Raw genomic sequence first — 57,671 nt, 5'->3', positions numbered from 1 at the left:
AGCCAGAGAATCTAGCAATTCCAGCACAGCCGCTTGATTTTGAGAAGTCTCAGAGGCTTTGCGCGCTTCGGCGATCGCGTCATACCACAGCCCAGCCTTGGCATACAAGTCGATCCGCTGTTGGGGAGTTGGCGCGGCTGCAAGTTGAGTTTGCAACGATTCAGCAGGCTGCACCACTTGGATTTCTGCCGTCGCCACCACATTCCGCGAAGGAACATTCCGATCGCACAGCAACGCCCCACTGATAGGATTGCCCGATCGACAGTGGAGGCAGATTTGCCGGCAAAGCAACGGACATGATTCCTGGCTGACTCTCCATCTCGGTTCTGTAGAGTAGTTGGCCCGATCGAGTAAACAGCCTCAATTGCAACGGACGAGAAGTGCGATCGGGTACAAACCAGGTAAAAGTCGGATGCCCAGAAATCGTCTGTCCCATATGGCTAAACGGCACTAAGGCAGTTAATACCGCCGCTGAATCACCTTCACAACTGCCGCCGCGAGTGGTATTCGTGCCCGTTTCTTTCGGTTTAGAAGGGTTTGGAGGAGGAGTATATTTTGCCAGGGCTGCGATCGGAATCCAGAACGAAACACTCAGGATTAAACTCGCAATTCCCGCAGAGTAAATGGTTCGACGCTTCAATCCGTGAGTCATCATCTGAATCCTCTCTGTAACTATTTTCTACGGTAATCGACAATACACAAACATAATAGAGGACTGCCCGCAAACAAGACTTGCGGGAAGGTGCAAAGCATTGTTAAAGCGCGATCGCCCCTTCATATAAAGCTATAATCTCGTTAAAGCGCAGATTTTCAATGTCTGTCCACTCCCTTCTGGCAGAAACAAACATGATTACGACTCTCAGTAGGCCGTCCTCACTCATTCATGAAATTCAGATTGAAAAGGTGGGAGATTGGACGCTATTCAAATTCACTGAATCTCTTCAACTCCGAATGGAAAGCCTGCTAGAAAAAAAGAAGGCGGATCAACTCACTCCAGATGAAGTTACACAACTAGACGCGATCGGAGAGTTAGATCGGATTTTTACCTATATCAACGCTATGCTTGCTGCCCAAAATGCCAATCAGTGATGCAGCCAAACAAGCCATACGCAAAAGAGCCAGCTATTTGTGTGAATACTGTCATTCGCCAGAACGCCTGAGCGCAAATCGGTTCACATTTGATCATATTATCCCAAAATCTTTGGGTGGCCCCGACGAAATAGATAATCTTGCACTTGCCTGTCGTCGCTGTAATGAGAGACGGTATAACTTTGTGGCTGGAGTCGATCCAGAAACCCAGGAAATTGTCCCTATTTTCAATCCTCGTCAGCAGAAGTGGGAGGAACATTTTGTTTGGCTAGACAACGGAGTTGTGATTCAAGGGATTACACCCATCGGTCGAGCAACCTGCATCCGCCTTGATTTAAACGATACACGCTATCCAGATGATGATTCTATCCGAGCAACCAGACGATTTTGGATTCAAACGGGGTTGCATCCTCCAGCAAGCGATCTATCCTAGATTTTGAAGACCCGCACCCACGATCGCTTCTCGAAAATCACCAGAACCACCGCCGTTTGGCTGACCAACTTAACTCGCACACGGTTCCCTTCGGTACATTTTGATAGCGCCGAAACGTTCCACCTAATTGTTTAGCTAAATTGTTTGCCAATTGCGTTCCTAATCCTGAAGATTGAATGTTAGTGTTTGAATCTTGAATTGTCGCTTCTATTTCAGACAGTTTCCCATTGCCATTATCTACCACCCGAATTACTTGCCGATCGCCTTCTTGAGTGCAAATTACTGTCAACCGAGTGGTTTCAATCGCGTGTTTGCCGACATTGCAAAGCGCTTCTTCGAGAAAGCGGCAGAGTCCTCGTTTGTGTTCCAACCGCAGATGTTCGGTGTTCAAAGGATCGAACTGCACTATTTTGAATTTGATCGTTTGGAGGTAGGGCAGTTCTTGTTCGAGGGTGTTGGAATAGACTTTGTAGAGCAATTCATGCAACGGGGCTTGCAGGGCTAATTCGATCGCACTTCCCATGCGCAAATGAGGTCGATCGTCGATCGCATCTCGTTGCACTGAGCCGTAAACTGCCCGTAATTCTTGATTCAGGCGTTGCAACTCCGGTAGAAATAACGGCGGTGTGGCTTGTTCTTGAGCATTTCTCAAAATTCCCACCAAAGTTTGTAAAGGACCGCTGTGAATGGCATTAAACGTTTGCTCGATCGCAAATTGACGTTCCTCCAACCGCAGTCGTAGTTCCTGTTCGTGGCGATAAAATAACGCTGCCATCAAGCCAGCCCCATTCAACACCAGCACCAACAACACAGGCACGAGTGGCACCCACCACCCTAAAAGAATCAGCCAGTAACAGATCGCGATCGGACTGATACTAGCGACTAAGAACCCCAACAAAATTTTCCAGGGCGATTTCAAAAACCGTCCTAGACTTATTCCCAACAGTCCCCAGGCCACAATCCAAAGATATTCCCATGCGTCTGTCCAAGTATTAAGCAACGATCGGCGATCGAGCACCGCACTAACAATCTGGCTGGTGGCGTGGGCCTGGATTTCGACTCCGTAAATCCGTCCGGGATTGATACCTGCGATCGCACCTGAACTTGCCAAATCCTTCGCGCTAAAAGACATCATCCCAATCAGCACGATTTTGCCTCGAATCCAATCCGGGTTGACCTGTCCCGATTTGATTTGTGCCAGAGAAAGCACGCGAAACGGCTTTTGCCCAGTGCGAACATTCAGTAAAATCTGGTTGCCACCTGCATCGGCACCCACATATCCGCCAGAGTTTGACTGCACTCTGGTCAATTCAATGCTGCCAAAACGCATCGCGTCTCGATCGCGAATTCCATCGTCTAACTTAACTCCTTTAGTCTCTAAATAGTGTTTTGCCAATTGGATCGTGAACGAAAAACGGTAATCCTGCGGGGACTTGTGAGCGCCCAATAAACTACGGCGCTGATAGCCATCGGCATCCAGAACCGTATCTGCAAAGCCAACCTGTTCCGGTGGTAGCGCGGGCGGAGGTGTGACGATAAAGCCATTGCGATCGGGCAGCGCAATCTCCACTCCGATCGCATTCTTGCTGCTACGAAACACCGATGTTAGTTCAGCGTGGCCCGGTTCAACCGGAATATCGCGGACAATATCTAACCCGATCGCGATCGGTTGATAAGTCTGCAACCGTTTGAGTAAATCGGCAATATCGCGATCGGGAATCGGGTAAGTTCTGGCACGTTGAATATCTTCCTCAGTGATGCCGACAATTACAATCCTTTCATCCATTGGCTCAGGAGGACGTAGCAGCAGAAATCGATCGAACGCAACCAACTCCAAAAACTGAAGCGCACCGGTCAATCTAGCCATCATCACAGCGACAATCACCATCACCCCTGGAAGCGATCCGCGCCCCCAAGTCGCGAGCTTTGCTTTCACTGCTTGCCATCGATCGCGCTTCATATCATGTCGGGTTGCATCGGTATTGTTCAAATGTCCAAACAGTCAATCGATTTTAGATTTTAGATTTTAGATTTTAGATTTTAGATTTATTCCACGGATAAATCCGGGGGCTTTTATCATCAAGAAATGATTGGTTAGTAGTCAGTAGTTCGCCAACTGTCAACTGTCAACTGTCAACTCTCAACTGTCAATCAATCAATCCTTCTTCCCTAGCCCGCACTTCCGTTTGAATCCGCAGATTTTTGTCATCTTCGGGATACACTTCTAGCACATCTCGAATTTTAGTCCAGTAATACTGCACAGTGCGTTCGGAAACATTCATCCGTTTGGCGATCGCAATATCCTGCAAGCTCTCTTGAAAAGCAAATTGTAACACCTGCATCCAAGCGGGTTTGAGTTGCAGCCCATTGCGAATCTCTCTAGGTGTATAAATCCGCTCGTGCAGCGCCCAATCTACCATTGCCAGCAAGTCTTTCATCGGCTGACTTTTATCAACGACGGTGAATCCGCCCATATGATTATCGATCGACGGTTTCAGCCAGACTAAAGTCCGAACATGGGCACTCTGCACCACGATATTCAAATTTGGATACTTTTCCATCAACATTTTGAGGAGTTGAAGACCTGAATTTGCCTGAGCAGTTTCGCCGATCGACTCTGGCATCACCAAATCCACAATTACCAGATCCGGGGCGATCTGCGCTACTTGCTCAAGGGCTTCCTGAGCCGTTGGAGCTGTTAGAATATCTACTTCTGGATACTCCTGCTTCAGAATGTTAAGCGTGCCGCCTAACACCATCGCATGGTCATCCACGATCAAAAAGGTTCGTTTTTCAGGTTGAGGTAAAGTCTGGGACATAGTTCAATCTTTGCCGCACAACATCATCATTGGATTTTAGATTTTAGATTTTAGATTTTAGATTTGTGACAAGCGTTGAAACTAGGGGATTCAAACTGCTGAAATTCTCATTCAAAATTTGTACTGAGTGAGGTCGAAGTATCCCAAATCCAAAATCGTCTCGGTAATCTTCTTACCATAGAGTAATTACCGGGCATCCGTCCTGCATCTGTCCGCCAAATGTGGTTGTGGAAGTCAGCAACCAGAATTGCACTAAAGCGCAGTTCTGTTGATTATGTTCCAAAATCCGCACTTCATCCAAATTATTCATCTCTCTCCTCTGCGCTCTCTGTGGTTATATCATTCCCATACCACAATGATATTACGTACAGATAACTCGATCGGAGATTGGATTATATTTTCATCGTAATTCTCCCATAATTCTTGTGGAACAGGCCGGAGAGCCTGTTCTTAAAAGCACTTAAAAAAATTCCCTTATTTCAACATCAAAGCAACTTCCTTAGCAAAATAAGTCAAAATCAAATCGGCACCAGCCCGTTTGATACTCGTCAAAGTCTCCAAAATAATCCGTTTTTCATCAATCCAACCCAACTTTCCAGCAGCTTTGATCATTGCATATTCGCCACTGACATTATAAGCAGCAACAGGTAAATTAGTTGCTTCCCGCACTTGGCAGATAATATCGAGATAAGCCAAAGCAGGTTTTACCATCACAATATCTGCACCTTCTGCGATATCCAAAGCAACTTCTTTCAGCGCTTCTTTAGCATTAGCAGCATCCATTTGATAAGTCTTTTTGTCTCCAAATTTGGGGGCAGAATCGAGGGCATCCCGAAACGGGCCATAATAAGCAGAGGCATATTTTGCGGAATAAGCCAAAATTGCTGTATCGATGTATCCTGCGGCATCTAAGGCTTTGCGAATTGCACCAATTCTGCCGTCCATCATGTCGGAAGGTGCGACCATATCTGCACCAGTGGCGGCTTGAGAAACTGCCATTTTTACTAACACTTCAACAGTCGGATCGTTGAGAATTTTACCGCTTTCATCAACTAAACCATCGTGTCCGTGTGATGTGAAAGGGTCGAGGGCTACGTCGGTAATTACTACTATTTCGGGGATGTTTTGTTTAATGGCTTTGACTGTTTGTTGAACCAATCCTTCTGGATTATAGCTTTCAGTTCCGGTGTCGTCTTTTTTGGTTTCTGAGATTACTGGGAAAAGGGCGATCGCACATATCCCCAAATTCCAACATTCGGCGATTTCTGTTAGCAATAAATCCAGGGAAAAGCGATAACAACCAGGCATCGAAGCAATCTCAACTTTTTGCCCTTCTCCTTCCATCACAAACATCGGATAGATGAGATCGTCAACTGTCAGATGATTTTCCCGTACCATGCGACGCAAACCGGGGGTGCGACGCAGGCGGCGGGGACGAATGGCGATCGGGGAGGGATTTTGATTATTCTCGGTGGGAAGGGCGGACTCGACGTTATTTGCGGATGACATAGGAACTGGAGTTTATAGAGAATGATAATCATTATTATCGCAGTTCCGTCACCCAAATCTATATTTATTAGGAATTACCCAGCAATTTGAGCTAATGAAACCCTAGCCCTAGACTTAATTAAAGCTGGCACAATGCGCGAACTTGCCATCCTTGCACCGGAAAGATTTCGACCAACCGGCCCTACTTGCAAAGCGGCTAAACCACCCATAATAAATAACTCGCATCCTGGCCAACGCAAATACTCGTCCAAAACAGGCAATCCTTTAACTATTTTAGTTGGATAAGCTTCTAAAATTTCTGTCAGCAATGGTTCGGCTGTTACATCTAATTTTGTTCCTGTTGCTAACCAAATTCTATCAACGAATAGCTGATTTCCATCCTGACAGTAAACAGTCCATTGATTGTCATCCCATTTAACCTCAATAATTTGACATTCTGGGTGAAATTCAAGACACGAATCCCGCGAAATTCGACGCAATTGTGTCATAATTTCAGGAGTCATAGAGCCGCCGTTGCGAGCTTGTTGAATCATCTCCCACCGCTTCTCCCAGTCTGGTTCATTTTCAAAACCTTTGAGATATTTGGGCCCTAACCAACCCGGTTCGGCATCAAATAATTTTTCTTGTAACTTTCGTCTTGACATTAATATTACTTGGGCACCGCGCCCGATCGCACCTACTGCCAAATGTCCGCTAGTTAAACCGCCCCCAACGATTAAAATCCTTTCTCCCTGCAACTTTAATCCCTGCAAATTAACTTGATGGGAATGGCAAAGTTTGTCTGGTGGATAGGGCGTTTGAATTTGATTTGTCCACTCCGGTAGTTGGGGTTTACCGCCGCCTGTGGCGATCGCCACACGACGCGCAATCGCACTTTCTCCATCCTCAAACCAAAGCCGAAAACTCCGTTGTAACGGTTCAATCCGAGTTATTTTTGCCTTGATGACGCGATCGCCCAATTCCCATCTCTTAACCACATCGCCACAAAATTCCTTAAACAGCCGACTTCCTGGCAAATCGTAGGGCGCAAACAACTCGTTAGGGCGAGATTCGGCAAACCGTCGCAACTCAAAAGCATTGGGATCGGGATGGTGCACCGCAGGCGATCGCAAGTGTGGGATTTCCAAAGCTGCAAACTGCCTCTGCCACTGAGTTAGCCAGCCACCACTGGAGTCAAAAACCCAAAATTTGCCCCGCTTCTTCTGGCATTTTTGCAGCAAATGAGTAACCAGGGTTAAAGCGTGAGGCCCCGCCCCGACTACCGCTAAATCGATTTGCGATCGCGTAACACTGGTGATTTCCATTTCAGTTTAGATAAGATTTTTTACCGCAGAGGGCGCAGAGGGCGCAGAGGGAGGAAAGGAAAAGAGAGAAATATGGTAATCTAATATGACTCTCTTTTCTTTGTTCAGCCTGCAAATACGGAAGTTTTCGCAGACAATTCTAGCTAGTGAAAACTTGATTTGTGTGCGATTAAACTCATAAATTCTTGACGAGTTCTGGAATCTTCAGCAAACACGCCACGCATTGCTGAAGTCGCAGTCCAAGAACCTGGTTTTTGCACGCCACGCATTACCATACACATATGAGTTGCTTCAATTACAACTGCTACACCTTGAGGTTTTAGCAATCCTTGAAGTGCATCAGCAATTTGTGCAGTCAAGCGTTCTTGTACTTGCAATCTGCGGCCGTACATTTCACAAATTCGAGCGATTTTTGACAGCCCAATTACTTTGCCGTTGGGAATGTAAGCAACGTGTGCTTTGCCAATAATTGGCAGGATGTGATGTTCGCAGGAACTGAAAATATCAATGTCCCGCACTAATACCATTTCGTTAGCATTCTCTGTGAACACCGCTCCGTTGAGCAGTTCGTCGAGAGATTGACGATAACCTCCAGTTAGAAACTGCAAGGCTTTGACAACTCGTTTCGGTGTATCTCGTAACCCTTCACGGTCTGGGTCTTCTCCCAATCCTAGCAGCAATGTACGCACTGCTTGTCTCATTTCTTCATCTGAGACAGGGGGTTGAGATTGAGTAGGAATTGATGACACTACACCATTTGGAGAAGTCAGTTCTGGGCGAGTAGATAAAGTCATGCTTGCAGTTTGTGAGAATGTTTAACAGTCGGTATTGACTTTTGGTTGCTACCTGATTATAACAAGATTTACAAAATGTAATATTAAAATATTGAGATTTTTTTGGATGAGTTTTATCGATATAAATGTAAAATTTGCCGTTAGTATTTACACGATTTGTGAACAGCAAAAATTGCAACCACTAACGGCGAAATTAAATAGATATCTCCCCAAAAAATTGTCTTGAACAGGCAGGATGCCTGTTCCACACTAAATATTGTCGATACCTAATGTAAAATGTGTCGGCTAGAATCCTGGACGTGATACTTAGATTGATGAAATCTTAAACTAAGCAACTGTTAAGTTGTTCTCGAATTTGAGCAGTATCTAAGTTGCGGCCGATGACTACGAGTTGATTTTTAGGTGGAGTCAACCATTCGTAAGCGTTTAATTCATAGCGCGCGCCGCTAAGTTGAAAAATGTGTCTCATCGGACTGTCTTCAAACCAGAGAATGCCTTTTGCTCGAAATACATCTAAGGGCATTTTTTCGGTGAGGAATTCTTGGAATTTGTGAAGATAAAAAGGTCGATCGCTCTCAAATGATAGCGAAACAAATCCGTCATTGTCTAAGTGATTGGAGTGATGTCTGTGATGGTGATGTTCGTGATGATGTTCGTGATGATGATCCTGTTCGTGATGGTGTTCGTGATGCTCGTGTTTTTCCTCTGCTTCAACACTATCAAAAAGATCGGCTTGTGTTAAACCTACACCCAAAATTAAGGGTAAAGGAACTTCACCGTGTTGAGAGTGGAGAATTCTCGCTCCTTCCTTAACTGTGCGAATGTAAGCTTCTAACTCTTCTACTTTTGCTTGAGGAGCTAAATCAGTTTTGTTCATCAGCACAATATCTGCAAATGCCACTTGTTTTAAAGCTGCTTCGCTGTCAAAATGTTCGGGAGTGAATGTTTCGCTATCGACTACGGTGAGTACAGAATCTAAACTGGTTAAATCCCGCAATTCAGTGCCTAAAAATGTCAATATGATCGGTAGAGGATCGGCAACTCCGGTGGTTTCAATCACCATGCAGTCGATGGGTTCTTCCCGTTCTAAAACTCGGTAGACGGCATCGACTAAGCCTTCGTTGATGGTACAACAAATACAGCCGTTGCTCAATTCTACCATGTCATCTTCGGTAGAAATTAAAAGCTGCGAATCGATGTTGATATCGCCAAATTCGTTAACTAAAACTGCTACTTTTAAATCTTGGCGGTTTTTGAGTATTTGATTGAGTAAAGTGGTTTTTCCACTGCCGAGAAATCCGGTAATTATAGTTACGGGCATTCCTCTTTTGGGAAAATCGGAAATTAAATCTGGGGTTTGTACAGTGAGATTAGTCATTGTCCCTCATCTATTAATTGTAGAAGCCCTGCTGTTAATTGGGAAAGGCACTGCGCTTCCCAAGGCAATTGTCGTTAGCGCAGTCCTCGAAGAGGATCGCACTTGATAGCTGAAATCCAGGCGATACGGGCGATCGCACTAGACTAAGTATGATAATCATTCTCATGATATCTAAAATGTGCTGTAAGCGCAAGCCCTAGAATTATTGCTCAGCTAGCTGATGACTCTTGAACACTTGACTGTCATCTCTTTTCCAGATTAATCCCATGTTACAAACGGGAATTTAAAACAATGTATTGAGGGCGAGTGCGATCGATAATTCCCTCCTGCTCCAGCCGACACATCAGGCGCGTGACGGTAATCCGCGTAATTCCCATCGCCTCAGAAATCTCCTGGTGAGTCAATCTCAGATCGATTAAGATTCCTTGTGCTACTTCCCGACCAAATTTTTTTGCCAACCAAGCTAATAGTTGCACCAATCTATCCCGCAGATATTCGCTACGCACAATGCAGAAAAATTCTTGAGTTTGCTGAAAGTGTCTGAAAATTTCATCTAAGGATTGATAGCACAAATTTTGAGGAATGTAACTCACTTCTACATGAGTTTTGCACTCAATTTGATAAGGTTCAATGCCTGACAGCGAGTGACCGAGTACGTCTCCAACTCCCCAATATCCGAGGGTTATTGGTGTTCCCTGTTCGCTCCAGGTCATGGTTCGGACGGCTCCCCGTTCAATTCGCAGTAAGCCGTTAAAGGGCATGGGTACTAACTGACGGCAGGTGAAAGTCTGCTGTCTGAGATTAGAGTACAAGGCTGGAGTGTAGGTTGAAAGAGTCATAGGATTTAGGTTTAGCGCGATCGCTACTTTGGATACTATTACAGTCTAAGTTAATTGATAATCTATATCAACTAGCTGGAAATTCCAATTCCGGAGTCAAGAAGGTTGAAACCCTTTGCGGGTGCTGTAAGAGACGTTTCGGAACTTGACTGTATCGGTATCTGGGTCGTACAGGGTATAAGTTGCTCGATCGGCGATCCGCCCGACATTCCCAACTCCGATCGCCCTTCGTGCAGTTGCAGACACGGTTCCAGGAGGCTCCTGGGAGTCCAAAGTCATTACCCAGTTATTGAGAATAGTTGGCTGTAATTGATACTCAAATGCTAAGCCCGATCGCCCGCAAAACAAATTATTAGCATCAGCACGGATTACGCGATCGAGCATCACAGGCGGCGGAGTCTCCGGGGTAAGCTCATCAGATGCGCTAACGGTACTCCCATGAATCAACAAACAATCCAATTCATGAAAACCAAAATTCAAAGAGCGCAACCACTCTACAGTTTTTCGGCTGACAGAATCCCAGAGCAACTTAATCGTCTCAGCACCGTATTTTTGTTGCAATTCTGTCGCATCAGGGCTAGAACCTATTCCATATAAGTTAAAACACTGTTCTTCCCACCACCCGATACAGATTTGAGGTGCGATTTCTCCTCGTTTGGGCGATCGAACTCGCTGCACTAATTTTTCGCAATCGGGATTCGGGCCGACTAAATCGCCTAAAATATACAATTCGTCAACGCGAATTCTCAGGCGTTTTATGTCAGCTAGTACAGCTTCGTAAGCTATCAAATTCCCTTCGATTCCTGTTAATATTGCCCAGTTTTTCATTGTTTATTGTTGTTGATACTAAAGGTTTTTTTCGGAGATTGTTTTGAACGAACCGCGAAGGCGCAAAGGACGCGAAGTAAGATAAAGGAAAAAGTTCTGAATCTCTCCTTTACTCTTAGTCCGCGTCGGCGGACTTCGTTTTTGTAGTAGCGGTTTCAACCGCCGATTCATATCGTTTCTGGTTGCATTGGAATGATTGAATTGTCAATTGTCAACTGTCAACTGTCAACTGTTTATCTATCTCTCACAAACATGAGTTGGATCGTCAGCTCTTTCGGCATATTCCAAACCTCTAGCCAAACGCCAAGCAAAAATCGGCGGCAAACCTTTTTCAATAATTGCAGCGCAAGTAGTTTGATAGTCATATTCCACTTCTCGCAATATCACCTGTTGCGCGTCAACATCATAAATCACATAGGTAGCATTCGGTCTACCGTGGCGCGGTTCTCCTACAGAACCAACATTCACAATCCGCTTTAAAGGAGCAGTAAAACTTAAATCTTTATCTACTTCAATGCTCGGCCCGCTGACTCTAACCTGCATATTTCCAGCATCTAAAGTACGGACATATGGTACATGAGTGTGACCGCAAAACAGCACATCAGCACCCGCAGAAAATACCCGCTCTAAGGCAGAAAAAGCATCCATTGTCGGCAGTAAATATTCATGATTGCTGTGAGGGCTACCGTGAACAAAACACATATTGTCTTCTCGCAGACTGTGTGGCAAAGTGGCTAAATATTCTCGCGTTTCTGGGAAGATTTGATTGTTAGTCCATTCGTGAGCTAATTTGCCTCTTTTTTCGGCTAAAACTGAGGGATAGCTACATTCGCAGGAGTTCAAACCTTCGACAATATCTTCATCCCAACAGCCGACGCAAGTGGGAATGTCGAGCGATCGAATCATTTCTACTACGGCGTGGGGATTGGGGCCGTAGCCGACTAAATCTCCGAGACAAAAGATTTTGTCGGCTTGTTGTTCGTCAATATCTGATAAAACTGCATTTAAGGCTTCATAGTTGCCATGAATGCAGGACATAACTGCTATTTTCATTCTGTTTCTTCTCCTAATGAAAGTGATTCTTTGACTTGTTGTTGGTAATTCAACATGATTGTTTCCGACAGACAGCAATCTTCTAGGGTTTGTCCTAATGCTGTTTCATCGAGATTTTCGCCGACTATTTCTATGCCGCTAAATCTTTGGGGACGGCCTTCGAGCCAGCGGGGAAGTGGCAATTCTTCGTGGGCAGTTTCTTGGAATTTCGCGGCGAAGTCGAAGTAGAAAGAACGCCCATCGGCTATGTCAAAAATGCCTTTGGCTCGGTGGATTTTGCCGTAGGCTCCTTGGGTCATTTCTTCGTACCAAAACAGATCGAGGCTGGCTGGATCGAGGACTTGTCCGCTGGCGGGGCTGCGCCAAATTGATAGTTTTTCCGGTTCGCCGCTAACGGCTATGCCCTCTACAATTACATCCGCCCATTGATGCCATTCGGTGTTTTTGATGTCTGGTGGTACGACAGCGAATCGGCGACTGGGGAAGCTTTGAAGCAGGTTTTCTATTGATGTTAATTGTAGGTAAAATCCCAGTTCAATGTAAGCTGAAACGCCGTTGTTTAGGTGTTTCGCGAACTCGGATTCTTGGCCGTCTGTCAGGATGGTGATTTGGGGGAATTCGGCGGCGATGCAGGTTTGGTCGATCGGCACATTGCCGGTTCCGGGACACCAATACAGTACGGGTGCTGTCTCGACGGCTAGCTGCTGTCGAATCCAGGTTGTTTTGCCACTTCCGGGCGGGCCCGCTACGGCGGTGATTGTAGGTTGACTCATAATACAATGATAATCGTTCTCAGTCAAATTAGCTCTTAGATATTTAGATTTAATTTGGCGATCGCACCCGATGCCCCTCCATAAGAGAGGTAGAGCCTCCGAACATCGGTTCCAATAATCCGATTTCCCGCGTGCCTGCCCTACACTAGATCTCTTGCAAAAATCGTTTTAATCAAATTTTGGAACGGGCAAGATGCCCATTCCACAGAAAAAAAAATTGTGGAACGGGCATCTTGCCCGTTCCTAGCTATTTTGCAAGAGGTCTACTATAATCGGGGCATCACTCCAGGAAGAAAGAAGACTTTATGCCAGCAGAAAGTTCGTATCAAGCCAGTACGTACAATCTGGAACTTGACGCAGAAATCCAGCGATTAAAAGCTCAAGTTGTGCTCAGTTGGGAAAAAGAAGCACGCACCTTAAAGTGGTTCGGTTTAGCCGACGGGATGAATGTTTTAGAAGCGGGTAGCGGGCCGGGATTTTTTACCGAACAACTTTTAAAATTACTGCCAAACAGTTTGTTAACAGCCGTAGAAATCGACCCGGTATTGCACGAGAAAGCTCTAGGATATTTGCAGGACAAAGGAGGCGATCGCGTGAATCGCATTCAAGCATCGATCGCAGATACTGGTTTAGAGGATAATACATTTGATTTTGCGATCGCCCGTTTGCTATTTGTTCACCTCCCAGATCCCGTCGCAGCAGCCAGAGAAATCTTCCGCATCTTAAAACCGAGTGGTAAACTGGTGATTATCGATAGCGATGCGGATCTATTTTGGCTGACAAATCCACCTTGGTCAGTCGAGATTGTCCGGGAGAAATTCAAACAGGTGATGGCCTCTCGGGGCGGTAATTTATGCGTAGGGCGAAACCTGTGCCGCATTCTGAAAGAAGCTAAGTTTGGTAACGTCGATTTAGAAGCCGTTGTCAGCCACAGCGATATCATCGGCATTCAAGCCTTTGAACCTTTGCTGGACTCCGGGCCGATTTTACAAATGGTCAAACAAGGGCTGATTTCCGAGTCGGAAATAGAGAGTTATCTAATTTCCCGGGATGAGTTTGCCGCTGCGGGCGATCGATCGATGATGAGTTTTTGGTTGATGGCTTGCGGGAAAAAACTCAATAGATATCTCCCATAATTTTTGTGGAACAGGCATCCTGCCTGTTCTTGAAGCTCTTTTTGCCAAATGTCTAATAGAAATATCGAATAACTCTCAAGTCGGGGGCGGGTTTATGAGATTGTCGATTATTGGCAATTATTGTTGGTGAACCCTTCTATTTTCTTCTTCTTTCTTTCTTCGTGTCCTTCGCGTCTTCGCGGTTCGTTTCTAACACAAATACCCAACCCAATTCGGCAAAACCTCCAGCGAACCATACCACCTCCCCGGAGAGCGAGGCGAATGCCAAACACCCTCCAGCACCAAATTTTCGGCCCCATCCAAAAGAGCAGCTTCAATCGGCGTAATTCCATCGCCCCAAGTTTCGCCCTTCCCCACAGTCAACTCGTAACTTTTATAGGCCAGCCAAGTTCCAAAACTAGGCTTACCAAAAACAGATTTCCCAGCAACGCAGACGTAACGCACCTGCGGGTGGAAAGCACCGGGATAATGAATTTTGACAAAATCTAGATTTTTGCGCGTCCAGCGCTCTTGAGAGACGTGTGGCGTGCCTAAACTAATTAAAGTGTTGACCCAAGGGTGAGCTTCCCACAAACCCGCATCCGACCGCACGTCGCCGTGAATTGTATAAGGCTTTTCGCCTAAATAAATCCGAGAAATCCAGCCGCCTGCGGAATGACCGATGAGATTTACTTGAGAGACGCCGTATTGCTGTAACATTTGTTTGACCGTGCGATCGAGCTTCCGCAAAATTGGCACCATCGATCGCCCGCCAAAAGTCGGCAACCAATCTGCCTTGCCCAGTGGTACTGTTACAGTTGGGAAACCGCGATCGACCAAAGATTTTTCTAATTCCCGATAGTCTGAAGCAGCAGCAAAATATCCTGGCAAAATCACGGTAGGTAATGGCATTATCAATTTTAGATTTTAGACTTTAGATTTTTCGGCCGGGGTGCTAGGATCTATTTTTCAACTTCAAAGACGCTTGCCGAAGCATCCTTTGGATGGCTAACATCTCTTGCTCGTTAAACTTTTTGCTTGGGGAATATCTACTTCTATGGCTCGCGAGCCGATTCCAACATTGTATTTTACCCTAGTTGTCGTTCACTTAGAAGACCGTTTTCTACTGGTACAAGAGCGCAAGTACGAGCAGCAGTGGTATCTGCCAGCAGGGCGAGTAGAAAAAGGCGAGACTTTGCTTGAAGCTGCTCAGCGCAATACTGTCCAGGAAGCGGGCATTCCTGTGATCGTGGAGGGAATTCTCAGGGTAGAGCATACGGTGATGCCTAGGGGCAACGTGCGCCTGAGGGTGATTTTTGTGGCTCGTCCTGAAGATAAGACGCCACCCAAGAGCAAGCCGGACGAGTTTACTTTGTGTGCTGGTTGGTATTCTCTCAAAGAGTTAGACCAGTTGTCGCTGCGCGGAGAGGAAGTTCGGGAAATGTTTCAATATATGGCAAGCGGCGCTCCAATTTATCCGATCGACTTGCTGAGCGTTGAGGGAGCTCCTTTTAAAACTTACCGCTATCGGTGGTAAAAAGAAGGAAGAAGGAAGAGGGAAGAGGGAAGAGGAAAAAAGACTTATGCAGTCAGCTTTTTAGTCATCCGTCCAAATTCCTTTCTGTAACCGAATTGGAAACAGGGGTCGATCGCAGCGGCCGATCGTGTTTAATCGATTAATGCAGTTTGCCAGCCGGGAAATGACGGTATTGCAGCGGTCTTTTTTGTGAGAAGGCACTAGCGATCGGGCAATTTCCAGGGCGATCGTGCTATGCTTGTACCTTTAAATTGCAAATTTTTTAGTTTTGACCCGCTCCCCATAAAAAAATATCGGTAACAAATAACCAATAACCAATAACCAATTCTCGATCGTCATGACTGACTCATCCTCCCTAGCCAACGCCCTTTCCGAACCGCTGCGCCAGCCTTTTTGGTGGGCAGCCCTAGCTTCTGTCGGCCTTCACGGAGTGCTCGGAGTAAGCGCCCCGACAATCTCAAACATCATCTATGGTGGTGGCAATTCCTCAAAAAACATCCCCGGTTCCGTCGGATTCGTACAACTAACTCCCGCAGAAGCCGGCCGCCTGCCACAAACCATACCACCGCGATCGTCCAATAAGCCGTTTTCGATCGCACCAGTTCCCGTTCCCACCTCCCCAAAGTTAGCTCCCCCTTTGCCCCCTCCACCGGTTAACTTGCCCGCCCTGCCACCGGGAATGCCACCTCCTGGATTCTTTGCGCCTCTCGATCCCCCTCTCCCGCCATTAACTGCCCCAGCCGCCCCGCAGTCACAAACTTCAGTTCCAACGGTCAAACCCCCCTCTCTCAAAACACCAACTTTCGTCCCCCAAGGGCCTCCCAGCGGTTTGATTTTCCCGCCATTACCCGGTAATTTCGATCGTAATATCCCCCCACCGCCACCAGGAGTAACAGGATTACCCCAGCTTCCTGGCGGCACCTCCGAAGATGAGGCAGAGACTCTCAAAAGGGTTATAGCCAGTAGAGGCGGACTCCCGCTATTCCCAGACGGAGCTCCAGTCTTTACCCCGGAATTCCCCATTGGTGGGAGGAATTCAGGGCCCGATGGAGTACCGAAATTGACTCAAAAAGATCCCAATAAACGGAATCTCATCGCAGAAACTCCCGAAGAAAGAATCAGGAGGCAACAATTTGACCAGGGACAGCAACAGCTAGAACAGCAGGGAGTTCCCGGTTCAAACTTACCCAAGGACAGAGAGACATTGCTGGCTGCTGCTAATACCTATGTTGCTTTGTTTAATGACTTCAAAAGAGCTTACCCCGACTTGGAAATGACGGGGCCGACTCCTGTGACTGTCGCTTATCCCAAAGAAGCTTGCTCGCAAAAACTCGAAGGAACGGCAGTTTTCGGAGCAGTTGTCAGCCCTCAAGGTTTGCTCAAGGCAGAGCCTAAGCCGATCGTCCCCACAGGTTACGGTATTCTCGATACTGTGGCTAAAACAGCGATTATTAACCCTAATCTGACATTTCAAGCAGCCAGCACCCACAAGCTTTACCAGTTGGCTGTCGCGTTTAAATACGACGAAAAAGTTTGCAGTGGCATTCCTGTCACCCCATCCACAACCCCAACCAGGCCCACAGGCCCGCAGCCGCTAGCGCCAGCCCCGACAGCACCCAAGCCGACAGGCGAACAGTCACCAGCCCCTGCGGAAGTGAAACCGCAGTTTGAGAAGCCTCCGGCGCCCTCTAACAAACCGCAACCAGGGGCCCAACAGTCGCCACAGCCCTCACCAAAACCCGCAACCAAACCGTCACCCTCACCTCAACCGAAACCCGCCGCCGAACAATCTCCTTCTCCCCAACCGAAACCAGCCCCCGAACAGTCCCCGCAGCCAGAAGCTGCACCTTCTCCCGCCAGCGAGCAGTCCCCGCAGCCAGAAGCTGCGCCTTCTCCCGCCGCTGAAGTGTCTCCCTCGCCAGAAGCTGCGCCTTCTCCGGAATCTACGCCTTCTCCCGCCGCCGAAGTTGCGCCTTCTCCTGCGCCTTCTCCTGCTACGGCCAATTAATTGTTAATTGGGTGGGAATTGGTATTTGGTAATTGGCGATCAGTCAGTAGGGTGCGTCAGTTGCAATATTTGTTGCCTAGCAAACCAATTTATATTTGCTGGCGCACTCTACATTTTTAACTGGATCTGACCTAAAAAAATCCCACCCAATTACCAATTCCCCATGCCCCATGCCCCATGCCCTGGGAAGGCCAATCCCTCCGCTTCACCCAATTCCCCATGCCCCATGCCCCATGCCCCATGCCCTCTCAATTGTATTGGACTTTATACATTTGGAATAAGTCGCCGTTTTGTTTTTTTACTACTTTAGCGCCTGCCACTTTAATCATTTTTTCCCAGTCTTCTATTGTCTCTAAGAATACTTCGCCTGCTCGATAAGTTTCCAGAATTGCCCAATCTTCTGCTAGAGGTGCATTGGGATTGAGGACATCAAACACAAAATGACCGCCTGGTTTTAATACTCGCTTCACTTCTGCCATGACAATAGCCCAATAATCTATGGGAAAATAGCAACTAAAGCCTGTGGCGATGCACAAGTCAAATTGATCCTCTTCGTAATTTAAGCGATGGGCGGGAGCCAATTCTACGCCTTTAAATAGCTTGGAATTAAGTTGAGGGCCGCGAGCGTTTAAGGCATCTCGGGCGGCGCTGCTGATTTCTTGACCGTAAAAAAGGGCTTCCCAATCCCGCCAAGGATAGATCAGAAAGCTGACTCCGCAGCCAATATCTAAACAGCGCTGATTTTTTTGGGGTTTGGCAATTTTCCAGAAGGGAGATACTGTTTTTTCTTGCAGGGTTCCGGCGACTGATTCCAGGAAAATCGGCATTGCTTCGACTTCTTCGGGTAAGGCGAATGCTTCTCCTCGATATTCGCGATCGAACCGAGATGCAACCTGCGATAGTAAAGCTTGCCAGCTATCTGATTTGTCTTTGGCAAACCAAGTCTGCTCTTGACCTGCTGCTGGGCGTTCCGACTTTTTAGACATTCTTTAATTACCAAGAAATTGGGTCTAAAGCCCCGTCCTTCTAGGACGGCTTTAATTTTTTAATTATTGCACTATTCCATTTCTATCTACCATCTTAGCCCTAGATAAGCTATTATAGAGATATGCTAAACATGACCTACGAGTACAAACTAGAACCCACTTCATCCCAATCTCAGACCTTTGACCACTGGTTAGAAGTCTGTCGCAAGGTGTGGAATTATGCTCTTAGAGAGCGGAAAGACTGGTACAACTCAAGGTCATGTGCAATCAACGCCTGTAGCCTAAAATCCGAATACATTATTCCCGTTGATAGCCCTAGACCAAACTTTGCCGTGCAGTGCAAATCTTTGACCACCGCTAGACAAAGTAATTCAGAGCTAAAAACTGTCCACTCCCAAGTATTGCAGCAAGTTCTCAAGCAATTAGAGAAAGCCTTTACTTCTATGTGGGAATCAGGTTTTGGCTTTCCGAGGTTTAAGAAGAAAGGCAGAATCAGAAGTTTCCTGTTCCCTACTCCTAATCAAACCGTAGTAATCGGGAATAGGATTAACCTACCCAGTATTGGCTTAGTTAAGTTCAGAGATTCTAGACCTATCCCTGATGGTTTTGTAGTCAAGCAAATCAGAATAGTTAAAAGAGCCTCTGGATACTTTGCCATGTTAGCTTTAGCTCTAGATGTAAGTATCCCTACTACCATGCCTCATGGCTATGCCCTAGGAATCGATCTAGGTTTAGAGAAATTTCTCGCTACCTCCGATAATGAACTAGTTGCCAGACCTAAATTCTTTGTGGATGCTCAACGCAAGCTGAAATCGCTGCAAAAAGTAGTCAGTCGCAAAAGAATCGGGTCAAAAAACTGGCAAAAAGCTCAAAAAAAAGTAGCAAGATACCATCAACATATCAGTGACAGTAGGAAGGATTTCCATTTCAAAACCGCCCATCATCTCTGTAATCAAGCAGGAATGATATTTGCTGAAGATTTGAATGTCAAAGCAATGGCAAAAGGGATGCTCTGCAAGCACACTCTAGATGCGGGATTTGGACAATTTCTATCTATTCTGGAATATGTTTGTTTCAAGAAAGATGTATTTTTATTAAAGGTAGATAAAAATGGTACATCTCAAACCTGCCCTCAGTGCCAGACTCATACAGGAAAGAAGCCTTTGAGCTTAAGAATTCATCAATGTCCTGAGTGTGGATATGAAGCAGATAGAGATGTAGCAGCAGCGCAGGTAGTAGTCCAGCGTGGGCTTGCAGCGGTAGGGCATACCGTCAAGATGCTTTCAGAGGGTAAAGCTACTAGGCTCCCTGTGATGAAAGAATCCCCGTCTCTTTAGAGCGGAGAGTGTCAACTTCTAGAGCCTTTGAGTGCTTTTGTAAAGTTTTGACGGTAAGGCTTATTAAAAATTAACGCGGGCCACAGCAGCGACAGTTTCAGCTTATTTGCAAAACTTCTGTCGAAATTAGTGCGATCGAAACCATTCCAAAATTTCCAAATACCGCCGCCGTAAGCGACTAGCAACACTAATCCAATTAACGGTTCCATTAAATAACCCCCTAAGCGAGTGATTGGATTTTTCGTCAGCGAGCCTGTATCGCTATTCTTAATCTATCATTTTTCAACTGCTCTGGTGCAGAGATACGCCCTTGTAATTCTACCTTCAGCTAGAGACTTGAAAATCCCCGATCGCCACAGACTGAAAAATATAGCAGAAGGAAGAAGGAAGAAGGAAGAAGGAAGAAGGAAGAAGGAAGAAGGAAGAGGGAGGAAGGAAGAGGGAGGAAGGAAAAAACAAGAAGCAATATTCAGCAAGGGTTTCAGCAATTAAGAACAGTCCAGTCGTCGGCTGCGGTTGCTATAAAAGCCAAGCAGATACCTTTCAGGGTGCAAGATGCAAGAAACGACTTCTGGCAAAAGTCGATGATTCTGAGGATTTACGCAACATTCCCTACAAATTGGAGTTCTATCGCGCCCTTTCTCAGATTCCACCCAAAAGTTGAAATCGGTGGCTGTTGGGCGACGGCTTCTCCTTCCTGGATTTCTGAGACGTGGGATAACTCAAAGATAATTAACACTGATAGTTAGTACCCCACAGGTTACAGCAGGCAAGCTTTTTCTAGCGGACAATAACGGTAGAGAGGTTTCTAAGTAAGGAGGATTGTTTATGCGTGCTGTGCTGATGGCTGGGGGGTCGGGAACGAGGCTCAGACCTCTGACGTGCGATTTACCTAAACCGATGGTGCCGATTCTGAATCGCCCGATCGCAGAACACATTATCAATTTGCTAAAAAGGCATAATATTACGGAAATTATTGCGACGCTGCACTACCTTCCCGATGTCATGCGCGAATATTTTACCGACGGGACAGACTTTGGCGTTCAAATGACCTACGCTGTGGAGGAAGACCAACCGCTGGGTACGGCTGGTTGTGTCAAAAATATTGCGGAATTGCTCGATCGAACTTTTCTGGTCATCAGCGGCGATAGCATCACAGACTTCGACTTGACAGAAGCTATCAAATTTCACCGCAGCAATAAATCCAAAGCTACGTTAATTTTAACTCGCGTTCCCAACCCAATGGAATTCGGGGTAGTAATTACGGAAGAAAATCACCGGATCAGTCGCTTTCTGGAAAAGCCTTCTAGCAGCGAAATTTTCTCCGATACCGTCAATACCGGCACTTACATTTTAGAACCAGAAGTATTGGACTACCTGCCGGCAAATCAAGAGTGCGACTTCTCGAAAGACTTGTTTCCGCTGCTGTTGGAAAAAAACGAGCCGATGTACGGTTACATCGCGGAGGGTTACTGGTGCGATGTGGGCCAGTTGGATGTTTACCGGGAAGCTCAGTATGACGCATTGCGGGGAAAGGTCAAACTGGATTTGAGCTACTACGATGAAGTTCGATCGGGACTTTGGGTAGGTCAAAATACTTTTATTGACGATAGCGCGATCGTCGAAACACCGGCGATGATCGGCAACAATTGCCGGATTGGAGCCCGAGTTAAAATCGATGCCGATACGGTCATCGGAGATAATGTCACAGTCGGGGCCGACGCCAATCTCAAACGTCCCATTGTCTGGAATGGAGCAATTATCGGCGAAGATGCTCATCTCAGGGCCTGCGTGATTTGCCGCAGTACCCGCGTAGACAGGCGCGCCCACGTCCTCGAAGGTGCTGTCGTCGGTTCAATGTCCATTGTCGGAGAAGAGGCGCAAGTCGGCCCTAGCGTGCGAGTCTGGCCGAGCAAAAATATTGAATCCGGCGCTCTGTTGAATCAAAATTTAATTTGGGGAGAACAAGCTAAACGGAATTTGTTCGGCCAGCGGGGCGTTCAAGGACTGGCCAATGTGGATATTACCCCGGAATTTGCCGTTAAATTGGGCGCGGCTTACGGCTCAACTTTGAAACCAGGGGCTTCGGTATCGGTTTCTCGGGATCAGCGCAGTATTTCGCGGATGGTTTCGAGATCTTTGATTGCGGGTTTGATGTCGGTGGGAATTAATGTAGTCAATTTGGAATCGACGGCAATTCCGATCGCGCGCACGGTTTCGTCTACGATCTCAATTGCTGGCGGCATTCACGTTCGGATTTCGCCCGATCGCTCCGACCACATTTTAATTGAATTCTTCGATATCAAAGGTATCAATATCACTAAAGCTGCGGAGAAAAAAATCGAGGGCGCTTATTTTAAGGAAGATTTACGCAGGGCTCTGATTCCCGAAATTGGAGATATGTCGTACTTTAACCAAGCACTCGACGTTTACAACCGGATGTTTGAGCGGCAGATGAATGTTGAGGCAATTCGCTACAGCAATTCTAAGGTGGTGATCGATTACGTTTACGCGGTTTCCGGAGCAATTCTGCCGCAAATGCTCGCCAAATTCGGCTGTGATGCGGTGGTACTCAATGCTAGTCTCAAGCAGACTTCTCTGAGCAACGGAGAACGGGAATATTTGCTCGACCAACTCGGCCGGGTGGTAAAAGCACTCAGCGCTAATTTTGGCGTGCAGGTGTCTGCGAACGGCGAACAGCTCATTTTGGTAGACGAGTCGGGAATAGCGATTCGTGGGGAAATGCTGACGGCGCTGATGGTAAATTTGATGCTGACTTCCCATCCCAGAGGTACAGTAGTAGTACCGGTGAATGCGTCTTCTGCGGTGGAGGCGATCGCCCGCCGCTATCAAAGCAAGGTAATCCGCACTAAGGCAAACCCAAGTGCATTGATGGAAGCCTCTAACAGGAACCCGAATGTGGTTTTGGGCGGTAGCGGCAATATGGGTTTTATTTTCCCGCAATTGCATCCGGGGTTTGACGGAATGTTCTGCATTGCTAAAGTGATAGAAATGATGACGATTCAGGAGCGATCGCTCGGACAGATCAAAGCGGAACTTCCCCGCGTCACCCACCGCAGTTACAGCGTCCGCTGTCCTTGGACGGTAAAAGGTTCGCTCATGCGGCATTTGGTAGAAACTCATTCGCCCGATCGTTTAGAATTAATAGATGGAGTGAAGATTTTTAACTACAGCGACGACAATTGGGTATTAGTTTTGCCCGATGCTAGCGAACCCACCGTTCATATCTTCGCCAACAGCGAGGACAGAGATTGGGTATCTGAAACTTTGAAAGAGTACCGCGCCCTCGTTCACGATTTTGTGACCCAAAGCGAAGAGGCGGTTCGACAAGATAAATTTGGTAATGGGTAATGGGTAATTGGGAATTGGGAATTGGGAATTGGGAATGGGTAATCGGTAATGGGTAATCGGGTATTATATTATGTCCGGTTATGCAACGATAATTCAGTTCTTAGTAAGGACTTTAGTCCTTATTAATTCATATATAAAGAGAGGACTAAAGTCCTCACTACAAACCCTCGCTTTCCCAATGACTAATTCCCTCTTTGCCCAATTCCCTCTTTGCCCAATGCCCAATGCCCAATTCCCAATTCCCAATTCCCATTTAAGTTATGAATAGCTGCATTTTAATGGCGGAAATAATTCAACAACCGCAACTCCGTTATACTCCAGACAATCAACTTCAAATCGCTGAGATGCTGGTGCAGTTTCCAGGGTCGAGACCTGAAGATCCGCCAGAACATTTGAAGGTGATAGGATGGGGCAATTTAGCTCAAGAAATTCACGACAAATATCGCGAGGGCGATCGCGTGATTATTGAAGGGCGGCTGGGTATGAATACGATCGACAGAGATGGTATCAAAGAAAAGCGCGCTGAACTGACAGCCCAAAGAATTTACACTCTCGGCGCCGATGCTATGAGCGCTGCACCCGCAGCTAGAACCGCCCCCGAACCCGCTCAAATTCGCGACACCGCCCCGGCTAATGTGCCGAGCAATGTGGTTCCCATGAGTTCCCGAGGCCGCAGTTCTAACAGCGCTCCAGCCCCTGCTAACCGCCCGTCTAGTTCGGATTGGAACTCGCATCAGTCTTCGGACTCCGATCGCAAGTCTGGTTCCTCTAACGAAGCTGACAATCCCGATTACGATCCGATTCCGTTTTAAGAGCCGATTCCGTTTTAAGAGCCGACGGCGAATAGATCCGACGGCGAATAGATCCGACGGCGGTTGAAACCGCGTCTACACAGGCAAAACCCGCCTCCGCGGGTTGAAAAACGGGTGGTTAAATTTACGTTATTTTCTTCAGTCTGCGGAGGCAGACTTCGTTTTTGTAGACGCGGTTTCAACCGTACGTCATCGTTTGTAGACGCGGTTTCAACCGTACGTCTTGGTTTGTAGACGCGGTTTCAACCGTACGTCATCGTTTGTAGACGCGGTTTCAACCGCCGTTTGATCCGATCGCACAATTTCCCGATCCGATCGCACAATTTCCACCCCAAAAACGCGAGCAAACTCAGCAACAACGATCGCCCTAACTCGATCGACCTCAATCCCCGGAATAAACTGCTCTAAACTACCAATCGGTCGATCGGGAATCCCGCAAGGTACAATTTGCCCAAAACCTGCCATATCCGGGCAAACATTCAAAGCAAAACCGTGCATCGTAATCCAGCGACTGACTTTAATGCCGATCGCACCCACCTTGCACCCATCCACCCAAACCCCAGTCATTCCCGGAACCCGCGAACCCTTCAGCCCGCAAACTTCCAGCACTCCCAAAAGCACTTCCTCCAACTGTCGCAAATACCAGTGCAAATCCTGCTGGTGGCGGCGCAAATTTAAAATAGGATAGCCCACCAACTGGCCAGGACAATGGTAAGTCACCTCCCCGCCCCGCTCAACTCGGTGCAACTCCGCATGAGTTTGGCTCGGGTCAAACTTCAGAAATTCCAACTTCGATCCCAGCCCCAAAGTGTAAACCGGCGGATGTTCCAGCAAAATCAGCACATCCGGCAAATCGGGATTGTCCCGGCGTTCTTGCACGAGTTTTTGCTGGATTTCCCAAGCTTGGGAGTAGGGTACTTGTCCCCAATCGAGGAGCAAGCACGGTTCGGGGATCGCAGGTTGATGAATGAGAGGGGAAATCATGAAAAAAATCAACAGTGTTTTTACGGAATATTTACGCAGTTAAAATCAAGAATTGTCAACATATGAAAAAAGATTTGGAAGATAAGTGTTTTCTAGAATACATAGTGCTATTGTATAAACTATACCCACGTTACAGAAGGGAGGGAGCTCTATGAAGCTTGTTATCCAGGGTAAAAATATAGAAATCACCGATGCCATTCGCGAGTACGTCAATCAAAAAGTTGAAAAGGCAGTTAGCCATTTTCAAACTTTGACGACGGAAGTGGATATTCATCTATCGGTGGCTCGTAACCCCAGGATCAATCCTAAGCAGACTGCTGAGGTGACTATCTATGCTAACGGCAGCGTGATTCGGGCTGAGGAAAGCACGGAAAGCCTGTATGCTAGCATCGATTTGGTCGCAGACAAGATAGCTCGTCAACTGCGGAAATTTAAGGAAAAACGCCACGACAACAAGACCCAGAGTAGTGCCAAAACGGTTACGGCAGTTGAAGAACATCCTATAGTAGCAGATTTGATTGGCGATCGAACTCCCGAACTTCCACCCGAAGTAGTACGGACAAAGTATTTTGCCATGCCTCCAATGACTGTGCAAGAAGCTTTAGAACAATTGCAGATTATCGACCACGATTTCTATATGTTTCAGAATGCAGAAACAGGCGAAATTAATGTGCTTTACGAACGCAAGAGTCAAAGCGGCTATGGAGTTATCCAGCCTCGCAATGCTAACGGCCACGGTAATAGTAAGAATGGCAAAACCGCCCACAACGTAGCACATGAAAAATCAGGTGCTGCGAAAGGTTAGATAATTGCTAATAGCAAAGAGAGGACTAAATTCCTCTCTTTGTCTTACTCTTCCTCTGTGTTCTCTGCGCTCTCTGCGGTTAAATCAATCCGATCCAATCATATCTAACCTTTAATACCTTCCAAAGTTTTGAGAGACTCAGCAACGTGCGCCTTAAAATCCAGCATTGAGTCAAAAATATGCTTGACAACACCTTGTTTGTCAATGACGTAAGTGACTCTACCGGGCATAATCCACATGGTAGCTGGAACCCCGTACAATTGCCGCACTTTATTGCCAGTATCGCTCAACAATGTGAAAGGTAACTGATATTTGGTAGCAAATTTTTGGTGAGACTGCTGCGAATCATCGCTAATCCCAATTACTTCTGCACCTGCGTCTTTGAAAACTTCATAACTATCACGAAAAGCGCAAGCTTCCGCAGTACATCCGGGCGTGTCATCTTTGGGGTAAAAGTAGACGATGACATTTTTTTTGCCTTTAAAATCCTTGAGACTGACTGATGAGCCAGTTTGAGATAATAAGCTAAAATCCGGTGCGATGTCTCCTACTTTGACAGTCATATTTATTTAAGTGAGTGTTTTGTTTATTGATTATTATACGGTAGTTACGGGAAGAGGATTTTGAACCGCAGATGAGGGCGGATGAACGGAGATGAACGCAGATGGGTTAATTGGCATCTTTTGATAAAATCAAGTTGAGCACGTTCAACTCGTTGGAGCTCAACAGGTACTTATCTGTGAACATCTTGGATCGACTTTGTTCTAAACTGTAGCTTCTAAACACGATAAATGGGAAGTCTTGGTACTTGTGTCCGATCGGCATTACACTATCTACAGGATACATTTCTCGCATATAAGCCGACAAAATATCCCGAAACTGCCTGTCTTCCGGTTCCTCCAGCCCGCTGTCAGCAAAATACTCCTGCATTTCCTCCCCGCTAACGAAAGCAAACAGCGGTATGGCATAATAGCGATCGAACTGTTGGCTGAGTTGTTCAAAATACTGAGTTTTCTCCACATCGCTGTTCAGAAATTGCAAAAGCTCGATCGCACCTCCTCTTATAGCCGATCGTACATTCTCCGGGTACGACTTGCTATCCCTAATTAGACGCATTTTTTGCAGCAACCCATTATCTCTACATTTCTGAATTTGTTCGCGTAGTCGCATCTGGTATTTTTCCAGCAAATTTTGATTAGCTAGAGGCACTACCAACAAACTACCACAAACATGACCAATCTCTAAATTATCATAACTCAGCAAACCATCCAGCGGATTACACTTTTCCAAAAACTTCTTGTTAAAATCATCCCGCATTTCCAGATAGGAATCGCCCTTGTGACGAGAGTTATCAGAATTTGTCAAAACAAACTCCCCACGCCCCAAAAGCTCTTCTAGACTTGTATAAACCTCCTTTAGCAACCTATTTCCTCGGATGCTTTCGCTCTTTAGCGTTTTAATCAGAGAAGCCATCTTGTTACTAAAAGTATCTCCCACTGCGGAAACCGACTTACCACCAATCGGAATCATCACAAACTTTTCCCTACCTAAATAACCATATCCGACAATTCGCGTCATCACCGCCGTCTTCAGAATTAGCAGTAAATTCAACAAACTCAACTTACTTTCTTGTAGGGAAAGTTCCGCATCATCAGCGTAATAAACTGCTGTATCAGACACGTAAAAAACTAACTCCTTATCTTCACCATCAAGAGTTTTCCCCTGTTTATCTTCGCCGCGCCCCCGATAAATTACCTGTATCACTTCCATCAGATTTTTCTCAATCTGGAAGTGAGCAATATCAACTAAAATGTGCTTCGTTTTCGGAAAAGATAAGCCGCGACTTCCAGATGCAGTCATAAAGATTACTTTAGCTGTATCTTTGCACTCTTGTATTTTTGCTTTCTCCTCTTCCGAGATATTCGCATGAATTTCTAGATAATCTTCAAACTGATTAAATTCTCGTTTTTTTTGAATTTTATCAATCAATTCTGCCAATCTTCGCTTATTTTGAATATAGACGATAATTTGTTGGACATCAGCTTTGGCTAATCGCTGATTGATATCCTGAATTATTTCAGACTGTACTCTTTTTACTAAATTATTATCCTCCTTTAAAGACGCATCTTCATTATATTTAACAGCTTCTACAAATACCTTATAAGTTATCTCTAAACTGCGGGCTGGATAAGAATTGGCATTAATTACCGTTGCGGCTAGCCGTTTGAATTCAAAAGGAGTAACTTGTAAAGGTTCAATTACATCCGAATTTTTAGCTAACTTTTTAAAATAGATTTTATCTGGTTCTGGGGATGTATTTTCAAGGTGTTGTTTAATCACATCAGGGTCAACAATCGAAGCATCAGCTACAATAATTTTAGTATTAAAACCATGTTGTGGCTTATGCAACTCATGCTTTTTAACCATCTTGGCAATTCCGGCTAGAAACTCAACGCCACCATCATCTCCTGTAATTTCATCTATCATAATGAAGATGTGTTTGATGCGCCTAGATATTTCTTGCATCTTAGTGGGAATGACTAATTTTTCTCGTTTGTTGTAAGTATCTTGAAATATCTGTTCTAAATAATCAAGGGTACTTTGTCGGTTTTCTTTCATCCTTAAAGATTGGATGGAAACCGTAGCTACAATATTATTAGAAGTTTGACAGTTGATTAGGCTATAAATTCCATTACAAATGCTATTTAGCACTCCCATAGTTTTGAGGCTAGCTGGTTCAATTACGGTTTCATTTTTTCTGGCAATTTGCCGCTGATAGTTTTCTTTTACTTGATTTTCTGGATTGTCTTTGATAAAATTAACCGTTTTTTGTGCAAAGTTTTCATCGCGGCTATTCGAGTTATACTTGACTGTACGCTTTCCCGAATAACTGGCGATAATATCGGAGTTTGTGTTAATACAAAATAGCCGATTGTCGCACAACAAACCAGTATTTTTATCCTTGAATTTCTCGATGATATCTAAGTTTACTTGCTTGCGGGGACTGACGTATAAGAATAGGAAGCCGTCGTCAATATGGCTTTTCAGAAAATTTGCGATCGCAGTTGTTTTACCTATTCCCGGATTCCCAGTCAAAAAGATATAAGTTGCATCAGATTGAAGCGCTTTCACAATCAATTGGGCGTGAGCATTCCTCAAATGCAAACCGCGCTCAATTTGCAATTCATCTGCCAGTTTATCTGATATAATATCAATGGAATTAACAAAATTATCGATCCGTTCAGGATGACATATAGGTTTAGTAACATTTTTGTCTATTGCTAACACAGAATCGACAAACTTTCGCCCTTCTTGGAAACTGCGAGACGCATTGAGTTCGATTACACCTAAAACTTCGGTGCGAGAATCACTAATTTCTTTGTTGGTAACTTCTTTTTTGTAAATTTCGGCGCAAGTTGTTAACAACTGAAGTTTGTCCTGGCGTAGGGAAATTGTGCTAATATTGCGATCGCCATAACCCACCACATTAAACAAAACCTCAGCATCTTGTCCCAGGATACCTGTTTGTTGCAGAAATCCATAGAAGCTGTGAGCATAGCTACCAGCTTGAATTAACTTAGTGCTTTCCTTATCCTTATACTTAAAAGCTGTGAAATAGCCTTTCAAATCCTCCGAGAAATCAACACCCAAAGTGCTAGTATCCATCCGCAGATTAGAAAACACACTTTTGGAGCGTAAATAGCTAATTTCTCTGAGCAAATACTTCCGAATCACCTCTATTTCATTGATATCCTCCGGTTTGGGAGCGAGAGTCGGAGAAAACACAGACAAATCAACGCAGAGAATTCTAAAATCATTCCCATATTGTAACAGCATCAGCGTATCAGCCTGCAAAAACTCGCCTTTTTTCGAGTAACGGCGGATGTACGAGTTAATCTGATCATCTAATAAACTAATTCTGGCAGTTGTCAACTGAGATAATAGCTGTTTAAATACTTTTTTTTCATCCTTATTGTAGGTTCTAATACTATTCTCATTACTAAAATTGCACTGACAATATACAATCTCCAACCGCCCCAAAGTCCAGCCTGTAGATTTGATGTACTCCCGGAAAAAGTTCAACCCACCAAGAAAGCCTTTTTGGACAAAAAACAAACTCCATTTCTCAGCGATTTCAGTATCTAAACTAGCCAGCAACTTAGCTTCTCTGATCATTTCCGCCATCATCTTTGGCAATTTTAGCTGCTGTAAATCCAGACGATAGGAATCTCCGAAATTATGAGCTAGCTTTTCCTTTTGGATATACGCCAGAATCCCGATATTGAATCCAACCTCAAACAGCCGTCCAAAATCTTCACTAATCATGATTGCGTACCTCCATCACCGACATTCAAGACTTCTCTTACCTTATTCAAAAAAGCCAGCGAGTTAAATTCTGCATTCCCACCCGCATGATTAAATATAGATAAAGCACCAACAGAATCATCGCCAATAATCCGCTCATAGGGATCTAGTTTCAAACTAATATTTTGGCGCGCTTCATACCTAGAAAAGTGGAAGATGGTAAGATAATGCAGCAAAGTATCTTTGATTTCACCAGCATAAATCAAATCTTCGTGAAGGTCTTGGTCATCCAGAATCCCATCATATATATGCAATAGTGTTGAGTAGGAAATCACGCCGTTGTAAAAGTTTTTTTCTCCCGGCTGCTTGACTTTAATCCCGTTAAACAAGTTGAAAAATATCACAGCTTGCTGATTGCCTTTTGCAGACAATCTTTCAAGCTCCATTGCATCTTGAATGTAAAAAGATTTGCCTTGATCGCCTAGGAAACTGCGGACAAAGTATTTATCAAAAAACATCGGATAAATTTTGATATCTCGGCGCTCTCCCTTCAAAGTTCGGAGCATTTTTTTTGACATGAAAGACAATTCCTCATCTTCCTCAGTCTTGGTAATGTGCAGCGTACTCATGTAAGGTGCTTGGGAAATATATGCGAAATGCCGATATCCTTGGTTATAAAGCTGACTCATCACATCTTCAAGAATTACAGGTTCAGTATAAAGGCGGCTGACGCTGTAATTCTCGGAAAAGGTTTTCAGCATTTCAACTTGAATTGTGCTGTCGTTTAGCTGATTGATTCCGACAACTTCTCCGATTAAGCTGGCTTGTCTTTGGAAGCGGTTTTGATTACCTCTTTTTGCATCGCTATCCCGACTGGAGACGACAATAATTGCTAACTTATCCAACTCTGGAGATAGCTGCACATTGTCGAAGCAAAACTTTTTAGGAAGGATGGAATACATCGAACTCAAACCGTTACGGACACGGAAACCATCAACTCTTTCTCTAATCCGAAATCCTTGAGAACTGGAGCGGTATTTTTCACTCAAAATGTGAGATAATGTCTTGGAAACTTTAGCCATAAATTCTTCTGACGGCGAAGGGTGTTTATGGACGCCTTCGTGAAGTCTCGCCATCGGAATAAATAAGTTTTCCGCCTTATTTTCTAGTAGTCTTCTCATGCAGACATAAGACAGCAGCAACATGGTAAACTTATAGACAAAAGCCGCCGCAGGTTGTAAGCCTTTCTCCCCACTATCTAGTCGTCTGTCGTCATAGGGAAACAAGACTAATTTAGTCTGAAAATGCTGTTTGCAAATTGCTCTAGAACGATCGGCTTTAGGTACAGAAAGTACAGGCAAAACATCGACACCTTCGATATTATACTCCATGCTGAAAGTTTGGCGTTCATCTGTGGGGAAATAACGCACATCTTCGATGGTAATATTAACTGGTAATTGACAGATTACTGTTTCGCTGACAGTCGGCGGTTCGATGGCAATATAATGGAGTGTTTGCTTATAATTTCGCTCCATAATCTCATTGAAAAATTTACCATTCGTCAAAATATTGTCAATGTTTTCTAACAGACCCATTTTGAGGGTTACGTGTCTTGTTTCTGTTCGACTTGGTAAAATTGTCTGCCGTTCCAGAAAGCCTTTCAGCATTTTCTTGAGATGGCTGATTTTGTGCTTAATATTAAACTGCTTAAACCCTTTGATCAAGTTACGAAACAGCTCTCTTTTCGCCTCGTCGTCAGAACCTTTTAGGATTGGTAATACTCTTTGTTCAAAAATTGCGATCGGGTGATGATTGAGCTCAGCTTCAGCGTCGTAGTTTTGTGCTAGTGGATCGTGGCGAGAAGCAAACACAAAATAGTAGAGCAGTGCTATTCTTAAGACCTTACGGGCGAATGTTTCGGTAATGGAATCTATAGAATCTTCCCCAATTGCTGCTTGGTGTTCTTCACTATCTGGATTTAGTAAATTTAGATAATATTCAAATGCTTCTTTTCCGCCGCGTGCTTGAACCGAGTTGTTAAATTTGATTTTGAGACCAAAAATAAATTTACGTTCGCTTTGAGGAGTATCGGTGCTTTCTCCCAAGCAACCTGCTACAATTGGGATAATTGGCAGTGCATCTAAAACTTCCGCTCTAGCAAAAATTTCTCTGTAATTAAATCGGAATCCTGCATAATTTACTTCGTATTCGCCATCGGCTTTACTGCTATCGTTGATATATTTTTCTAGCAATCTGAGCCGGCGAATCAAGTCTTCTAAATAGATGATGCCTACAGTATCTGTGCTGCTAGCGCGGATGTGTTCTAGCAGATACTCCAGATAAGTAATTTTTGCTTCTTTGTTAATTTTTCCGAGGGTTTCTTTGTCTACCAGTCGGATCAATTTGTAAAAATCTGAGTCTGGATTTTTAACCATCTCATCCAGACGATGGCTAAGTTCTTGCCTATCGTCGCTAGTATCGGCATTTTCCCTAATGTAGTTTTCCAAACCCTCTTTTAGCTGTTGTTCAAAAACATCAGTATTTCGCACCGCAATCGTCAATTTATGCAGCTTTAAAGTGGCGTGGCTACCAGAATCGAGAGGTTGCAAAGTTAGCTTTTCTTTTTCTAAAGAAGGGTGGCGTTTGCCAAAATCGTATTTAAAGCCTAACTCTTGACCATTTCCCCGAAAAGATGGGGAACTTAAAGGAGTAATTAAGCTAGTGATAAACTTTTCTATAGAAGCATTTTGTGGCAATTTAGATTCTAAGTGTTGTCGCAAACACTCTTTGATCTGCTTGATTCTGTCGCCAAAATGCTCCTCAACTTCCTGCGGAAAGTTCACAGTAGCACAATCTGCTTGACGTTCAAAGGAACCCAAGGGTTTCCGCACTTCTATTTTGGCAACGTCAGCAGCAATGGTATCAATATCGATAATTAGACGACGGGAATCGTCCGACACGCTAAAGGGATTGTTTCCCTGCAAAACTTCTAAAATTTTGTCCAGCAAATCACCATAGTCTACTGGAACTAAGTCACTGTCGTCCAATCTTAAGATGTTCACCCTATGCACCCCTTCAAAAAGCTTGAATCCACTCTTTTATTTCGTATTCAGTCCAAATCCCATTTACCCAATAAGGATCGGCTTCAACTAATTGTCGCACAGCCGCCTCATCTTCTGCTTCGTAAATTGCAAAAACTTTGCTTAAATCTTTGGTTGGCCCGATCGCAATTAACACTCCCGATTCTTTCTGTTTGGCAAGTCCGGCTAAATGAGCGTCTCGAAATGGAGCACGTTTTTCGAGGACATCTTCGCAGTAACTTCCCCACATTACATATTTGGTCACGGTTTTGAGCCTTGGATGAATTTATTTGAAATTTATTGTACAATAAGTGTAGCAGGATTTGATAATTTTTTTTAGGATAAGATTGATTGACTACAGAGGGTGCTGAGGGCGCTGAGGAAGAGAGGGGAGAAAGAGAGACGTTTGTTAAATAGGAGGAGATAACTATGACTTTACTAGACCTTCGGCTGCTAACGGTTCAAGAATATGACCGGATGACGGAAATTGGTATTTTTGATGAGGATGAACGGGTAGAATTACTAGCAGGACAGATAGTAAAGATGGCCGCAAAGGGAACAGCACACGGTGCGGCGGTAAAACGAACAGAGAAGCTACTGGAAAACCGTTTGGGAGAGAGGGTTTTGGTGCGACTGCAAGACCCTGTTCGGCTCGATAATTACTCGGAACCTGAACCGGATATTTCTGTAGTTATACCAGATCCACTTTACTATGAAGACCACCATCCAACGCCATCGGAAATTTATCTGATTGTGGAAGTTGCGGATACTACGCTGAGAACGGATTGCGGGATTAAAGCGAAAATTTATGCTGAGTCGGGGATTGCTGATTATTGGGTTTTGGATGTGAATAATCGGCAACTTCATGTTTTTCGAGAACCGAGTCAGGATGGTTATCAAAGTCGCGTGATTCTGGCGGATGATGCGAGTATTTCTCTTTTGCAGTTTCCTGATTTTTATTTTTGTGTACGGGAGATGTTGCGTCCTTTAGTTACAAATTGAATTTCCCGGCGGTTGGAAACCGCGTCTACACAAACAAAACCCACCTCCGTGGGTTGAAGGAAGTTAGCCGTAGGGTGTGTCGCCATCAAAAATCCCTCACTAAATATCGAAAATCTCATGGCGACGCACCCTACAATTAGCTTCTCAAACTAACGCCGAATTTCTCGACTAAAACATCGCGGACTTTTTGTTGGGCTGGTTCGACATCGCTTTCGCTGAGTGTTCGATCGCCCGATCGATAAACCAACCGAAATGCTAAACTACGTTGTCCCGCCGGTACGTTTTCGCCGCGATACTCGTCGAAGAGTTCCACGGAATCCAGCAAACTACCCGCCGCCTGCTTCATCGCGCCCTGCATCTCAACTACCGGAACTTCCACCGGCGCGAAAAATGCGATGTCTCTGTCAGAAGCCGGGAAACTCGAATAACCTGCGAATTTGCGAGTCGAGTTGTGCGTTAGCGAAGCCCTCGTAGAGGATCGACCTAACTCACCCAACAACACGCCTAAATCTAATTGAAACACATAAACCTGTTCCGGCAAACCCTTTTCCTGCTGTAATTGCGGGTGTAGCTGTCCGAAAACTCCCAACCGTTTCCCGTTTAACGATAGCGCGGCTGTGCGGCCAGGATGCAGGCGTGGATTAGAGGAATCGCTTGCATATTCCACAGCCAAACTCAACTGCTGAAACACACTTTCTAGGACACCTTTCGCTTCAAACCAAGTCAAAGGTCGATCGCGCCCACCTTGCTGCCATTTCCACACAGTCGGGTCGCCGCCAATAATCCCCGCTACGGCGTCTGCTTCTTTCTTCGCATCCCCTTCTTTCCAAAAAATGCGTCCGACCTCAAAACCGTTGAGCGCGCCGTTTCCTTGCTCCAAATTGTACTGGAAAGCATCGATCGAACCCGACAGCATTTCCGTCCGCAAAGCCGAATACTCAACAAACAGCGGATTCGCTAGCACAACTTGATTGTCTCCCTCGGTTTTCACTAAGGAATAGTGCATCAATTCTGTCAAACCGGCCGCCCGAAAAGCCGATCGCACGTTCCGTATTTGCGCGTATTCTGGAGATAGATAACCGGGTTCTGTTTCGCTGGGTAAAGTATCGCAGAAATTGTCGTAACCGTGGAGTCTCGCGACTTCTTCGATTAAATCAATTTCCCTTTCTAAATCCCGGTAGCGGTAAGGCGGAACAGTTATCGCAAATACTCGTGCTTTTTCCGTCGCAGCCACTTCGCAGCCCAGGGCTGTGAGGATATTTTTTACTTCCTCCGGTTCCAGATAGGGAGAACCGCCGGTTGCTCCTCTTTTTAACTGTCCTAACACCAAGTTTATGCGATCTAGACGCAATTCGATCGATCGCAAAAAACTCAAATCTTCCCCCGAACTCGCCGTTTTTTGCACCGTCGCAGTCCCGCCAGCCAACTCCAAAATTAGGGCAATAGCGCGATCGCACGCCGTCGTCAATGCCGCCTGATTCACCCCCCGTTCGTAGCGGATCGATGCCTCGCTCCGCAGGCCTTGAGCGCGCGCAGAACGGCGAATCGTTGCTTGGTCGAAAATCGCAGCTTCCAAGACTAAATTTACGGTTCCTTCGTGAACTTCCGTGTCTTCGCCGCCCATTACCCCAGCTAAGGCTACGGGTTTGTCGCTAGCAGTAATTAACAGATTTTGCGATTGCAGATTGCGGTTTTGTCCGTCCAAGGTTTTGAAGGATTCCCCTGGTTTGGCAAAGCGCACGCCGATACTGATGTCAGAAGTGCCGGTGAAAGATTGCAGGCGATCGCGATCGAAAGCGTGCAGCGGTTGTCCCCACTCCAGTAAAATGTAATTAGTGACATCAACCACATTACTAATCGGCCGCACACCCGCCGCCTGCAACCGCTGCTGCAACCAAGCTGGAGACGGCGCAATTTTTACTCCTGAAATTTCCGTGCCGATGTAAATTGGGCAGCCTTGCAGTTCCGATATTTCTACTGCCAAATTCGGACTTTCTTTGCCATCAATCGCCACACCATCAGCTTCAGGAATTCTCAAAGTTGCGCCAGTCAGTGCGGCCACTTCCCGCGCTACGCCCACCATGCTCAAAGCGTCAGCACGGTTAGCAGTTGCTGTCAAGTCTAGAATCACGTCATCTAAACCTAAAAGCGGGCGAATATCCCTGCCCAATTCGGGATTTTCTAGCTCAAATATATGAATTCCTGCTGATTCTTTAGACAAGCCCAATTCGGCGAGAGAGCAAATCATTCCTTCCGAAGGAACACCCCGCAATTTAGCTGGTTTAATTTTCAGATCGATCGTCGATAAAAAAGTACCGACAACGGCGACTGGTACATAAATATCCGCCCTCGCATTGGGTGCGCCGCAAACAATATTTAAGGCTTCTGGTTTGCCGACATCGACTTGACAAACTCTCAATTTGTCAGCGTTGGGATGCTGTTCGCAGGCGACTATTTTGCCCAATACTACCCCGTCGGCCCATGCACGCCGGTCTTCGATTTCTTCGACTTCAAATCCTGCCAGTGTCAGGGTTTCGGCTAATTCTTCTGGGGAACTCGTCACATCCACCAATTCTCGCAGCCAGTTTAGAGAAATACGCATAATGAGAGTCAGTAGTTAGTTGTTCGCGATCGGTAGTTATTCGTCATTAGTCTACGCCGGCGGGCTTCGACTGTGCAGTCCGAGAATTTATTCGGGAAAACTTTTCATACCATACTAATTAAAATTTGTCAAGACGATTGCGGTAGATATCAGCAAAAACGAGCGATCGCCCTTTCGGTCGATGGCTGCTGTGGGATGAGTAACATTCTCAATCAGAGAATGAGGTATGCTAGAGACATCTAACAGCGCAAAAAGCACCTAAGTTTAGAAAGACTTTACACAAAAAAGGACAACTTTAGCAAGTCTTTAAACTATCTTCAAGGATAATCTACCGCAAAAACTCACAGCAACGAGATAATTAAAATAGGGAAAAGATATCGGCCTAAAAGACTTAGGTGCAATTCCAATTCGCACGCCGCAGCACGGCCCGCCGGCAACTGATAGAGCTGTATTTCTAGCAGATGCGGTTTAAGGGAATTTGTGCCCTCGAGCGATCGCCAGAGCAAAATCAGAAAAATATAGGCAAACTCAATCAACATGAGCTACTGCGTAAATCCGGGCTGTCCACATCCTCAAAACCCTCCTGACTCTATTCTCCAGTGTCAGACCTGTGGTGCGCGGTTATTGCTGCGCGCTCGCTACCAAGTCATTGAACCGTTAGGACAAGGAGGTTTTGGAGCTACATTTCTGGCAAAAGACATCTCTTTGCCAGGTCAACCGAGTTGCGTAGTCAAGCAACTCCGACCCAGTAGTTCGTCGCCGCGAGTTTTAGAAATGGCGCGGGAATTATTCAAGCGAGAAGCGAAAACCCTCGGCCAACTCGGCGACCACCCGCAAGTGCCGAGGCTGTTAGATTATTTTGAAACCGAACAGCAATTTTACTTAGTTCAAGAGTATGTTAAAGGCTCGACTTTGAAACAAGAAGTCAAACAATCAGGGCGTTTCAATGAATCAGATGTTAAAAATTTTCTATTAGAAATTCTCTCGGTAGTGCAATACGTCCACAGCCAAGGAGTAATTCACAGAGACATTAAACCCGCAAATATTATTCGCCGCGCTCAAGACAATCACTTGGTTCTGATTGATTTCGGAGCGGTTAAAGACCAAGTTAGCCAAACAATATTATTAGACCCCGCCGACCAAAGCGCCAACACGAAATTTTCAGTTGGTACGTTTAGTTTTGCTCCCCCCGAACAAATGGCGCTGCGGCCGATATTTGCCAGCGACATCTACGCCTTGGGCATGACTTGTTTGTATTTGCTGACAGCAAAGTCTCCCAAAGATTTAGATTTTGATGCGGTAACTGGCGAAATTGTTTGGCAGCCCCACGTTCAGGTGAGCCCAAATTTTGCGCGGATTCTTGAGAAAATGCTCAAGCCCATGGTCGGCCATCGCTTTCAATCGACAGGAGATGTCGTCAAAGCTCTGAATGGCGAATTTGAAGACGCAGATCTTTGCAACGGCTTGACAACTCAATTCAACGCAGGTGGCCGCACGGTTGAAGAACCAACGATATTTAATAGTGATGCTACTTCGTTGCCTTCGCCCCAGATGAAAAACGATCGAGATTTGCGATCGAAGCAAAGCATCCGCACTAGAACTTCCTTCAGTCAATCGGGAAATACAGGGATGCAGCCGAGAGTTTCCCGGACTTTGGCTGAGTCTGGCAGAACTTTCGGAACTGCGGCCTTGTCCAATGGCAATTTAGCAGGACAAAAGGTAACGAAAGCGGTTGTAAAGTGGGAAAGTAACAGCTTGCGAGCGGCATATTTTAAAGGTAAACGCGATTTTGCTGACTGCGAACTGTCGGGTTTGCAATTGCCAAAAGCGCAGTTGGCGGGGGGAAATTTTTATCAGGCTAGGTTGGTGAAGGCAAATTTGCAAGCAGCGGATTTGTCGGGGGCGAATTTGGGCCACGCGAGGTTGGTGAAGGCAAATTTGCGATCGGCAAATTTGACTGAAGCTTATTGCAGCACTGCTAATTTTGAAGGTGCGGATTTTCGAGGTGCTGATTTGACGGGCGCTTATTTGAGCAAGGCGAATTTGCGGGGTGCGAATTTGTGCGGCGCGAATCTAACTGACGCTACAGTTACTGAGGAACAACTCGCAAGTGCAAAGACAAATTGGTTGACTACTAAGCCCGATGGTAAGCGGGGTTTTGGATTTTAATAGAAGGAAGAAGGAAGTTCGGCAACGGATTCTGTAGCGGATGTAACGGATGTAACGGATGAAAGTCCGATCGAAGTTGTAAGAAGGAAAGAAGTAAGGAAGAAGGAAAAAGGAATATTTTCCTAATCTCTCTCAATCTCCTCCAATCTTCCCCAATCTCCCCCTCTCCCCCAACTGTCAACTGTCAACTGTCAACTGTCAACTGTCAACTGTTGAACCCTTCCCCCAGTCAGGTGATTCGTCTGGAGGAAGCTCGATCGCCCAAATTCGCCTAAATTAAAAAATAGCAATGGAGGATTCGATCGCACAAAAAATGAAACTGCTCAACCGCCGGACTCGTCCCCTTCTGCACGCCAGCATCCTGGCCCTGGCCTACTTTGTCACCGGAAAACTCGCAGCGTCCGTACTGGGACTGGTAAAAGCCGAAGCCTCCCCCGTGTGGCCACCCGCAGGTATTGCTCTGGCGGCAGTGCTGCTACAAGGGCGACGGATGTGGCCGGGAATTGCCCTCGGTTCGGTACTGTTAAACTCTACCTTCGCCGCGGGTATACCCTCCGCCGTGATTGTGACATCCGCTTTTAGCGTCACCCTGCAAGCACTGGCTGGGGAGGCTGTGCTCGCGCGGATCGGATTTTGTACTAAGCTCGATCGACTGCGAGATGTTCTGGGTTTGGTGGCGGGCGCTGTCATCGGGTCTACTTTGCTCGGTTCTGCACTCGGCAACTTGGGTACGTGCTTTTTTGGTTGGGCTCAGTGGAGCAATTTCTCTCGCAACTGGTGGACTACGTGGCTCGGAGACGGCATGGGAATTTTAATTGTCACGCCAGTGTTGCTGACTTTACACCACGCTATTAAAAGTTTTAAATCTCCCATAAATCCTCCGATTATTACTGACTTTTTATCATTGTTTAACTGGCTAAAGTGCCAATTGCCAGTTGCTAATTATGAATCATCAATTGCTAATTATCAATCGCTAACTGCTCATTATTTAACTATATCAAATAAAGCCAGAAATCGCTATAATATTATATTTTTAATTTCTGATTATTTAGAAGCACTCATTTTATTTGTTCTGCTGTTGAGCGTGAGTTGGCTAGTTTTTTGTTGTAAAACAAAGGGGGCGAGTGCTCTTTATCCGCTGGAATATTTGCCTTTTCCTTTCATAGTTTGGGCTGCCCTGCGGTTTCAACAGCAGGGAGCAATTTTTGCTTATTCGATCGTCTCTTGCATCGCGATTTTGGGAGCTGTGCAGGGAGGCGGCCCGTTTCTGGTCAAAAGCGAAAATTTGCAACAGGCGGTTTTATTTTTACAAGCTTTTACTGCTACGATCGCCATTGTCGCCCTGATGTTGGCTGCTGCTGTCGCTGAACGCCAGCAAGCTCTGGTTGAGGTACACCGAACCGCGGCCATGTTGCGCGACGCTCACGCTAGTTTAGCTAACGCTCAGCGCATCGCTCAATTGGGCAATTGGGATTTAAATTGCGCCGCCGTCGCCACAACTACAAACTGTGCAGAAGCCGCAGCACATCATATATCCAATATCGAATTGCGGTGGTCGGATGAACTTTATCGCCTCTTGGGTTTGGCTCCGGGAACTGTGAAACCAACACCAGAAGTTTTTTTGCAGGCGGTACATCCAGATGATAGAGAATTGGTGGCGCGATCGCAATGTCAAGCGATATTTGAGCGCAAATCCTATTGCATTAACTATCGAATTGTACTCGCCGACGGCTCTGAGCGCACTGTCTGCGAACAGTCGGCAATTAATTCTAACGTCATCGCCGCCACAGTCCAAGACGTTACCGATCGCCACCGCACAGAAGCGGCTTTGCGAACATCCTCGGAGCGCGATCGGTTGCTCTCAGAAATGGCCCTGAGAATTCGCCACTCCCTCGATCTCGAAGCAATTCTCAACACTACTGTTGCCGAAGTCCGGCAATTTTTCAAGGCAGACCGGGTGTTCATCGGTATTATGGACGGAGGCGGGGCAAATTTGGCTAGCCCGGCGCGCGGCAAAGTTGTTGCTGAGTCTGTCGCTGTGGAATGTCCTTCTCTTATAGGATGGGTGCTCGCTGACGAAAGTTTTATCGAAAAGCAGAAAGCTTTTTATGCTAACAACCTCGTCCGAGTAGTCTCCGATACTGCTACGGTGCAAGTCAGCAACATCATTGCCAAATTGTACAGCGACTATCAAATTCGGGCGACCTTAACTGTGCCGATCTTCCTCGGGGAAGAATTGTTCGGGATCTTGGCCGTCAACCAGTGTTCTGGGCCCCGCCAGTGGCAAGAATTTGAAATTGATTTGTTAGAAAAACTGGCTACCCAAGTCGCGATCGCCCTCTCTTCAGCCCAACTTTTGCAGCAAGTAAAAGATCTCAATGCCAACTTGGAATCTCAAGTGGAGGAACGCACCCGCCAATTGCAGCAAAAAATGCACGAACTGCAAGAAAGCAACCGCCTCAAAGATTTATTTTTGCACGCAGTTTCTCACAATCTCCGCACTCCAGTTATGGGAATGTTAATCCTGCTGAAAAATTTGCTCAACAAATCGGCCTCTGACTCTCTAGAGCATATTGCGGTTTCTCGATCGATCTTGAAGCGGATCGTTGAAGCTAGCGAACACCAGTTGAGAATGGTTAATGCCTTACTCGACGCTCACGCTAGCGAAGTTCAAGGTATTGTCCTAAATACAGTACCGCTGCATTTGCAGTCTTTAACTTCCGCAATTGTTGCTGAGTTAGAACCAATGCTGGCAAAAAATCAAGCAACTTTGACTTTGGAAATACCCGCAGATTTGCCACAAGTCAATGCCGACAGCAAACACTTGCAGCGAGTTCTGGAAAATCTCCTAACCAATGCTATCAAGCACAATCATCCGGGAGTCAATATAACTTTTAAAGCCGAGGTAATTGAAGTAGAAAAAGCACTAATTTTTGCAGAAAATGCACAGGTTTTCACGTCCCGAAATAATTTCGTCGCCCGCTGTATCCCTAACCTGTCATCTGCTGCGGGCGATCGCACGGGGATGTTCGACACCCCAAAAAATCAAGAAACCCGGGCCAAATTTCACCTCGACGGCAGTTGCCAACTGCCCCGCTATCAGGGTCAAATTGGGAATACAGGTGGCAAATTCCCCGATGTCACCGTAAAAATGGTTCGCTGCACTGTAACAGACAATGGAGTCGGAATCAGCGCTAGACAGCGGGAATCTCTGTTTGAACTTTACGTTCAAGACCCCAATAGCCGACAATTAACAGGGCTGGGTTTGGGGCTTTACCTCTCCAAGCAAATTATCAAAGCTCACGGCGGCTTCATCGGCGTCGAAACCACTCCCGGAGGTGGCTCGACTTTCTGGTTTTCGCTACCGACTGTCAGTCGATTTTAGATTTTAGATTTTAGATTTTTAATTTACTTCACAGATGAATGTGGGAGGTTTAACTCTTAGTCTAAAATTTTAATTTCTCCACGACAACAGTCGGGCGCTTGTATCCGTTTGATATGATGTCCGAGCGATTACCATAACAAAAACGGTTCGTAGTGTGGACTTTAGTCCGCAAAAAGAGCGGACTAAAGTCCACACTACGAACCTATTTTATCGCGGTCAATCGACTGGACATCATATGAGGGCTGATTCAACTCAGACAATCGCTATTAACCCAATTATTAAATCTTCAATTATTCAATTATTCAGTCTTCAATTCTTCAATCCAAAATCCAAAATCCAAAATCCAAAATCGTATGTTTTATCCTGGCCATGAAAAATCAGTTCAGGCGTTAACGGTTTACGAGGTGTGGCGCGATCGCTTCCTGCGAGATCGGCTGAGCCCTGCTGTCCGAATTGCCATCTTTTTTGCCTTCACAATAATTGTCTATCTTCTGGGCGAAGCAATCTTCGCTCCCCGGGAATTTAAAATTGTTTATTTGTACACTAGCGCTGCTATACAATTTGGCTTGCTGACTTGTTTGGTGTTGCAAAAAACCTCGATCGGAAAACGCTATCCCGGTTTACTATTTTTGGGTTTTTCGTGGTCGTTAACAGTCGTTGTACAGCTTGGATTAGCCGCAGCAAAAATCGGAGACTTACCACTTTTAACTTGGAGTTTAGCGTTTCTCACTCAAGCGACACTGATGCCCGTCCGCTGGCGCCTTCACCTGATTTCTCAGCTCGGCGTTTTGTTCTGCCACGTTGGCATAAATTTAATTTTAAATCTAAGTTTTGCTAAGTATACTACTTTTCGGCTGAGCGGGTTTTACTTATATTTGTTTTGGTTTTGTTTGATCTGCGATTTGTCGGTTTATTGGTACGAATGCCTGCAACGGAAAGAGTTTAGTACCAGGCGCGAGTTGGAATCTGCTTACCAGCAGTTGGAAGTGGCTGAAGCGAAGTACCGCAGCATTTTTGAGAATGCCGGCGAGGGAATTTTTCAAAGCACTCCCGAGGGGCGCTACATTACGGCTAATCCAGCTTTGGCGCGGATTTACGGCTGCGATTCCCCCGAAGAAGTGACGGCAAAGTTTACTGATATTGAGCGACAGTTGTATGTCGATCCTGTACGCAGAAATCAGTTTTTGCGATCGATCGAGCAAAGCAACACAGTATCGGATTTTGAGTCGCAAATTTATCGCTCAGACGGCAGTATTGTCTGGATATCGGAGAAAGCGCGGGTGGTACGGGATAGCAGCGGCTCCGTGCTTTATTATGAGGGTTTAATTGAGGATATCACGCAGCGCAAACAGGCCCAAGAATCGCAGCGGCTGTTTATTCACGCTCTTTCACACGACTTGCGAAATCCGGTAGCGGGAATGTTAATGGTGCTGAAAAATTGGAAGACAAAAACGGGGGATTCGATCGCAATTCCCCGTTCTGTTTTGGAGCGGATGATTCAAGGTAGCGAGCAGCAATTGCGGTTAATAAATTCGCTGTTGGAAGTTCATGCTGGGGAATTGCGCGGTTTGGTTCTGCACTGCACAGGAGTAGATTTGAGAGCGCTAGTGAAAGCTTCGGCGGCTGATTTGGAGCCTTTAATCAATGATGCTCAAGCTACTTTTACAAATTTAGTGCCAGATGATTTGCCCGCAGTGAATGCTGACTATACTCAGTTGTGGCGCGTTTTCTCTAATTTAATTTCTAATGCTTTGAAACACAATCTTCCCGGACTAAATTTGAAAATTTTTGCTAAAGTAATCCCTAGGGGAAAAAATATCATAAATCAAAGTGAATCGAAACCAGATATCGATAAATTACCAATGCCCCATTCCCAATTCCCAATTCCCCATTCCCCAAGTATGATTTACTGTACCGTTGAAGATGACGGAGTGGGAATATTGCCGGAACAGTGCGAACATCTTTTTGACCTTTACGTTAGGGGCAATCAATCCAGACACTCCGTCGGTTTGGGTTTGGGCTTATACCTGTGCAGGCAAATTATTGGCGCTCACGGCGGGCAAATTGGGGTAATTAGCAGTCACGGTAAAGGGGCAATTTTTTGGTTTACTTTGCCCCTAGCTGAAAATAGCCGATGATTTTTTTGTATTTTTAACTACATTTGAGCGGGGATAATTTTTTTGTATTTTTAAATACATTTCATTGTTGGGTTTGATTGTATTATATCCGTTTAGCTCGGGTGCAGAAAAATCTGTCGATCGCACTATTGATGTTAATTTCAAGCAGTGGTAAGATCGCCGGAACATTTTCCAATTTTTTTTGTTCGATCTTCATATTTTATTTATAAAAATTATTTAATCTAGAAAATCCCTAAAACTAGAGAACAGAACTGCAATTTATGTTTGCCGAGAACTGCTCAGAAAATACAGATCAAAACGATCCAGCGAGGTACGACTCAGCCAAATATAACGAGCGGTCGTTCTCAACTTTAATTCGGGCAATCCGTCTTTCCCAAGGTTACTTTTCTTTCGTTTTAGTCCACTGCAACTCCCTGGCTTTGCGGCAGCAAATAGTCGATCGCCTCCAAGCAACTTGCACCCAGAAACCGCAGCAACTGTTTGTGCCAAAATCGGCGACATCTCTCTACACGACAATCGCCACAGAAGTAGACGGCGCAAAGCCTCCAGCTTTAATGATCCTCGGTTTGGAGTCAGTGGAGTCGATCGATCGATTGCTAAGTTCTACCAATCTAGTATGCAGCGAGTTCAGCAAAAAGTTTTCCTTTCCCATCGTCTTTTGGGTAACAGATGAACTTCTCAGAAAAATCATTCGCACCGCCCCAGATTTATACAATCGGATGACAACAATTAGATTCATTAGTTAGTAGTCATGGGGCATTGGGCATTCGGCATTGGGCATTGGGCATTGGGCATTGGGCATGGGGCATTGGGCATGGGGCATGGGGCATGGGGCATTGGGCATTGGGCAACTGCGATCAAGAATTAGTACGTTCTTAATTGCTGAAACCCTTAATTTTCTTCCTTCTTCCTTCTTCCTTCTTCCTTCTTCCTTCTTCCTTCTTATTTAAATTCCGCTTCCCAAATCCCGACTAATTCCCGCGCCGCCTCAGTACCCTCAGCCGGAAAATCGGGCAAAAAGTCTTTATCCGCCGCCACCTCATAGGGCCCTTCCTTGAACTCCAAAATCACAGTATCCACAACCAAAGCTACCAACGTGTGAATAGTGCCCTCTGGAAGTTCCACAGCGCGAGTGGGCCCGATAGCGCTAACTCGGAACGATCGCAAAATTTGACCATGTTCGTTCAAAATCAGAATACCCACTTCTCCTTGAATCACGACAAAAAACTCAAAACCGTTAACTTCCGGCGGGCGCAGGTGTCGGTGAGGGCGCACGTAAGTACCCATTTGCAGCACGTTGACAAACCGCTGCACCTTTTCTGACAAATCGTGGAAATTGTAGTTTTGTCGCCCGCGGGGATTGCTGCGAGAGGAAGCTGCAACTTCGTCTAGCAATTCTTGCGTCAAACACTTAATCGGAGAAGGCTGCACAACAGATATCCTGTATTTAATAGTTTTTGAACAAATCGGCTAGGCTGAGATCATCTTTACCAGCATTTCTTGACATATGAAAATCGCAAATCAGGTGCGTATCACTAAGGCAATGCGTTTGTCAAGTATTTTTAGAACAAGTATTAGCCCGATCGCCCTTTTGATTATTTTACTCTGTACCAGTAAGGTTTCTGCATCCCAAGCGAAGGCTGGGGGACTGTTAATTCAGCAGGAATTGCCCCAGCAGCAACTCAAAGACGAAATTCGCGATCGAGTTCAAGAAGAAGTGGACATTGCTTTTGGGCGCACGGGCCTGCTGCTAAATGGGTTGGTAATTGCCTTAACTTTGTTTCCGACAGCAGCCGGAGTCATTGTTTGGTTTTTGTTGGGCAAATTGTCCAAGCAGACAACAATTGCTCGCCAAGAAATCGAAAGTCTCCACTACGATACCATCTCTCAATTAAAACTATTAATTTCCGATGCTGAAAGTATCTTAGGTGAAATTCAATACCAAAATCACCCAGCAGATGTAGAAACAGATTTGTTATTACCGGATGCCCAAATTCAAGAATTTGCTCCGGTTAACTACGGCAATTATCAACAGTTATTGACGGCGGCCGACTATGCCAAACAGGGAGATGCTTGTTTCTTTGAAAATCGCTATGAAGATGCGATCGCAGCTTACAATCAAGCACTGCAAATTCAGCCGGATTTAGCCGATACTTGGAACAATCGGGGAGTTGTGCTGACTCGAATGCAGCGGTATCCCGAGGCGATCGCATCCTACGAACAAGCTACCACAATTCGCCCGACCTATCCCGACGCTTGGAACAACCGAGGCGTGGTATTGTTGGAGTTGCAGAAGTACCCGGAGGCGATCGGCTGTTACGAACAAGCCATCCAAGCCAAACCCGATTACGCCGACGCTTGGAACAACCGAGGCGTTGCCTTTTCCAAAATGCAGGAATACGAACAAGCAGTAATTTCGTACAATCAAGCCCTACAAGTCAAAAAAGATTATACTGACGCTTGGAACAATCGAGGCGTGGCACTGTCCAAATTGCAAAAGTACGAAGCGGCGATCGAGTCCTACGACAATGCTGCTAAAATTCGACCTGATTTTTACAGAATATGGTACAATAAAGCCCGATGTTATGCGCTCCAAGGTAAAATTGATTTAGCAATTGAAAATTTAAAGCGCGCCCTGAATCTCAATCCGAATTTGTGCAAAGAGTTGGCAAAAACTGAAGTTGATTTAGAAAAACTTCGCGAACATGATGCGTTTAAACAGTTGATCGGTTAATTGGGCATTGGGCATTGGGCATTGGGCATTGGGCATTGGGCATTGGGCATTGGGCATTGCCCCGCGCAGGGCATTGGGCATTGGGCATTGGGAAGAAGGCCTTCCCAGGGCCGAAAAGCATTGGCCTTCCCAGGGCCGAAAAGCATTGGCCTTCCCAGGGCATCGGCCTTCCCAGGGGATTGGGCATTAGGAATTTAGAAATTGGTAATTGTTAGCAATTAACTAATAACTAATAACTAATAACTAATAACTAATAACCGATGCCCGATGCCCGATGCCCGATGCCCCATGCCCGATGCCCTATTCCCTATCCCCTACAAATATTTCTGCAATAGCAAACCCATTTTCTCCTTAGTTGCGGGAGGTACTTTGTCCAGTGGAGTCAGAATTGCATATTTCAAAGCGGAATGTGCCTCAGAAACAGGGGGATTTTCGGTTAGCCTCCGCACAGTTTCTTGAATTACTTTTTGGGCATTTTCCGCATTGCGGTGCAAGTTGGCGATTACCATTTCTACTGTTACGCTGTCATGTTCTTCATGCCAGCAGTCGTAATCGGTAACTAATGCTAAAGTTGCGTAGGCAATCTCTGCTTCTCTGGCTAATTTTGCTTCGGGTAAATTTGTCATCCCGATGACTGTCGCATCCCAACTGCGGTAAAGATTTGATTCTGCTTTGGTGGAAAATGCGGGGCCTTCCATGCAGACGTAGGTGCCGCCGCGATGCAGGGAAACGTCGGCGAGGTTCAAGGATTCGATCGCGCTTACCAACACTTTAGCCAATTCGCCGCAAATCGGATCGCCGAAGGTGATGTGACCGACTATTCCTTCTCCGAAAAATGTAGAAGCTCGATTTTTTGTGCGATCGATAAACTGATCTGGCACTACCATATCTAAAGGTTTGGCCTCTGTTTTTAGGGAACCAACCGCCGACGCTGAGATTAAATACTCAACTCCTAGACTCTTCATGGCATAGATATTTGCCCGATAGGGGACTTCCGAGGGCAAATAAGTGTGATTGCGGCCGTGTCTGGCCAAAAATGCAACGGGCGTACCGTCTAAGGTTCCCACAATGGCTGCATCAGATGGCGCGCCAAAAGGTGTATCGATTTTTACCTCTTCAACATCCTTGAGGGCTTCCATTTTATACAAACCGCTGCCGCCGATAATGCCGATTTTTGCCTGTGCCATTTTACCCTCTGCCTCAGTTTTACAACATTGATTCTATCGAGCTATTGTTAAGTTTGCGTTAAAATAATTTAATTTTTATAGCGATTGCGATCGTTTATACACTGTTTTGTCACAAGATATGTATGATCTTAATCACAATGTATCTTTACAAAATCTTTAAAAATAAAGGTACAGGGTTCTGTTATCTATTTTCAGGGTGTTAAAAAAATGACAGTCAGTTCTGCTAGCGTACCTAAGATCGCGATCGAGGCGATCGTCCAACGAATCTTTGCTTTCCGCCAAATTACGCCTCTCGACAGGCGGCTGCTGAAGTCTGCAATGCTTTCGACAAACCGTCTCAACGAAAAGGATCGGTGTCAGATTAACCGAGTGCATCAGGGCATCCAAGATGGATTGATTCTGGTTGTGGAATAGATAGACTTTTAAAAAGGGTGCTTCAGTCTGTATCTGCTGGCAGTTATTTTCGGGAGATCATCTGATTTTGGCGATCGAATTTTGAAATAAAAAATAAGATAATCTCGGATAGTTTCATTTGTCCGCAGCTAGAAAGGGCGATCGTTTTGTTAAAGTTTTACTGGCTGCGGATGTCCAGGATTCGGCATTAACTATTGCGAGTTAAAATTTAGCAGCCAAAAGTGTTTGTAGGGTGTGTCGCTATGAATAATCCCTAAAAAAGATTCAAAATCTCGTAGCGACGCACCGACAAGATTTGAGGAAACAACCTCTGTTTTGCTCGGCACCACAAAATTTGGTGCTTAGCAAATTTTTTTCATGCTTGTAAGCTGTACCGCATTTAATACGATTTTTGGAAAAAGATTGCTACACAATAAATGTTTGGTTTGTTTCTCAAAAATTTATTGTCAATAGAAAAAGGTACGTTGTTGCGCTTCAGCGCTCTTTATCTATATATCTAAAGAGGGCTGAAGCCCAACAACGTACCTTAAAGATTTAGGATTGGTATTATTAATTAAAATTTAGCAGCCAAAAGCCTGTATAAGTCATGCCGCTATCATCGGGCTGGACTAAGAGAAAATGCAATCCTTTACTCGATTGTTTGCGCTGTTGGTAAGTTTCGGCGGCGGCTTTTACTTCGCTATCTTCAAAGGTGGCGACAACCCATCGATCGGCTAATCCAGCTTCCAATATCAATCCGTCGGGAGCTCCGGCGATATAGTTCAAGGCGAAGGGTTTGGCTTCCTGAAGCCATCTAGCTAGGCGCATTGACTGTCGCCCGCCGTCAATTACTACTCCGGGTACGGGTACTGTTGAGGCTAAACCCAAGTTCAGGGGTAATAGCAATTCGGGCATTTCTAAGATGGGGATGGGACGCCCTTGGATGGCTTCTAGGATGTCGCCCGCCGATAGGGATGCAAAACGCCAGGTATCGCCCCAGAGATTTTCGGGTAGGGGGATGGGTGGAGGAGTTTCTAGGTCGATCGCCCGATAAGCTTCATTAGTATAATTAGGCAGACTGGAATATTCTCGATCGCGTTGTTGCAGCAGGGTTTTGAGGGCGGCGGTGCGCCGAGTTGCTTCTACTTTGACGCCCAAAACTTTGCCCGCTGCTTCGATTAAACTGAGAGATTGAGGTCTAAATACTTGGATGATGTCGGGCAATTTCTGGGTTTGAACTTGCTGGAATTGGGCGGCTAGCCAATGGGAGTTGGCTTCCGACTGCCGGCAAAGGGCGCTAAATTGAAATGTTTGTGCGGAGTCGCAGATGAGGAGTTCCCACAATGGTTTGCCGGTTTCGTCTCGGAGAGGGCGGCGGTAGAAATCGGCTTGCCAAATACGCATGGGAATTAAAAAATCAAGTCAAGTTGACTCGATTATTTTAATCTGGTTTGGATTCGCGATCGGGATTTTGCGGTTTTCTCGCGGGGGCTTACGTTTTACCGCCGTTTCAAGCCCTAGACAGGGAAATATGGGTTTTCCGGCGTAGATATTAGGATGAGGCTCCCACCAATCTTGATGCGTTTCAATCCCTGATAGGGATTTATGGGTTTTCCGGCGGCCCGCTCCAGAAGCCTTGCTGTATTTGGTTTTCAAGGTGCAGTTCCGTGAATCTAAAACTAAAGTACCATTCTAGCCTTCGGCTTGTCAATCCCCAATTTTTCATACTCACTCCAAAACGTTATCCTGTAAAGCTTCCAGACTTTCCGTGAATCGTTTTTTCAGAAGAGGGGCATCAAATCCTTGCGGAACATGAGTTTGAGCCAAAAAATTTCATACCCCTATTTTAACAGCTACCGGTTCACGGAAACTAAGCAAAAAATATTGTTCGATCGCGCGATCGAACCAAACCACGCCCTCAATCCTACGCAAAACCCATCAAAAACAGATGCTGCGTTGGCGAAGCCTGCCCGTTGGCGAAGCCGCCCTGAAAGGGCTAGGGCTTATGCTTCGTTCCTCGCAATGACATAATACGCGATCGATACATAAGTTTTGAGCCGATCGCACAAAAGCTATCATAAATAAACTATCAACCTCTATCATCGTCGCCGCATCATGAACCCTGCCCTCACTCAATTTGGCACTCAAATGTCCCAACTCACAGGAGTTCGGGCAATTATGAAAGATATTATAGAAACACTCAGAGCCGGCCACGGGCAGGAATTTATCAATTTGAGCGCCGGAAATCCGGTGATTTTGCCGGAAGTCGAGCAATTGTGGCGCGATTGCACTGCGGAACTTTTATCGAGTCCCGAATACGGCGAAGTCGTTTGTCGCTACGGTTCCAGCCAAGGTTATCAGCCGTTTATCGATGCAGTATTGGCCGATTTTAACCAGCGTTACAACCTCAATTTGACCGATCGCAACATCCTAATTACTCCCGGAAGTCAATCAATCTACTTCTACGCAGCCAACGCTTTCGGAGGCTACACCACACCAGTCGCCGACACTTCCGATCCGAAATCTCAAATCCGCAACCTAAAGTCGATCGTCCTTCCGTTAAGCCCAGACTACACCGGTTACGGCGGCGTCAGCCTAATTCCCGAAGCAGTCATCGCCTGCAAACCCACGCTAGATATTGATGCAGCCGCCCACCGATTCAAATATCGCCCGGATTTCAGCCAACTTTCCATTGATGAAACCAGCGGTTGCGTCATCTTTTCCCGTCCCTGCAACCCCACCGGCAACGTCCTCACCGACGACGAAGTGCAGAAAATAGCCAATTTAGCAGCCGCTTTCGACGTGCCGGTGTTAGTCGATTCCGCCTACGGGCCTCCCTTCCCCGCCTTGAACTTTACCGAAATGAAGCCGATTTTCGGCGGCAATATCGTCCACTGCATGAGTTTGTCGAAGGCCGGATTACCGGGTGAAAGAATCGGAATTGCGATCGGCGATGAAGGAATTATTCAAATATTAGAATCTTTTCAGACCAATATGTGCATTCACTCGCCGAGATACGGACAGGCGATCGCAGCTAGGGCCATTAAGTCCGGCGCCCTAGCCGACATTTCCCTCAACGTAATTCGCCCGTACTATCAAAGCAAATTTGCAGTAGTTGAAAGCACGCTAGAACACGCAATGCCGAAGGATTTGCCATGGTTCTTGCACCGAGGCGAAGGAGCAATCTTTGCCTGGTTGTGGCTCAAAGATTTGCCAATGACTGATTGGGAAATGTATCAAGAATTGAAAAAAGTCGGCGTGATTGTGGTACCGGGAAGTTCTTTCTTCCCCGGTTTGCGGGAAGATTGGCAGCACAAGCACGAGTGTTTGCGAATTAGTTTGACTGCGACAAATGATGAGATTGAAACTGCGATGAAACGTTTGGCTCAACTGGTAGAAAAAGTTTATCAATAGCAGTTGTCAGACAGATGAGGTACGTTGTTGGGCTTCAGCCCTCTTAGTTTAAGCGGTTATGTAAGCTGTCAGTCATATAGCGGTTCTCAGACAGATGAGGTACGTTGTTGGGCTTCAGCCCTCTTGGTTTCAGTGGTTATATAAGCTGTCAGTCATACCTCATCTTTTTGAGAAAGGCTATATCTTAATTTGTTATTAGATGACACGGCGGTTTTTACCGCCCGTCTTCTTTGTACTCGTTACTAGAACGAACCAGTTATAGCATTTATCAGAAAGATGATGAATGTAAATGGAGTTTTTGATGCCACCTCGCTTAGTATATAATCACTACTCTCAGAGGGCCCAAGCCCAACAACGTACCTTACTTTTTTGAGAACCGCTATATATCGTTTATGGTTGCATCGGAATGATTTAACCTTACTAGGGCGCAGAGGACACAGAGAGAGAATAGAGAGATTAATACAGGAGGATGAAGAGTGGATTTGATATTAAACCAGAAGCGCCTTCTTCCTTCTTCCTTCTTCCTTCCTTCTTCCTTCGATCGACTACAATTTAATAAATATAATTAGAGGCACGGTAGTTATGGCAGTGCAATTAATCAAAAGATTGCTCACCGTAGAAGAATATCATTTAATGGGTAAAGCTGGTATTTTTCCCCAGGGCGATCGCGTAGAATTGATCGAAGGAGAACTTGTACAAATGGCCGCAATTGGAACTCGCCACGCCGGATGTGTCAACCGCCTCAACAGACTCTCGGCTGCAATTCCCGAAACAAGAGCGATTATTGCTATCCAAAATCCTGTTCAGTTGACCGATCGCACTGAACCTCAACCTGATGTAGTATTCCTACAACCCCGTGCTGATTATTATTCAACGGCACATCCTACACCATCAGAAGTTTTGCTGTTGATAGAAGTATCTGATAGTACGGTAGATTACGATCGAGATGTGAAAGTTCCCATTTACGCGCGATCGCAAATTGCAGAGGTTTGGCTAGTAGATTTAGAAGCACAATGCTTAGAAGTATACCGCCAGCCAACACCCAACGGTTACAGTTTAATCCAAAAGTTTTGGCGCGGTCAACAAGTTTCGCCTCTAGCATTTCCTGATTGGGAAGTGAATATCGACTTCGTACTCGGATAGTTGCAGCAAGGGGAGCATCTCAGTTTTTCATTTATAGTGCGAGCGTCCTCGCTCGCGAGTATTATACACCTCGCGAGCGAGGACGCTCGCACTACAATAAAAAATATTTTTTGCAACAATGAGATGCTCCCGCAGCAAGCATTCCCAATTACCCATTCCCAATTACCCATTCCCAAAATTAAACTACCCGATAAACAAAACTTAAAGTCGCCCAAACATTCACATCCAAAGCCAAATCATCCGTCGATATCCCCAGTTTCTGCACGCCCGGAATACTAGCCACGTGCAAATCTTCCAACACAGCCCGCGCCACATTTAAAGGATTCAACAACATCACCGGCAAAGTATCCCTTGTTTGCTGCATTTCCGCTGCTATTGCAGCCAAAGTGCGATCGAACGAATTCTCACTAACTATAATCAAGGTTTCCGCCAAACCCACAGCCCCAGACACCGCCAAGCCCAAAGCCCCAGCCGCTGGCACGCTCAAATTATCCCCAGGGGCGATCGCCATTGACATCGCACCAGCATCACTTTCAGCCTGATAATTCATCGCCAACAACCGTCCAGCGGTATCCGAGGAAAACACCGCAGCATAAACCGGGCGATCGCTCTCGTTATATAATCTATATTGAATTCGGCTGCCGATCGGCAAACTTAGTATACCCAAGTTACTCGATTTCTCGCTTGGAGCGCTCAGGGGTTCCAACCGATAATCATCACTCGCCCGCACCGACTCCCGCTGCACCATCACCCGGGCTTGCGGCGCTAGAGTTGCCAAAACCGCCCGCACCTTCAGCCGCGAAGATGTCTCATTGACAGTCAGCCGCAGCAACTTCCCCGCCTGTAAAGCTTTCAACTGCGGAATCAACCGCTGTACCGCCACCTTAACGGCTTCTCCCCCGTCGCCCTGAGTGTCGGGAATCAGCATTTGGCTGACAGAAAACAAACCGTAGCGGCCTTGATACAAAGCAGGCTCGTAAGCCGCAGGAGTCTGAGCTACAATGGTTTCAGAGACTCTCCCGAACCGAAAGTCAGCCGGTTGCTCGCTCCCTACGGCTGAAACTTGCGGCACTGTCGCGAAAGCACTGGTAGCATCCACCCGCTCGATTCGTTCCAAACCAGAGTCTAAAGCTACTGTTAAACCGATGTTTCGCGGCAATACCCGAATTTCTTCCCTCACCAAATCGCCGGCTGTTAATTGCCCTTTTGTACGATCGAGCTTATCTAAAATTTGAGCTTTTGCAGACAAACCGGTGCGCGATCGCAGCAATAGTCGTGAAGTATAGTTGCTATCCTCTAGGGAATCGCCCTCTTTTTCATCCACCGCAAACACCGAACCCTCGCAGCACTCCAAAACCCCAGCCGACAACCCGCCCAGCCACAACTGCACCGTTTTGCCGCCATCTTCCACCGCCGTCACAGCCCCATCAGCAGCAGCGGAATTTAACATTAAACTTGTGGCAAAATTCAGCGCCGGTGCGGTTGTTAAATTGTCAGGGCGAATTTGCGGTTGCTGCGATAATCCCGCTATTTGCTCGACTGTGCCCGCCGCCCGACTAAAACTGACGCTGAAACTGCTAGCCGGAGTCGCTAACCACAGACTTTGGGTGAGGGCGTAGGTAAACAAACCCGCAGTAAATCCGTTCCACTCTTGTTCCCCGGCGATTTGAGAATTAGCGGCCGCACTCAGCAGGGCGATCGCAGAACCATTGTTTTTGCCTGCATGGAGACCTTCGGCAAACGTTAATTCTGCGAGGCTTGGCTGCCCGATGGTGGGGCGCGGACGAGAACGGATGCGAAAGTTGCCGTTTTTGAGGAAACCCGGATAGGTGTGACTGGTGTCGAGGATGGCGATCGTATTTTCTGTGGCGAGCGATCGTACCAACTGCAACACCGTTTCCTCTAAAATATCGTTGACCGATCGATTTTCTAACAGCGGTACCACGTCATCAGCAGGTACTAAACTGTTTTGCATTTTTGCCGGAGAGTCTCCAAAACTAACTCGACTACCGCAGCCGCTAAAGTGAAAAACCACCACATCACCCGGTTTTGCTTGTTCCCTCAAATGAGTTACAAAAGCCGTCTCGATATTGTCCCTGGTAGCGCCAGCATCAGTCAAAGTCAGAATATCCGACGGCGCAAACCCAAACCGATATACCAGCAATTCCCGCTGCAATTCCACATCCGTCACACAGCCGTGTAGGGGCGAATCTGGATATTGGTCAACCCCCACCAACAAAGCCAATTTACGCGCTGTTGGCTGGGCTAAAGCTTCCAAGTAGCGCGATCCCAACCGCAACCATCCAGCCTCGCTGATTCCGATGGCGGCCAGCACCCGGCCAGCTTGCTGCAAAAATTCCCGCCGCTTGAGTCCCATTTTTAAAGAGTTTTGAATTTTATGTTTTGAATTTCAAGTTAAATACCCCTCTCTAATTTTAGGGGCTTTCATTAGATTGTGACTTATACCAATTCTGAAAACTTATACAACATTAGTAGGATGCGTCGCAAATCTCAAAACCCTGGAATCCAGTAGATGCTGACTGTTAATTCTTAAGATATAGCGGTTCTCAAAAAAGTGAGGTATGCCCTAATGCCCGGTTTTGCGGGTTTTGCCGGCGCAGGCCTATTCCCTATTCCCAGTCGTACCTCATATGAGATCTCGAAAGGCTATAACTTCGGGAGCATCTCATTTTTGTAAAAAGCATTTTTTTCTTATAGTGCTGTCCCCGCTCGCGTATTATTACGATACGCGAGCGGGGACAGCACTATTAAATGCAAAACTGAGATGATCCCATAACTTCTAAGTTTTAACTTTTGAGTTTCAAGCTTAAATTTTACAATTTAAAACTCAAAACCCCCAACTCAAAACTATTCAGAATGCCACCAATACCAAAGTTCAAGACTTAAATCTCGTAACTAAAAATATTCATAGCCTTCGCCAATTCGGCGGCGACTTCGGGTCGAGAAAACTGCGGTGGTGGCAATTTTCCAGCGCGCAGCATCTCGCGCACTTTGGTTCCCGACAAATGCACCCGCTGTTCCGGAGTGCTGGGACTTGTTTTAGTTGTACCCATTTGTTCCGTCACCTTGCAATAGAAAGCGTGCTCGAATTTCATCGGCACAATTCCCAATTCAGAAGGCTCGAACTCGTCAAAAATGTGTTGGGCGTCGAAGGTGCCGTAATAATCGCCAACTCCAGCATGATCGCGCCCGACAATAAAGTGAGTGCAGCCGTAGTTTTTGCGAATTAAAGCGTGAAAAATTGCTTCTCTGGGGCCGGCGTAGCGCATCGCCGCCGGATTAATTGCCAAGATTACGCGATCTTTTGGATAGTATTTATCTAGCAGAATTTCGTAGCAGCGCATCCGCACGTCAGCAGGGATATCATCATCTTTAGTTGTCCCGACTAGCGGGTGCAAAAATAATCCGTCTACTGTTTCTAAGGCGCATTTTTGGATGTATTCGTGGGCCCGGTGGATGGGGTTTCGGGTTTGGAAACCGACTATGGTTTTCCATCCTTTTTCTTTGAACAGGATTCTCGATTTCGCCGGGTCAATTTGGTATTGCGGAAACCGCGCATCTAGTTCGCGTTCCAGCAGCCAAACTTCGCCTGCGAGGTTCACTGGCCCGGATTGGTCTACTACTTGGACGCCCGGGTGTTTGAGATCGTCGGTACGGTAGACGTTGAGGGCTTCTTCTTCTTTGCTGTAGCGGTATTTTTCTGCGAGTTCCAAGATACCGGCAAATTCGCCAGCCGGGGAGTCGAGGCGGACTAAGGTGCCTTCTGTGAGGGTGTCGGCGACTGCTTCGCTGACTGAAAGGGTGATGGGAATCGACCAGGGGAGGCCGTTGGAGAGGCGCATTTCTTTGACTACCGATCGATAATCAGCTTCTACCATGAACCCTTTGAGAGGACTGAAGGCGCCGATCGCGATCATTTGCAAGTCAGAGATCGATCGATCCGAAAGCTGGACTCGCGGCAGGGACTCTGCTTTGTCAAAAAATTCCTGTCTTTGGTCTAGTGTCGCAATGCGGTTGACCAGGATGCCGCCGTGAGGGGCAATGCGGTCTGAATGCTGGCTCATGTCGATTTGAAGTTGTTGGTTTTATCTGCCAGAGTACATACTACCAAGGCCAGGCCGTAAATCTACATTATTTTTTAATTTTTCTGGAGTTTTGCAGAATGCTGATGAAGGCGGGGCTGCGATTCTTTAAGGAATGAGAATTAAATAACTTACAATTTTAATTAGACCTCTTGCAAAAATCCTTTTAACCAAATTTTGGGACGGGCTAGAAGCCCATCCCACAAGAAAAAAGATTTTTGTGGGATGGGCTTCTAGCCCG

The 57,671-nt window shown here is 46.0% G+C and carries 46 protein-coding genes and 1 pseudogene (1 of these 47 running past the window's edge); 20 read left to right on the top strand and 27 right to left on the bottom strand.

The annotated features are described in order from the left end of the window. Nucleotides 1-652 (bottom strand): annotated as a pseudogene (locus JGK22_RS03770) (DUF928 domain-containing protein); it reaches 96 nt to the left of the window's first position. Between the two features lie 161 nt (nucleotides 653-813). On the opposite strand from JGK22_RS03770, the gene JGK22_RS03765 reads away from it, so the two are divergent. Both JGK22_RS03765 and JGK22_RS03760 read left to right on the top strand, forming a co-directional pair. After that, nucleotides 814-1,089 (top strand): hypothetical protein, encoded by a 276-nt coding sequence (locus JGK22_RS03765; RefSeq protein WP_363319629.1) that lies wholly within the window; start codon nucleotides 814-816, stop codon nucleotides 1,087-1,089. Then, the gene (locus JGK22_RS03760; RefSeq protein ID WP_293270029.1) at nucleotides 1,076-1,522 is read left to right on the top strand and encodes an HNH endonuclease; all 447 of its coding nucleotides are present in this window, start codon (nucleotides 1,076-1,078) and stop codon (nucleotides 1,520-1,522) included. The genes JGK22_RS03765 and JGK22_RS03760 overlap by 14 nt, the downstream gene beginning before the upstream one ends. Nucleotides 1,523-1,559: 37 nt before the next feature. Here JGK22_RS03760 and JGK22_RS03755 read toward each other — a convergent pair whose 3' ends face one another. From JGK22_RS03755 to JGK22_RS03705, 11 genes are all read right to left on the bottom strand, one after another. After that, the gene (locus JGK22_RS03755; protein ID WP_293312366.1) at nucleotides 1,560-3,482 is read right to left on the bottom strand and encodes a CHASE2 domain-containing protein; all 1,923 of its coding nucleotides are present in this window, start codon (nucleotides 3,480-3,482) and stop codon (nucleotides 1,560-1,562) included. Between the two features lie 187 nt (nucleotides 3,483-3,669). Beyond that, on the bottom strand, nucleotides 3,670-4,341 hold the full coding sequence (locus tag JGK22_RS03750) for a response regulator transcription factor (protein ID WP_293204775.1): 672 nt from the start codon (nucleotides 4,339-4,341) through the stop codon (nucleotides 3,670-3,672). Nucleotides 4,342-4,513: 172 nt separating this feature from the next. After that, a complete protein-coding gene (locus tag JGK22_RS03745) occupies nucleotides 4,514-4,651 on the bottom strand; it encodes a hypothetical protein (RefSeq protein ID WP_293204777.1) in 138 nt (45 codons plus the stop codon). 164 nt (nucleotides 4,652-4,815) lie between these two features. After that, nucleotides 4,816-5,850: a porphobilinogen synthase gene (gene hemB / locus JGK22_RS03740; protein ID WP_293312364.1), complete on the bottom strand. Its 1,035-nt coding sequence runs from the start codon at nucleotides 5,848-5,850 to the stop codon at nucleotides 4,816-4,818. A 74-nt stretch (nucleotides 5,851-5,924) separates the two neighbouring features. After that, nucleotides 5,925-7,154 carry an FAD/NAD(P)-binding protein gene (locus JGK22_RS03735; RefSeq protein WP_293312362.1) on the bottom strand — a complete coding sequence of 410 codons (1,230 nt, stop codon included), beginning with the start codon at nucleotides 7,152-7,154 and terminating at the stop codon, nucleotides 5,925-5,927. 143 nt (nucleotides 7,155-7,297) lie between these two features. Further along, nucleotides 7,298-7,948, bottom strand: a complete 651-nt coding sequence (gene folE, locus JGK22_RS03730; RefSeq protein ID WP_293153275.1) for a GTP cyclohydrolase I FolE — start codon at nucleotides 7,946-7,948, stop codon at nucleotides 7,298-7,300. 322 nt (nucleotides 7,949-8,270) lie between these two features. Continuing rightward, nucleotides 8,271-9,326 (bottom strand): GTP-binding protein, encoded by a 1,056-nt coding sequence (locus JGK22_RS03725; protein WP_293204781.1) that lies wholly within the window; start codon nucleotides 9,324-9,326, stop codon nucleotides 8,271-8,273. 269 nt (nucleotides 9,327-9,595) lie between these two features. Continuing rightward, nucleotides 9,596-10,165 (bottom strand): Crp/Fnr family transcriptional regulator, encoded by a 570-nt coding sequence (locus tag JGK22_RS03720; RefSeq protein WP_293183503.1) that lies wholly within the window; start codon nucleotides 10,163-10,165, stop codon nucleotides 9,596-9,598. Nucleotides 10,166-10,261: 96 nt separating this feature from the next. After that, nucleotides 10,262-10,993 carry a metallophosphoesterase family protein gene (locus JGK22_RS03715; protein ID WP_293196504.1) on the bottom strand — a complete coding sequence of 244 codons (732 nt, stop codon included), beginning with the start codon at nucleotides 10,991-10,993 and terminating at the stop codon, nucleotides 10,262-10,264. 237 nt (nucleotides 10,994-11,230) lie between these two features. Beyond that, nucleotides 11,231-12,046, bottom strand: a complete 816-nt coding sequence (locus JGK22_RS03710) for a metallophosphoesterase family protein (RefSeq protein ID WP_293312359.1) — start codon at nucleotides 12,044-12,046, stop codon at nucleotides 11,231-11,233. Beyond that, nucleotides 12,043-12,819, bottom strand: a complete 777-nt coding sequence (locus JGK22_RS03705) for a GTP-binding protein (protein ID WP_293312357.1) — start codon at nucleotides 12,817-12,819, stop codon at nucleotides 12,043-12,045. Before JGK22_RS03705 ends, JGK22_RS03710 begins: the two co-directional genes overlap by 4 nt. Nucleotides 12,820-13,124: 305 nt before the next feature. Here JGK22_RS03705 and JGK22_RS03700 point away from each other — a divergent pair, with 305 nt between their 5' ends. Further along, complete coding sequence (locus tag JGK22_RS03700; protein ID WP_293183495.1) at nucleotides 13,125-13,955, top strand: class I SAM-dependent methyltransferase; 831 nt, start codon at nucleotides 13,125-13,127, stop codon at nucleotides 13,953-13,955. Nucleotides 13,956-14,144: 189 nt separating this feature from the next. On the opposite strand, the gene JGK22_RS03695 is transcribed toward JGK22_RS03700, so the two are convergent. Then, a complete protein-coding gene (locus JGK22_RS03695; RefSeq protein ID WP_293183493.1) occupies nucleotides 14,145-14,846 on the bottom strand; it encodes an alpha/beta hydrolase in 702 nt (233 codons plus the stop codon). A 145-nt stretch (nucleotides 14,847-14,991) separates the two neighbouring features. Between JGK22_RS03695 and JGK22_RS03690 the strand changes: the two genes are divergently transcribed. Then, complete coding sequence (locus JGK22_RS03690) at nucleotides 14,992-15,471, top strand: NUDIX domain-containing protein (protein WP_293149848.1); 480 nt, start codon at nucleotides 14,992-14,994, stop codon at nucleotides 15,469-15,471. Nucleotides 15,472-15,808: 337 nt separating this feature from the next. Further along, nucleotides 15,809-17,479, top strand: a complete 1,671-nt coding sequence (locus JGK22_RS03685) for a hypothetical protein (RefSeq protein ID WP_293212852.1) — start codon at nucleotides 15,809-15,811, stop codon at nucleotides 17,477-17,479. A gap of 248 nt (nucleotides 17,480-17,727) precedes the next feature. Here JGK22_RS03685 and JGK22_RS03680 read toward each other — a convergent pair whose 3' ends face one another. Beyond that, nucleotides 17,728-18,465, bottom strand: a complete 738-nt coding sequence (locus JGK22_RS03680; RefSeq protein ID WP_293230950.1) for a class I SAM-dependent methyltransferase — start codon at nucleotides 18,463-18,465, stop codon at nucleotides 17,728-17,730. 122 nt (nucleotides 18,466-18,587) lie between these two features. On the opposite strand from JGK22_RS03680, the gene JGK22_RS03675 reads away from it, so the two are divergent. After that, nucleotides 18,588-19,802: a transposase gene (locus JGK22_RS03675; protein ID WP_293183487.1), complete on the top strand. Its 1,215-nt coding sequence runs from the start codon at nucleotides 18,588-18,590 to the stop codon at nucleotides 19,800-19,802. A gap of 11 nt (nucleotides 19,803-19,813) precedes the next feature. On the opposite strand, the gene JGK22_RS03670 is transcribed toward JGK22_RS03675, so the two are convergent. Next, nucleotides 19,814-20,011, bottom strand: a complete 198-nt coding sequence (locus JGK22_RS03670; protein ID WP_293149854.1) for a hypothetical protein — start codon at nucleotides 20,009-20,011, stop codon at nucleotides 19,814-19,816. A gap of 19 nt (nucleotides 20,012-20,030) precedes the next feature. Between JGK22_RS03670 and JGK22_RS03665 the strand changes: the two genes are divergently transcribed. Next, nucleotides 20,031-20,294 carry a hypothetical protein gene (locus JGK22_RS03665; protein ID WP_293183485.1) on the top strand — a complete coding sequence of 88 codons (264 nt, stop codon included), beginning with the start codon at nucleotides 20,031-20,033 and terminating at the stop codon, nucleotides 20,292-20,294. 106 nt (nucleotides 20,295-20,400) lie between these two features. On the opposite strand, the gene JGK22_RS03660 is transcribed toward JGK22_RS03665, so the two are convergent. Further along, on the bottom strand, nucleotides 20,401-20,541 hold the full coding sequence (locus JGK22_RS03660; RefSeq protein WP_293204793.1) for a hypothetical protein: 141 nt from the start codon (nucleotides 20,539-20,541) through the stop codon (nucleotides 20,401-20,403). An 89-nt stretch (nucleotides 20,542-20,630) separates the two neighbouring features. On the opposite strand from JGK22_RS03660, the gene JGK22_RS03655 reads away from it, so the two are divergent. Continuing rightward, nucleotides 20,631-23,174, top strand: coding sequence for a mannose-1-phosphate guanyltransferase (locus tag JGK22_RS03655; protein WP_293312355.1), 2,544 nt, complete (start codon nucleotides 20,631-20,633; stop codon nucleotides 23,172-23,174). A gap of 260 nt (nucleotides 23,175-23,434) precedes the next feature. Further along, on the top strand, nucleotides 23,435-23,986 hold the full coding sequence (locus JGK22_RS03650; protein WP_293189923.1) for a single-stranded DNA-binding protein: 552 nt from the start codon (nucleotides 23,435-23,437) through the stop codon (nucleotides 23,984-23,986). A gap of 210 nt (nucleotides 23,987-24,196) precedes the next feature. On the opposite strand, the gene lipB is transcribed toward JGK22_RS03650, so the two are convergent. Further along, entirely contained in the window at nucleotides 24,197-24,970 is a 774-nt protein-coding gene (gene lipB / locus JGK22_RS03645) for a lipoyl(octanoyl) transferase LipB (RefSeq protein ID WP_293183477.1), read from the bottom strand. Between the two features lie 151 nt (nucleotides 24,971-25,121). Here lipB and raiA point away from each other — a divergent pair, with 151 nt between their 5' ends. Further along, nucleotides 25,122-25,775, top strand: a complete 654-nt coding sequence (gene raiA / locus JGK22_RS03640; RefSeq protein WP_293189921.1) for a ribosome-associated translation inhibitor RaiA — start codon at nucleotides 25,122-25,124, stop codon at nucleotides 25,773-25,775. 104 nt (nucleotides 25,776-25,879) lie between these two features. Here the strand turns inward: raiA and JGK22_RS03635 are convergent, their stop codons facing one another. The 4 genes from JGK22_RS03635 to JGK22_RS03620 all read right to left on the bottom strand — a co-directional run bounded on the left by JGK22_RS03635 (nucleotide 25,880) and on the right by JGK22_RS03620 (nucleotide 33,425). Continuing rightward, on the bottom strand, nucleotides 25,880-26,338 hold the full coding sequence (locus JGK22_RS03635; RefSeq protein WP_293183473.1) for a peroxiredoxin: 459 nt from the start codon (nucleotides 26,336-26,338) through the stop codon (nucleotides 25,880-25,882). Between the two features lie 106 nt (nucleotides 26,339-26,444). Further along, complete coding sequence (locus JGK22_RS03630) at nucleotides 26,445-30,101, bottom strand: ATP-binding protein (protein WP_293312354.1); 3,657 nt, start codon at nucleotides 30,099-30,101, stop codon at nucleotides 26,445-26,447. Then, on the bottom strand, nucleotides 30,098-33,142 hold the full coding sequence (locus tag JGK22_RS03625) for a hypothetical protein (protein ID WP_293204797.1): 3,045 nt from the start codon (nucleotides 33,140-33,142) through the stop codon (nucleotides 30,098-30,100). The genes JGK22_RS03630 and JGK22_RS03625 overlap by 4 nt, the downstream gene beginning before the upstream one ends. Before the next feature lie 13 nt (nucleotides 33,143-33,155). Further along, nucleotides 33,156-33,425, bottom strand: coding sequence for a YciI family protein (locus tag JGK22_RS03620; RefSeq protein WP_293204799.1), 270 nt, complete (start codon nucleotides 33,423-33,425; stop codon nucleotides 33,156-33,158). A gap of 164 nt (nucleotides 33,426-33,589) precedes the next feature. Between JGK22_RS03620 and JGK22_RS03615 the strand changes: the two genes are divergently transcribed. Continuing rightward, the gene (locus JGK22_RS03615) at nucleotides 33,590-34,162 is read left to right on the top strand and encodes a Uma2 family endonuclease (protein ID WP_293196498.1); all 573 of its coding nucleotides are present in this window, start codon (nucleotides 33,590-33,592) and stop codon (nucleotides 34,160-34,162) included. 136 nt (nucleotides 34,163-34,298) lie between these two features. Here JGK22_RS03615 and pheT read toward each other — a convergent pair whose 3' ends face one another. Further along, nucleotides 34,299-36,764, bottom strand: a complete 2,466-nt coding sequence (pheT, locus tag JGK22_RS03610; RefSeq protein WP_293312352.1) for a phenylalanine--tRNA ligase subunit beta — start codon at nucleotides 36,762-36,764, stop codon at nucleotides 34,299-34,301. Between the two features lie 537 nt (nucleotides 36,765-37,301). Here pheT and JGK22_RS03605 point away from each other — a divergent pair. The 4 genes from JGK22_RS03605 to JGK22_RS03590 all read left to right on the top strand — a co-directional run bounded on the left by JGK22_RS03605 (nucleotide 37,302) and on the right by JGK22_RS03590 (nucleotide 45,202). Then, entirely contained in the window at nucleotides 37,302-38,933 is a 1,632-nt protein-coding gene (locus JGK22_RS03605; RefSeq protein ID WP_293149884.1) for a serine/threonine-protein kinase, read from the top strand. A gap of 289 nt (nucleotides 38,934-39,222) precedes the next feature. Next, nucleotides 39,223-42,318 (top strand): MASE1 domain-containing protein, encoded by a 3,096-nt coding sequence (locus JGK22_RS03600; RefSeq protein ID WP_293312350.1) that lies wholly within the window; start codon nucleotides 39,223-39,225, stop codon nucleotides 42,316-42,318. A 353-nt stretch (nucleotides 42,319-42,671) separates the two neighbouring features. Beyond that, nucleotides 42,672-44,456: a PAS domain-containing sensor histidine kinase gene (locus JGK22_RS03595; protein ID WP_293189913.1), complete on the top strand. Its 1,785-nt coding sequence runs from the start codon at nucleotides 42,672-42,674 to the stop codon at nucleotides 44,454-44,456. Between the two features lie 260 nt (nucleotides 44,457-44,716). After that, on the top strand, nucleotides 44,717-45,202 hold the full coding sequence (locus tag JGK22_RS03590) for a hypothetical protein (RefSeq protein WP_293189911.1): 486 nt from the start codon (nucleotides 44,717-44,719) through the stop codon (nucleotides 45,200-45,202). A 196-nt stretch (nucleotides 45,203-45,398) separates the two neighbouring features. Here JGK22_RS03590 and JGK22_RS03585 read toward each other — a convergent pair whose 3' ends face one another. Beyond that, the gene (locus JGK22_RS03585) at nucleotides 45,399-45,887 is read right to left on the bottom strand and encodes a WbuC family cupin fold metalloprotein (RefSeq protein WP_293204807.1); all 489 of its coding nucleotides are present in this window, start codon (nucleotides 45,885-45,887) and stop codon (nucleotides 45,399-45,401) included. A 76-nt stretch (nucleotides 45,888-45,963) separates the two neighbouring features. Here JGK22_RS03585 and JGK22_RS03580 point away from each other — a divergent pair, with 76 nt between their 5' ends. Beyond that, a complete protein-coding gene (locus tag JGK22_RS03580) occupies nucleotides 45,964-47,190 on the top strand; it encodes a tetratricopeptide repeat protein (RefSeq protein WP_293183447.1) in 1,227 nt (408 codons plus the stop codon). 314 nt (nucleotides 47,191-47,504) lie between these two features. On the opposite strand, the gene JGK22_RS03575 is transcribed toward JGK22_RS03580, so the two are convergent. Beyond that, nucleotides 47,505-48,377: an S-methyl-5'-thioadenosine phosphorylase gene (locus JGK22_RS03575; protein WP_293189903.1), complete on the bottom strand. Its 873-nt coding sequence runs from the start codon at nucleotides 48,375-48,377 to the stop codon at nucleotides 47,505-47,507. Between the two features lie 207 nt (nucleotides 48,378-48,584). Here JGK22_RS03575 and JGK22_RS03570 point away from each other — a divergent pair, with 207 nt between their 5' ends. Then, nucleotides 48,585-48,791 carry a hypothetical protein gene (locus JGK22_RS03570; protein ID WP_293149903.1) on the top strand — a complete coding sequence of 69 codons (207 nt, stop codon included), beginning with the start codon at nucleotides 48,585-48,587 and terminating at the stop codon, nucleotides 48,789-48,791. 549 nt (nucleotides 48,792-49,340) lie between these two features. On the opposite strand, the gene JGK22_RS03565 is transcribed toward JGK22_RS03570, so the two are convergent. Beyond that, nucleotides 49,341-50,174: a Tab2/Atab2 family RNA-binding protein gene (locus JGK22_RS03565; RefSeq protein WP_293183443.1), complete on the bottom strand. Its 834-nt coding sequence runs from the start codon at nucleotides 50,172-50,174 to the stop codon at nucleotides 49,341-49,343. A 414-nt stretch (nucleotides 50,175-50,588) separates the two neighbouring features. On the opposite strand from JGK22_RS03565, the gene JGK22_RS03560 reads away from it, so the two are divergent. The 3 genes from JGK22_RS03560 to JGK22_RS03550 all read left to right on the top strand — a co-directional run bounded on the left by JGK22_RS03560 (nucleotide 50,589) and on the right by JGK22_RS03550 (nucleotide 53,327). Next, the gene (locus JGK22_RS03560; RefSeq protein ID WP_293204809.1) at nucleotides 50,589-50,801 is read left to right on the top strand and encodes a hypothetical protein; all 213 of its coding nucleotides are present in this window, start codon (nucleotides 50,589-50,591) and stop codon (nucleotides 50,799-50,801) included. Nucleotides 50,802-50,885: 84 nt separating this feature from the next. After that, nucleotides 50,886-52,184 carry a valine--pyruvate transaminase gene (locus JGK22_RS03555; RefSeq protein ID WP_293216172.1) on the top strand — a complete coding sequence of 433 codons (1,299 nt, stop codon included), beginning with the start codon at nucleotides 50,886-50,888 and terminating at the stop codon, nucleotides 52,182-52,184. Nucleotides 52,185-52,766: 582 nt separating this feature from the next. Next, nucleotides 52,767-53,327 carry a Uma2 family endonuclease gene (locus JGK22_RS03550; RefSeq protein ID WP_293312348.1) on the top strand — a complete coding sequence of 187 codons (561 nt, stop codon included), beginning with the start codon at nucleotides 52,767-52,769 and terminating at the stop codon, nucleotides 53,325-53,327. Nucleotides 53,328-53,505: 178 nt separating this feature from the next. On the opposite strand, the gene JGK22_RS03545 is transcribed toward JGK22_RS03550, so the two are convergent. Both JGK22_RS03545 and sat read right to left on the bottom strand, forming a co-directional pair. Then, nucleotides 53,506-55,704: a caspase family protein gene (locus tag JGK22_RS03545; protein ID WP_293312346.1), complete on the bottom strand. Its 2,199-nt coding sequence runs from the start codon at nucleotides 55,702-55,704 to the stop codon at nucleotides 53,506-53,508. A 526-nt stretch (nucleotides 55,705-56,230) separates the two neighbouring features. After that, nucleotides 56,231-57,412 carry a sulfate adenylyltransferase gene (gene sat, locus JGK22_RS03540; protein ID WP_293204815.1) on the bottom strand — a complete coding sequence of 394 codons (1,182 nt, stop codon included), beginning with the start codon at nucleotides 57,410-57,412 and terminating at the stop codon, nucleotides 56,231-56,233. Between the last annotated feature and the right edge of the window lie 259 nt (nucleotides 57,413-57,671).

This window comes from Microcoleus sp. PH2017_08_TRC_O_A, assembly GCF_020738665.1.
In the GTDB taxonomy this organism is placed as follows: Bacteria; Cyanobacteriota; Cyanobacteriia; order Cyanobacteriales; family Microcoleaceae; genus Microcoleus.
Note: the sequence above shows the minus strand (reverse complement) of the source record. Positions and strands in the feature narration are given on the sequence as shown.

What these genes read in the sequence shown, in the direction of transcription:
- JGK22_RS03765 (WP_363319629.1), top strand. Translation starts at nt 814, where the DNA reads ATGTCTGTCCACTCCCTTCTGGCAGAAACAAACATGATTACGACTCTC.
- JGK22_RS03760 (WP_293270029.1), top strand. Translation starts at nt 1,076, where the DNA reads ATGCCAATCAGTGATGCAGCCAAACAAGCCATACGCAAAAGAGCCAGC.
- JGK22_RS03755 (WP_293312366.1), bottom strand. Translation starts at nt 3,482, where the DNA reads ATGAAGCGCGATCGATGGCAAGCAGTGAAAGCAAAGCTCGCGACTTGG.
- JGK22_RS03750 (WP_293204775.1), bottom strand. Translation starts at nt 4,341, where the DNA reads ATGTCCCAGACTTTACCTCAACCTGAAAAACGAACCTTTTTGATCGTG.
- JGK22_RS03745 (WP_293204777.1), bottom strand. Translation starts at nt 4,651, where the DNA reads ATGAATAATTTGGATGAAGTGCGGATTTTGGAACATAATCAACAGAAC.
- hemB (WP_293312364.1), bottom strand. Translation starts at nt 5,850, where the DNA reads ATGTCATCCGCAAATAACGTCGAGTCCGCCCTTCCCACCGAGAATAAT.
- JGK22_RS03735 (WP_293312362.1), bottom strand. Translation starts at nt 7,154, where the DNA reads ATGGAAATCACCAGTGTTACGCGATCGCAAATCGATTTAGCGGTAGTC.
- folE (WP_293153275.1), bottom strand. Translation starts at nt 7,948, where the DNA reads ATGACTTTATCTACTCGCCCAGAACTGACTTCTCCAAATGGTGTAGTG.
- JGK22_RS03725 (WP_293204781.1), bottom strand. Translation starts at nt 9,326, where the DNA reads ATGACTAATCTCACTGTACAAACCCCAGATTTAATTTCCGATTTTCCC.
- JGK22_RS03720 (WP_293183503.1), bottom strand. Translation starts at nt 10,165, where the DNA reads ATGACTCTTTCAACCTACACTCCAGCCTTGTACTCTAATCTCAGACAG.
- JGK22_RS03715 (WP_293196504.1), bottom strand. Translation starts at nt 10,993, where the DNA reads ATGAAAAACTGGGCAATATTAACAGGAATCGAAGGGAATTTGATAGCT.
- JGK22_RS03710 (WP_293312359.1), bottom strand. Translation starts at nt 12,046, where the DNA reads ATGAAAATAGCAGTTATGTCCTGCATTCATGGCAACTATGAAGCCTTA.
- JGK22_RS03705 (WP_293312357.1), bottom strand. Translation starts at nt 12,819, where the DNA reads ATGAGTCAACCTACAATCACCGCCGTAGCGGGCCCGCCCGGAAGTGGC.
- JGK22_RS03700 (WP_293183495.1), top strand. Translation starts at nt 13,125, where the DNA reads ATGCCAGCAGAAAGTTCGTATCAAGCCAGTACGTACAATCTGGAACTT.
- JGK22_RS03695 (WP_293183493.1), bottom strand. Translation starts at nt 14,846, where the DNA reads ATGCCATTACCTACCGTGATTTTGCCAGGATATTTTGCTGCTGCTTCA.
- JGK22_RS03690 (WP_293149848.1), top strand. Translation starts at nt 14,992, where the DNA reads ATGGCTCGCGAGCCGATTCCAACATTGTATTTTACCCTAGTTGTCGTT.
- JGK22_RS03685 (WP_293212852.1), top strand. Translation starts at nt 15,809, where the DNA reads ATGACTGACTCATCCTCCCTAGCCAACGCCCTTTCCGAACCGCTGCGC.
- JGK22_RS03680 (WP_293230950.1), bottom strand. Translation starts at nt 18,465, where the DNA reads ATGTCTAAAAAGTCGGAACGCCCAGCAGCAGGTCAAGAGCAGACTTGG.
- JGK22_RS03675 (WP_293183487.1), top strand. Translation starts at nt 18,588, where the DNA reads ATGCTAAACATGACCTACGAGTACAAACTAGAACCCACTTCATCCCAA.
- JGK22_RS03670 (WP_293149854.1), bottom strand. Translation starts at nt 20,011, where the DNA reads ATGGAACCGTTAATTGGATTAGTGTTGCTAGTCGCTTACGGCGGCGGT.
- JGK22_RS03655 (WP_293312355.1), top strand. Translation starts at nt 20,631, where the DNA reads ATGCGTGCTGTGCTGATGGCTGGGGGGTCGGGAACGAGGCTCAGACCT.
- JGK22_RS03650 (WP_293189923.1), top strand. Translation starts at nt 23,435, where the DNA reads ATGAATAGCTGCATTTTAATGGCGGAAATAATTCAACAACCGCAACTC.
- lipB (WP_293183477.1), bottom strand. Translation starts at nt 24,970, where the DNA reads ATGATTTCCCCTCTCATTCATCAACCTGCGATCCCCGAACCGTGCTTG.
- raiA (WP_293189921.1), top strand. Translation starts at nt 25,122, where the DNA reads ATGAAGCTTGTTATCCAGGGTAAAAATATAGAAATCACCGATGCCATT.
- JGK22_RS03635 (WP_293183473.1), bottom strand. Translation starts at nt 26,338, where the DNA reads ATGACTGTCAAAGTAGGAGACATCGCACCGGATTTTAGCTTATTATCT.
- JGK22_RS03630 (WP_293312354.1), bottom strand. Translation starts at nt 30,101, where the DNA reads ATGATTAGTGAAGATTTTGGACGGCTGTTTGAGGTTGGATTCAATATC.
- JGK22_RS03615 (WP_293196498.1), top strand. Translation starts at nt 33,590, where the DNA reads ATGACTTTACTAGACCTTCGGCTGCTAACGGTTCAAGAATATGACCGG.
- pheT (WP_293312352.1), bottom strand. Translation starts at nt 36,764, where the DNA reads ATGCGTATTTCTCTAAACTGGCTGCGAGAATTGGTGGATGTGACGAGT.
- JGK22_RS03605 (WP_293149884.1), top strand. Translation starts at nt 37,302, where the DNA reads ATGAGCTACTGCGTAAATCCGGGCTGTCCACATCCTCAAAACCCTCCT.
- JGK22_RS03600 (WP_293312350.1), top strand. Translation starts at nt 39,223, where the DNA reads ATGGAGGATTCGATCGCACAAAAAATGAAACTGCTCAACCGCCGGACT.
- JGK22_RS03595 (WP_293189913.1), top strand. Translation starts at nt 42,672, where the DNA reads ATGTTTTATCCTGGCCATGAAAAATCAGTTCAGGCGTTAACGGTTTAC.
- JGK22_RS03590 (WP_293189911.1), top strand. Translation starts at nt 44,717, where the DNA reads ATGTTTGCCGAGAACTGCTCAGAAAATACAGATCAAAACGATCCAGCG.
- JGK22_RS03580 (WP_293183447.1), top strand. Translation starts at nt 45,964, where the DNA reads ATGAAAATCGCAAATCAGGTGCGTATCACTAAGGCAATGCGTTTGTCA.
- JGK22_RS03575 (WP_293189903.1), bottom strand. Translation starts at nt 48,377, where the DNA reads ATGGCACAGGCAAAAATCGGCATTATCGGCGGCAGCGGTTTGTATAAA.
- JGK22_RS03570 (WP_293149903.1), top strand. Translation starts at nt 48,585, where the DNA reads ATGACAGTCAGTTCTGCTAGCGTACCTAAGATCGCGATCGAGGCGATC.
- JGK22_RS03565 (WP_293183443.1), bottom strand. Translation starts at nt 50,174, where the DNA reads ATGCGTATTTGGCAAGCCGATTTCTACCGCCGCCCTCTCCGAGACGAA.
- JGK22_RS03555 (WP_293216172.1), top strand. Translation starts at nt 50,886, where the DNA reads ATGAACCCTGCCCTCACTCAATTTGGCACTCAAATGTCCCAACTCACA.
- JGK22_RS03550 (WP_293312348.1), top strand. Translation starts at nt 52,767, where the DNA reads ATGGCAGTGCAATTAATCAAAAGATTGCTCACCGTAGAAGAATATCAT.
- JGK22_RS03545 (WP_293312346.1), bottom strand. Translation starts at nt 55,704, where the DNA reads ATGGGACTCAAGCGGCGGGAATTTTTGCAGCAAGCTGGCCGGGTGCTG.
- sat (WP_293204815.1), bottom strand. Translation starts at nt 57,412, where the DNA reads ATGAGCCAGCATTCAGACCGCATTGCCCCTCACGGCGGCATCCTGGTC.